This is a genomic window from Cytobacillus sp. Bac17 (assembly GCF_024519925.1).
GTDB lineage: Bacteria > Bacillota > Bacilli > Bacillales > Cytobacillaceae > Cytobacillus > Cytobacillus pseudoceanisediminis.
On the sequence record NZ_JALJRC010000036.1, the window covers coordinates 1 to 41,956 of the forward strand.

The window sequence follows — 41,956 nt, forward strand, 5'->3', positions numbered from 1 at the left end:
TGTCGATGCAGGCGATGCTTACTTTCGCTGCCATGAATTTGAAGAAAATGGCCAACTGGACTTGGCAAGGTCCAGAAATGGCCTAAATGATAACCTCGGAGAGGTCTGCAATTCTCTGTAATTACTTGAAGTCCTACAAAAAATCAAAAAAAGAGTTCGGAATGAGACTATTCCGAACTCTATTTGTCTACAAACTGAAGGGAGCTGAACAGCTCCCTGATATTGAACTTATATATTTAGTGAAAGATTTAATTATAATTATTACTAATAATTCCTTAGCTGACCTTGATCTTCAATATAATCTAAATTTGTAATTGAAATAGAACCTTTTTTTGAATGAGCTTCTAAAGATAAAAGGGAATTTGAATATATTTTTAACATTCTTCTCAGTTCAGTTGGAATAGAGAACTTCCCGTTCCTATAAATTACTTTATTTAAATGAACATCTTCGTGATGTTTACTAATCAATAAGCGCCCTGCCTCCATATATATATATACATATTCTCCATCATTTACACACAATTTTTTCTTTAGTGCTAATGGAACTGAGATTTGGCCATTTTTTGATAACTTTTTAATATACAAGGAATCTTCATCCTTTCTATTCTATAAATTTCCGCTGGTATTCCATTTATATCCTGTCCCCCAAACTGTAACTAAATGATGATCAACGGGATAATCAGACTGCCTTAACTTCTCTCGGATATTTCTTATATGCGAGTCAATCGTCCTGTTATCTGTCTGGTCATTATTCTCCCAGATACTTTTTAGCAGTGCTTCACGGGAAAACACATAGTTGGGTTTTTTTAGCATTGTTCCTAAAAGGGCAAATTCCTTCGGGGTTAACGGGATTGAATTACCGTTATAAGTAAGATCAAATCCGCTTTCGTCGTACATTAACCCATGGGAGGAAAGGCCAGTCTTCTTGGGAGTTGTAGTTCTTCTTATTAAAGCCTCCACTCTTGCTAACAGTTCTTCCTCATTAAAAGGTTTGATAATATAATCATCCGCTCCTAGCTTAAATCCATTAAGTATATCTTGTTTTTCTTTGTTGGCTGTCAATATTATGATTGGAACATTAGAATTTTTTCGAATCTCTTTGCAGACTGTCCAACCATCTATATCAGATAATGAAATCTCTAAAATCACTAGCGATACATTTTCCAAAGTTAGGCATGTCAATACGTGCTTGATAGAGTGAGAATGCACACATTGATAGTATGGTGAGAGAAGATTTCCTAAATAGTTAACTACTCCTTGATCTTCATCAATAATCATGATCTTAGTCATTACAGTTGCTCCTCATTTGGTAATATCCTTAAAGTTACTTTACAAAAAAATATGAAGAAATTTTGCATTATTATTATCTTCCAAAAAAATTCTTAGGTATTTTCTATACTAGGAAATTGAAATCAGTATGCATTCAATCTATGTGGAAGTAATTGCTTAATTAAAGTCATAGATAACAAAGGAGCAAAACAAGATAAGGAGGAAACTTTTGAAGAGAACTAATGGGTATAAAATAAAACATGGCTTGACGGTATGTATATACTGAGAAAACAGTTAAAAATTATAGACTCAATCGATTGGTAAAGTCCCAGCTTTGTTCTTTTTCTAATAAATTCTTGTAACCTTATCATTAAATTAGACAGGTTAATCGATTATTTTGTATAATAAAGTTTTTTTCAATTTTAAATTTCATCTAGCAGGATTCTCACTTAAGCAATAATTAACTTACGGATTACCTTGTGTCTTTTCTGCACATTAAGTGCATATTTTTGTTGTAAACTTAATGTGATCGTTTGAAGAAGAGTATAGAAAATGAAAAACTTGAGAGGCACGTGGTTTCTATAGAATATTTAGGAGAAATGACTCTGATTGTCCTAGCCAAGTGTCATATTTAGTTTGTTCTCTTCCTGAAATGATCCTATAATTGGAAGCAGGAGTGAGATCTATGAAAAAGTCATTATTATTAGCAGTACTAGGATTAACCTTTAGCCTTGCCGCATGTGGCCAGGCTGAAGAAAAAAATAACAAGGATATCAAACAATCAGAAGCCCAAACTGATGAACAGGGAAGCGGGGAAGCGGCAATATCCAATAGTTTTTTTGAAGTCTTTGATGGGAAAATTGATCACATCCACGGGGTGGGCTATTCTGGAAATCAAGGCAAGCCCTTTTATGCAGCTCATGATGGATTAAAGGTTTACGATGGAGGGAAATGGTATAAAACTAAGGAAGAAAACAATGACTATATGGGCTTTAATGCAACAAAAGACGGCTTTTATACGAGTGGGCACCCTGGACAGGATTCAAACCTTCCAAATCCATTAGGAATACAAAAGAGTACGGATGATGGAAAAACACTTCAGGAGCTAGCTGTTGAAGGTGAAACAGACTTCCATCTAATGGGAGTAGGGTATGAAAATCAGGTGATTTTCCTAATGAACCCACAGAAAAATTCCATCATGGAAACAGGAAAGTTTTATCTCAGCGAAGATAACGCAAAGACATGGAAGGAAGTATCCGCAAATGGCCTTGATGATACATTGCTCAGTATCGCTGTACATCCCCAAAAAGCTGATTATTTGGCTGCATCCGGTCAGCAAGGTATATACCTGTCAAAGGATAAAGGTAAAACCTTTGAACGAATCTCGAAAAGCGGACAAGGCACATCTGTCTTTTTTACAAATGACAGCTTAATCTACGGGACTTACGATGGTACATCTAAGCTGACAAAGGTTTCTCTGTCTGATGAAACAGAAGAGGAAATAGCATTGCCTAAAATGAATGAAGATGCAGTTATGTATTTAGCTCAAAACCCGAATAATGATCAGGAAATGACGTTTGTTTCATTTAATGGAGACATATATTATACAACTGATGGCGCTAATAACTGGAATGCCATTGTAGAAGCAGGCAAAATTAAATAAATTAATTTTAAAGATCGAAGGGTGCTTCGATCTTTTTTGCTTTTTAAACAGCTATTATTCACCTCGAACTGTCCTTATATCACTGCTTCTTCATGCTCTTCAATTTGCTTTAGAACATAATGAAGTCTCTTAGCCCCATCAGCTATGAATCTCTATTAAGATCTTCTTAAACTCTTCCTCCCCGTTTCTATTTTTTCTTATGCATTTGTAATTTATCTGCATAGTTTTAGATGATGTTTTTTTGTGTAGCCTAAATTATTTTAATGCTATCCAAAAATTTTATTGCTAAATATGCATTTTTTGTGGAGTTTATTAAAAAAATGTAGTGGTAAAACTGTATTGAAGATTAGATAATATAACTATTTTGAGGTGAAATGATGAATCAGGAAACGAATCATGGTACACATGGACATGAATCTCATATCCATGGGGTACCATCTAATATCGTAGAAGAAATACAAACTGAATGGAATGTCAGTCCTGCTACTATTAAACCTAAACAAGAATCCGAAATTTTTTTATCAGTCAAAAAGAACGGAAAGAATATTATTTCCTTCTCAGCTGTACATGAAAAACAGATGCACATACTTATAATAAGTCACGATCTAAGTATTTTTCAGCATCTACATCCCAATTATGATGGGGAAGGTAAGTTTAATGTGAAGACCACCTTTCCAAAAGCAGGGAAATATAAAATATTTGCTGATTTTCTTCCAGAAGGTTCTGCTCAGCAACTTGCCAAGTATGATCTAATAGTAGAAGGCGAGGAGCAGGATGATGCAGTTAATTTTGATAAAGAGTTAAAAAAGCAAGTAGATGATTTAATGTTTGAGTTGAAATTTGATAATTTGGCCGTAAAACAGCATGTACTGATGACATTTACTGTTACGGACAGCAAAGGCAACAAAATTACGGATTTGGAACCTTATCTTGGATCAGCAGGACATGTAGTTATTGTAAGTGAAAAAATGGACGAGTTTCTCCACGTCCACCCAAAAGATGAGGCAGCTAAAGGGCCGGATGTTGAATATATGACTACATTCCCTATTTCAGGCAAATATAAAATTTGGGGACAGTTTAAATATATTGGCAAGCTTTATACGGTTCCATTTGTAATAAATGTTCCGGGTAAGTAAATAATATAAATAGCCTAAGTTATAAATAGGGCACACTTATTGAGTGTGCCCTATTTATTTAAAGGTAACTCTATATTATTTACGGCCTTCTCAGAATAGGAGGGAAGATTATTGAAAGAACAAATTGTAGATGCAAAACTGAAAAATATTCAGTCAAATAAAGATAGATTAAAAATTATTACTACCCTGGCCATTCCCGCTGTAATCGAAAATTTCTTTCAAACCATCCTTGGGTTTGTTGACACCTACTTTGTCTCAAAATTAGGCTTGGTGGAAGTGTCCGCTGTAGGAGTTACCAATGCAGTGCTCGCTATTTATTTTGCTCTTTTCATGGCAATTGGGGTGGCAGCGAACGTTAGGATTGCCAATTTTCTTGGAGCAAACTTGCCGGAAAAGGCAAGGCATATTTCCCAGCAATCTCTAGTTCTAGCCATCCTGTTTGGCTTGTTAACGGGAGTTATTACCCTTTTTTTTGCTGAGCCATTGCTGAAGCTTATGGGAATAGAGTCTAATGTATTAGATGCTGGTTCACTTTATTTTCGAATAGTAGGCATTCCATCTATATTCATGTCCTTAATGTTTGTATTGAGTGCCATACTTAGAGGGGCAGGAGATACAAAAACGCCAATGAAAATCAGCATCATAGTTAATATTGTGAATGCGGTATTAGATTACGTCTTGATATTCGGCATTTTATTTATTCCAGAAATGGGAATTGTGGGAGCTGCCCTTTCTACTGTATTTGCCCGTGTTATTGGAAGCATAGCGCTAATTTATTACTTAAACCGGTCCAAGGTTCTCGCTTTTCGCATGGACTATTGGAAACTAGATAAAGTGCATTTAATGGAGTTGACGACACTTGGGGCTCCAGCAGCGGGTGAACGGTTAGTTATGCGTGCTGGCCAGATCGTCTATTTCGGCTTTGTTGTTGCACTCGGAACAAATGCCTTTGCAGCCCACCAAATTGCAGGAAATATTGAAGTCTTTTCTTATATGATTGGTTATGGGTTCGCAACGGCAGCTACGATACTGGTTGGACAGCAAGTCGGGGCAGGTAACCTTGATGAAGCGAGGAGATATGCCAAACTTACAACCATCTTAACTTTAGCATCAATGTCTGTTCTGGGGGCTATGCTATTCTTCCTTGGTGAATGGGCGGGAAGGTTCTTTACAGAAGATCAGGAGGTAGTCAGAAACATAGGAACAGCTTTAAAGATATCGGGCGTTTTTCAACCCTTTTTAGCTGTGCTTATGGTATTAACAGGGGCATTCCAAGGTGCAAATAATACAAAATTCCCAATGTCCCTCACCGCCATTGGAATGTGGGCGGTGCGTACACTCCTTGTCTTTTTATTAGGCATAAAGCTAGGCTGGGGTTTAGCAGGTGTCTGGATTGCCATCGGAATTGATATTGCGTTTAGGGCAGTTGTACTCGTTATTCAGTTCCAAAGAGGAAAGTGGATGGCTCTCGAAAAAGCACCGGAGGCAGAATCTGAATGCCATCCGCAGACAACAAAGGAAACGATGTCGTCTTGTGTAAACAACTATTAAATTATTGCTGTGTACCAAAGTTAAGAATCAGTTTGCTTTTTTACTGAAAAAGGACCAAAAAAGGTCCTTTTTCATTTCTATAATAATTAGGGGGGATCTTTATTATATATTAAAGGTTTGCATGAATTATGGATTAAACATAAAAATTAATAAAAAGCAGCAATTCTTTTTCAACAAACGAGTAAAATGATTATTGCCTCAATTCTCCTGCATTTACATAGCAGGATATCCGGAATTTATAAAAGTCATTACAGCAAACCAGCCAAAAACAAGGAAGCTGCCTAATCCAAATAGCACACCTAGGAAATTTTTGTTTTTCAATGCACTAATTGTCCCAAAACCAGCAAGCAAAGCGACTAGTCCAAATATTATTACAATGCCCATCGAAAACACTCCTTTCTTATGATTTATTAACCTCTCAAAAAAAAGCGACCTTTATTAAGGCCGCTTCTCTATGTCTAGCGGTAGTATTATTACTACTCTGGTTTATTGTTAGCATTTGGATCAGGGGTAAAACTTGGCTTAAATCCGTCGTACTTAACCATATTTACCATTCCAGCTGTGGCATGGTGAAGATCATGACAGTGAAACAGCCAATTTCCGGGGTTATCAGCTTTAAACGCAACAACATATACATCACCCGGTTTTAAGTTAATGGTATCCTTTATTATCGGAGAGCCTTCTACAGGTTTTCCATTCTTGCTAAGGACCTGGAAGAAGTGACCATGGAGGTGCATAGGGTGATCATCCATCATAGAATTATTAGTCAATGTCACCTTAACGAGATCACCTTCCTTAACATTTATATTATCTGTTTCAGGAAATGTTTCGCCGTTAATCGTATAGGCCATATCACTGCCATTCATGGCAGTATTCAGATCCATTTTATATTCAACATCAAATTTCTGATCCAGTGAAAATTCCCCTTGTTTAGAAGGGCCATAATTAACAAACGTGAACTCTGGAAGTTCTTCGGACTGATTAGATTTATCTGTTGAATTAGAAGAGTTTTCATATTGAATTTTTGTCTTCATTCCACTTGTGCCTTCCATGTCACCATGGCACTCTATGAACCATTCGCCAGGGTTGTCCGCAGTAAACTCAATGTCATATCGCTCCCCTGGTGCTATTGAGATAACTTGATCTTTGATTTCTTTTGGTTGCTTTAGTTCTTGCCCGTCGATGGCTGCCACTTTAAAATCATGGCCATGCAGATGGATCTTATGAGACATATACCCTACATTGACAAGGCGAATTCTGACTTTTTCTCCTTCTTTTACTTTTAAAGGCTCAATGCTGTCGCCGCTTTTTCCATTTATTGAAAAGATATCGTAGGCGCTCATGTCATGGCCCATTTCGCCCATTCCATTCATGCTGTCATTGCTATCTGACTCCATACTGCCGTGATCCATGCCGCTCATACTTGAATCCTCTGAATCAGCCTCTTTATCGCTGTCTTCTTCTGAACCCATGTTACTGTGATCCATACCTTCCATGCTTGATTCACCCTCTTCAGGCTTGCTCATCCACTCATCAAGCATTAGGGTATAGTCGCGATCATATGTCTTCTCTTTTGGTTCTACAATAAAAGAACCGTAAAGACCTTTATCCATTTGCTCAACAGCATTCTGGTGGGTATGGTACATATATGTTCCAGGATCCTCCGGGGTGAATTCATATGTGAAGGATTTACCTGGCTGTACCGCATTTTGTGTTACACCTGGTATACCGTCCATTTCATTTGGAACCCTAATTCCATGCCAGTGTATGGACACAGGTTCATCAAGTTCATTTTTAAGCTTTATTTTTACTTTTTCTCCTTGTTTTACTCGAATTTGGGAACCGGGAACAGACCCATTGAATGTCAGTGCATCCACACTTACACTCTCATTCAGTTGATGTTTGCCTTTTTTTGCAACAATGTTTATTTCATTTCCTGTCAGTGTTTCTGTGGCATTTGTAGTTTGTAACCCCTCGATCTTTTCTTTTTCATCTGTATTATTTTCTTCTTCCATGTCCATGTTCCCATGGTCCATTCCACTCATGCCGCTATTAGAACAGGCAGCAAGAAATAAGATAGAAAAAAGTAATATAGCAAGCAGTTTAAGTTTCATGACTGAATACCTCCTGTTATTATTTAAACAAATCATAATATAAATAAGTGCAGAAACTATGGATAAAAAATTCTTTATATGAAATTTTTATTTAATGCAATCGACAGTTGGCATTTAGTTAACAAATAATTCATATTTCTTTGCAGGCTCTTTCTGAGGATCATAGAAATTTCTGCAAAAAATAGTGTTAACTTAAATCCTAAATAGGGGAGGGTGCGAGAATGATTAAATGGATCAGACGAACATTTATTTCAAAAAAGTTAAAAAGAACAGCTGGTGTATGTGCCATTTCAGTTCTTCCTCTTAGGTTGACAGTGTATCGACAGGGAAAGGGTGGATATGAATACGATGGCCAGCTTAGGGCCAATCAGTGAACTGGAAATGAATGTATTGCAGGAAATGCAGAAGAATCCATTATGAAAGAAGGAATTACACTTTACTGCCCCTGTCACGGAGGAAAGTATGATGAATTTGGTATTAATGTCAGGACCACTGGATGTTTTCAAAACGTAGATCCAAGACAGTAATGTGTATATAGCCATTCCTAGCCCAATAAAAGGGAAAAATCAAAAGGATGAACGGAGTGATGTCATATGTCGTGCTGTTCAAATAAGAAGTGGAAAATTAGAAAAAATAGAATACCAACCGGTATATTTTTAATAATTTGGTCTTTGATTGTGGGATTGATAGGATTAATTCGTTTATTTTTCAGATAAAAAAACTAATATTGCCTAATGAACAGACAACAATTTAGTCTGTTCATTTTTTTGCGTTGAAAATTCTTATCGTACATTTCAAATATGAATATTTTATGGAGTTCAAGAGATTGTTAGACTTTTTGAAAATAAACTTGCCATAGTGAAAAAAATCACTTTTGTATTCTTTTTTAGTTATTATGCTTTCCTTAAATTCGATAAGGAGGAACAAATCATGAGTAATGTAAAAAAGAGTGTATTTATTTTTCTTTTGCTTTTAGGAGTGATACTGGCAGGATGCAGTTCAGCAAGTAATGCTGGGGAAGATAAAAAGAGTGAAAAAGAACCTGTATCTCAAGTAGAAACCAAGGAACGGGAAGATGATGAGAATAAAGAAGAGGCCGATGAGAAGACAGCTGTCCAATATTATTTCACCGCAAACGAGGGAGGAAGTATCTCTAAAATTGAAGCAGTTAATAATTCAATTATATCGACAATAGAAGTAGATGGTTCGGTTCATAATGTGCAGGTTTCACCAGATGGAAAAATGATTGGGGCAACGGTGGTTCCTAGTATGGAAGGGCACGGTGGAGAAGATGATGGTCACGGAGAAGAAATGGAAATGGGTGCAAAAGCAGTTTTTTACAGCATAGAAAACGATGAACTAATGCAGGTAGTCGAAGTTGGCAACCACCCTGCCCACATTGTTTTTTCAGAGGATGGGAAATATGCTGCAGTAACAAACAATGAAGACAATAATGTGACTGTCATTGAAATACCGAGTTTTACTGTAATTAATACAGTGGAGACAGGGAAAGGACCACATGGATTTAGAATTTCATCAGATAGCAAGAGAGCTTATATTGCCAATATGGGTGAAGACACAGTAAGTGTTGTTAACCTTGAAACCATGAAGGAAGAAAACCGAATCAAAGTGGGAACATCTCCTGTAACGACAGGTGTTACTTCTGATGGAAAAACGCTTGTCGTTACATTAAATGGAGAAAATGCTCTTGCTGTGGTTGATTTGGATACTGATAAGGTTGATAAAATTCCAGTGGGGTCTGGTCCGGCACAAGTATATATTGATGAGAAAGATCAATTTGCCTATGTTGCAAACCAGGGAACAGAAGAAGCTCCTTCCAGCAGTGTTACAGTTATAGATCTGGCTGCAAAGAAAATAATTACTGAAATCAAAACCGGAAAAGGTTCGCATGGAGTGGTAACAAGTCCGGACAACAAGAGGGTGTATGTGACGAATATGTTTGAAGATACGGTCAGCATCATCGATAAAGAACAGAATAAAGTCATTAAAACAATTGAAGTAGAAGGAGTACCGAATGGAATAAGCATTACAAATTAATTCATTTGTCATCACTATATAAATACAAAAAACCGAGACAATTGTCTATAAATTTTATTAGAATAGCTGAATTATGTGATAGACCCCAGATTCAAAAATAGAAACTGGGGTTTGTCTCATTCTAAAATTATTTATATTTTAGTAGATTGTAGTTTACGGTTGACAGCATAAATTACCTTTGCCCTTTTCAAGAGCAGATTTTAAACTATCAAGTACACCTGACCATGCCATTTGGTGCCAGTTAATAGCTTCAATCCAGTCCTCATTATCTTTAAATCCAGTATGCTTTATAATCACTTTTGTAGAACTTTCATTAATTGATTTGAAACTTACATTAACTGTTGTTAGGTCATTTTCATTGTTCATTAGTGTTTCGAATTGGTCTGGCGCTTTCCATGTGAAATGCAGTTCGCTTTCATTGTTAAGTTTAGTGATTTTGCAGCCCTTCGTATTCATACCCGTACTATTTCCAGGTATGAAATAAAGTTCGTAATTGCCACCTTCCTTAGCATCTACTACCGCTTCAGGTGCAAACCATTCAGAAACTCTTTCAGAGATTGTCCAAGCGTACCATACTAGATTTAATGGTGCATTAATTGTTACCTCCTTAATAATAGCGATATCATTTGTTTCAGTTTTCAAAAGAATCACCCTCCATTGTAAAAATATTACAATACAAATAGTAACATTATTAAGAAAATTTAAAAATGATTAATTGTTAGATCTCTTAAAACCTACCCTGTTTTCCAACACTTCTATCTTTCTTTAATTCACTACCCTAGTAATGCTTTTCAGAAATACTGAGAGGGTGAATACAAAATTCACAGGAATTAACGTCTCCACTTTATTTATAATTGGCCCCTTGAGAAATATTGCAGTTCTATTTAGATAAACTGGAAAGTTAATTGAAGAATTCAGGAAGTTGATCCGTATATAATTAAAAAATGAGACAGTGTGAAAAGTAGAGTAAAGTTTAGTGCTAGGCATTATTCAAGCTTTTTTCATTTTTATTTTGGTTTTTTACAAGGTTGGATGTTTTTGCTTTGCCTTCAGAAGAAATAGGATTAAGTTGCCTGAATGTACTAGATACTTTCAGGTTCTATTAATGGAGGTAAAGTCAGAGCAAATTTTGCTACTGAAATATGTTCTAAATGATCCCAGGGAATATTTATTTATGTGGTATATGGAGCACTAAATTTTTTTTTGCTATCTTAATTGATGCTATTTCTGGGATAGATAATAAAGATTTCATCCTTTTCAATAATTATTGTTATCACAAGAGTTGAAGACCCGTTGCTGGATTGGTAGTATTGGTTGATTATTGTTGGTTTTCATTCATCTCCATCTAAACAAAACTAAAAGGAGACCACCTCTAGCCTCACAAATATTTGCTTATTAAAAAACAATCAGGAGCTTTTTATCCCTTTGGATGACTCATCAATTTTCATGTATTTTAACCAGCTGCTGTTCTGATAGTTGATTCCTAGCCAAATCGCTCTATATACATTATCTAAGCCAATCGCAATCCAAACTCCTGCTATGCCTAAGCCAAAATGTACACCCAATATATAAACACCAGCTGTTCGGATAATCCAGATGCCAATTGCAGTCGAGTACATCGGAAACTTTGTATTTTCTGCTGCTTGATATACGCCAGTTAAAATTAATACCACTGCTAAAGCAGGTTGAATAAAAGCATCAATTTGAAGGGCTAGTTTTATTTGTTGAACAACTTTATAATCATCGGTAAAGAAGTATGCTGCCCATTCTCCTAATATAAACAAGTTGCCACCAAAGATTGTCATAAACACAGTGCCTGAAAGAATTGAGAGGTTTGCATATCTTTTCGCACCATGAATGTCATTTGCACCAAGCCTTTGACTAACCAAAGTGGTGGCTGCGGCGGCAAATCCATAGCCGATCATATACGAAAAAATTTCGATGTTTCCAGCAATTTGATGAGCTGCGAAAGTATTAGTGCCTAAGGCTACGATTATTCCAAAATATAGCACCTGCCCAATTCTCATGACTAATCTCTCTCCAGCTGCTGGCGAACCCAAGGTAATAAGGTTCCATAGTATCTGTTTATTTATTTTCCAGTTTAAAGGGTTGGCTGATATAGTATTGTATTTTAATAGATAAAAAGAGAGTCCGATGACACCTAATATCCTCGAAATAATGGTCGCATAAGCTGCACCTTCCAATCCAAGAGCTGGAATAATGAAAAAGCCAAATATAAGGATGTAGTCAAGAACGATATGAATGAGGTTCATATATATGCTAATTTTCATGGGTGTCTTTGTATCACCATTGCCCCGTAAAATGCTCCCCATTACAAACATTAATGAAATGAAAATGGAAGGTGTTGCTACAATTTGAAAGTAGATAGCAGCTGGCTTTAATACACTGTTCTCGACTTCCATTAAACGGAGTAGAGGTTCAGCCAGGAAAAAGGAAATCAATCCAAATATTACTCCTAAAATAATAGCAAGAATAATGGACTGATCACCGATTTCTTTCGCTTTTTCCTTATCTCCAGCACCTTGAAATTTGGCAATTAAAACATTTGCCGCAACACCAATTGACATAAAGACGGCAAAATATACAGCCAGGATTGCATTCGTAATACCGACAGCAGAAACTTCAATCAACCCTAGTTTAGAAACAAATAAAGTATCAACGAAGCCGAGAATGGTTTGAAAAAAATTCTCGATAACTGCTGGCATGGCTAAGAAGAGGATGGTTTTAAGAATTTGGCTATTCGATTCATCCGACCTTAGGGTTTGAACCATTCTAACCTCTCCTTACCGAATATATTTATCAATGGCTTCATTTAATTTTTCGATAACAGTATCATCTCCCTCTTTAACCGCCTCAACCACACAGCCTTCCAAATGATCTTTTAAAATTACTTTTCCGCAGCTGTTAAGGGCTGAACGGATAGCTGCAATTTGGATCATTAAGTCTCCACAGTCCCGCCCACTGGCAGCCATTTCCTTAACAGAACGTACGTGTCCCTCAATTTTCGCTAATCGATTCACAACATTCTTTCTCTGCTTGTGATGATCATATTTCATCTTATCACCTCAAAACAAGTATAACCCCCCAGGGGGGATAAATAAAGTATATAAATTCTAAATTTTCAATTATCTTAATGTTCTAAGGTGTTTTTCATCAGGATTACTATAAATCTGTACAGAAGATAATAAAGATCGATTTTTAATTAAACTAAGGGGACAGGACCTATATAGAATGGGATTATGTTTTTATGAGGTTTTAAAATTAAATAAATTTATTAAAATTTGAAGCTTTGTTTGTTACAGATTTTTATTAAATAATTTATCATTTGTGCATATTTTCTCGATATTTGCTAGTTAAACTGCTAATTACAATAAAAAGAAGAGGTGATAACCCAATGGAAAAAATTGAGGCAATTGATCGCATAGCCTTTGAACTTGGACCGATTACTGTCTATTGGTATGGACTAATAATTGGAACAGGCTTGTTTTTAGGATGGCTTCTTGCGACAAGAGAATCAAGAAAACTTGGACTTGATAAAGATATTTTTGCGGATTTATTACTTTGGGCGATTCCAATATCCATTCTGAGTGCGAGATTATATTATGTTGTATTCAAGTGGGAATATTATATTGATAATCCCAGCAAGACTTTTGCAATATGGGAAGGCGGCATTGCTATCCATGGAGCATTAATAGGTGCAGTAATAACAGCAATCGTTTTTGCCAAAAAAAGAGGTGTTTCGTTTTGGAAACTTGCTGATATTGCTGCACCGAGCCTAATTCTTGGCCAGGCAATTGGTAGATGGGGTAATTTTATGAACCAGGAAGCGCATGGAGGGGAGGTTACCCGTTCTTTCCTTGAAGGACTTTTCTTACCGGACTTTATTATCAATCAAATGTATATTGAAGGTACCTATTATCATCCTACATTTTTATATGAGTCTCTATGGAATATTGCAGGCTTTGTCATTTTGATTGTTATTAGGAAACTTCCTTTAAGACGTGGAGAAGTCTTTCTTTCATACATTATTTGGTATTCTATTGGCAGATTTTTTATAGAAGGGCTTAGAACGGATAGCCTCATGCTAACAGAATCTTTAAGAATAGCCCAAGTTATGTCCCTCAGCCTAATTATAGGTGCAGCAGTTATGATTGTTTTTAGACGAAAGTTTGGGAAAACAAATAATAGCTATGCGGGGGGTTAATTAATCAGCAAAGCACTAACAAGAAGCCATTGTTGGTGAAGATTTGATTCTGTTATTGCTTACAACACTACCAATTATGCAGTTTTTGTGGAGTTTATGTATAAGGTGTATGGGTAGAATTGAGGTATGTAAAAAAATTACCTTTTAGATTTAACAGTACTCCTTATTACTAGCCTTATCAGAGTTAAAATCCGAGGATACACATAATGGAACTCGAGGTTATAACACAAAAAATATAAAAAAGAAGAAAATTGATAAATGATATTGCTTAAGAGTTATCCTGTAAATATTTGCTGTCTGAAATCAGACAGCTTCTTTATTTTCGAATTAGCGGAGGCATCAAATGAAGCTAAAAAATCTTATTTCATCTATTGCTGGGACAAATGAAAATGTAGCTGATATTGAAGTAGTTCAAATTCAATTCAAATCAAGAAATGTAAAAAAAGGAGATATCTTTGTTGCGATCAAAGGATTAAGGCATGATGGTCACAATTTTATAAATGAAGCCATCTCCAAAGGAGCGGTCGCTGTTATAGGTGAAGAAAACAATTATTCTCTACCTGTTCCTTACATCAAAGTAGAAGATACAAGGAAAGCTCTTGGGAGACTTGCAAAAACACTATATAGAGATCCTTCATTGATTCATAACATGATTGGGATTACAGGAACAAATGGAAAAACCACAACAGCTTACATGGTAAAACACATTTTCGAAACTGCAAAGGAGTCCTGTTCACTCTTTAGCACTGTCTCAAATTTTGTAAACGGAATCGAGCTTATGTCTACTGCAACAACACCCGATATACTAGAATTAAATAATATGCTGAGGATGAGCTCGGATAAGATTGTAGTGATGGAAGTTTCATCACATGGTCTCCATCAGAAGAGGGTAGAGGGTTTGGAATTTAATTATGGGGTTTTCACCAACCTTACTCATGATCATTTAGACTATCATCAAGATATGGATGATTATTTTAATACAAAAGCAGAACTATTCAAGCTTCTGAAAAAAAATGGCGAAGCAATCATTAACTCATCCTGTCCCTGGGGAATGAAATTAATGAATCAACTTAAAAATAATAGACAAACTGTCTTTTCTTATGGAAATTCGGAAAACGACGACCTTCAGTTATTATGTACGGAAGCTGGAATTTCAAAGATAAAAGTAAAGGAATCAAATGAAATATTTGAGATCAAAATGCCTATGCCAGGTAAACATAACTTACAAAACGCACTTGGTGCGATACTATGTACATTGCGGGCAGGGGTAAAAATCCAGAATATCATATATGCCGTAGAAAATTTCCCTGGTGTTCCTGGACGTTTTGAAGAAATTCGACATCGAGGTGCTAATTTTATCTTAGATTACGCGCATACTCCTGATGGTCTAGACAACATTTTACAGACTGTTAAAAGTATGAAACAAAATAAGATTATTCACATTTTTGGGTTTAGAGGGAACAAAGATAAGACTAAGCGACTAGATATGCTCGACATTTCTGCTAAATATTGCGATGAGATTATTTTAACGTTTGATGATTTAAATGGAGTTTCGAAAGATTTAATGGTAACCGATTTGGAAAAATCAGTAAAATATCTTGAAAGTAGGAATGTCCACTTGATTATAGATAGGACAAGGGCTATTGAATATGCGTGGAAAAACTCAGAAAAAGGGGATCACATAGTGATAACCGGCAAAGGGCCTGAACCATATGAGCAAGAGTTTGAAATTCCCACCGATAACGATGCTGGAACAATTAAATATTTATTTTCAAAGTATTACAATAAATCTAAGGCTTAAATAAAGATTACCAAGATAAAATAGCAAGAACACCATTTGATTTCAGAGAAAAACAAATTTTACTGAATGTACGAAAGCCCATGTTTATACAATGGACTTTCGTACTTTTTTATTGTTAACTGCATATTTTCTTGATATTAATGTGTAATAATATTTTTTATCTTTTATCACAGCGACCTATTTCAATTAAAAGGAAATGACCTTGTTAGCAGTGTAAAGAAAAATGAAAAGAGGGATAGTTATCCATGGGGTTACTAATGAGGCATTTAATTATTGGATCGGTAACTATACTTTTAGTATATATTTTCTTAACAAGTAGATCGGAATGGAGTGATATGCACTCTTGGAACCGGGCATTTGCTGATGTATCGCTCATTTTTCTTTTCATAACCATTATGATTGGGCCTTTGAGCCGGCTAAGTAACCTCTTTGTACGCTTTTTATCTTGGAGAAGAGAGCTTGGGATTTGGTGCTCCATTTTGGCTCTACTGCATGTATATGTACTTTTCCAAGGGTGGTTTTACTGGGAACCAATTAGATTAATAATTGGCGTTAATCAAGAAACAGGCCAGCTTACATTTGATCCCGGCTTTACTCTTGCAAACCTGTTAGGTTCTATAGGTCTTTTATATTTGTTTTTACTAGCTTTGATCTCAAATAAAAAAGCAATAGAATTACTGGGCAAAAGGGGATGGGACTACCTGCAGCAAAAAAGCGGAACTCTATATATTTTAGTTGTATTACACACGGCATTCTTTCTCTTCTTTTTTAGATTAGGCAGTTACAATTGGGTGCAAAAGCCTTTTCTAGGACTGTTGACAGTTGCTTTCGTGATTCAGTGGATTGGATTTTTTAAAACGGTATTTAAAAGCAAAAAAAGAAGACAGTAGGGCTGTCGTTTTGAATGCGGAATTTTGAGAAAAATACAACTGAGGAAATAAAGATGAAATTATTTTTAATTTTAAACAGTTTGGCTGCAGCAACTCTTATGTTAATTCTCATATTAGGGAAAGAAGAGCTCACAAAACTATTGAATTTGCTAGTTTCAGAGGCTCCTAAAGAAGTTTACAGCGATCTTGGCGAGGTGCATGATTATACAAATAAAATTGTAAAGATAAAAGATCAAGTTCTTCTTGATGCGCCTGTAATTAAGCAGTTTCCCGAACTTCCAAGAGGATGCGAGGTGACAAGCCTTGCAATGCTGCTGCAATACAGTGGCATTGACACTGATAAAATGACTCTTGCAAAAGAAATTAAAAAGAATGCTGTTCCTCTAAAGAAAGAAGGAGGCCATATTTTTTGGGGACATCCAAATGATGGCTTTATTGGGGATATGTATTCATATGATAATCCCGGATTAGGAGTATACCATAAACCAATAAAGGAATTAGCTGAAAAGTATATGCCTGGACAAATTATTGATTTAACAGGAAGAGAGTTTTCCGAGCTTATGGTTTTTCTTTCATTGGACACTCCAGTCTGGATTATAACAAATACAACTTATAGGGAATTGCCCAAAACAGCATTTGAAAAATGGAAAACACCTGCTGGAGAAATAGATATTACCTATAAAGAACACTCGGTCCTGATAACTGGATATGATGAAAAAAATATATTTTTTAACGACCCTATAACGGGGATGAAAAATAAGTCTATGAACAAAGAAGACTTTCTTAAAGCCTGGAAGCAAATGGGGAGTCAGGCAGTGACCTTCATTCCTAAAAGAGTTTTAAAATGAATATATTAAACTACGAAAAAATTTTTTAATGTTAGGAGTGTTAATATGAATGGTGTTAATCTTGTAAAATCACTATTAAACAAGAGGCTAGGCCTATTTTATTTTGCAGTTTTACTCTTCTGGATAAAAACATATCTAATTTATAAAACCGAATTTAATCTTGGAGTAAATAATGGGATGCAACAGTTTCTACTAGTGCTCAACCCCGTTAGTTCAGCATTATTATTCCTGGGAATTGCTCTATTATTTAAAGGAAGAAAACAGCATTGGATGCTGCTGGCCATCAATTTTGTGCTAACTTTCTTCTTATATGCTAATGTTGCTTATTATCGATTCTTTAACGACTTTATTACAATTCCGGTTCTTTTTCAGACACAAAATTTTGGAAAAGTTGGAGGGAGTGCAGTTGCTCTTTTAGAGCCAACAGATATATTCTATTTCTCTGATACCATTTTGTTGTTTGCCCTTATTCTTTCAAAGAGACTGAAAATGCCTGACAGATTACCGAGAAGATCTTTAGGTAAGTTATATTTAGTGGGGCTATTGATACTTGGAATAAATGTTGGGCTTGCTGAAGCGGATAGGCCACAATTGCTGACTAGAAGTTTTGATAGGAATTACCTTGTAAAGTATCTTGGAGCATTTAACTTTGCCATATATGATATTGTCCAAAACGCTAGGTCTTCTGCCCAAAGAGTTATGGCTGACAGCAGTGATATTACAACAGTTGAAAATTACACATTATCAAAGAATACAGAGAAAAATCCGGATTATTTTGGTGCAGCCAAAGGGATGAATGTCATTTACATTTCGATGGAATCTTTTCAGAACTTTCTTATCGGATATAAGCTTCATGGAGAAGAGGTTACGCCATTCTTAAATTCATTGGCAAAAGATCCGAATACAATCTATTTTCCGAATTTCTTTCATCAAACAGCACAGGGCAAAACGTCTGACGCCGAGTTCCTAATGGAAAACTCTTTGTATCCCCTTCCTCAAGGTTCTGTATTTACGACTAAAGCACAAAATACGTTTCAGGGATTACCGGCTATCTTAAAAGACAAGGGCTACTATTCTGCTGTTTTCCATGGAAACTACAAGTCGTTTTGGAACCGGGAAGAAATGTACAAGTCTTTAGGATACGATATGTTTTATGATGCCACTTATTATAATATGCGAGAGGAAAATGTTATTAACTACGGTCTAGAAGATAAACCGTTTTTTAAAGAAACAATTCCTTATTTACAATCCATTCCTCAGCCGTTTTACACCAAATTAATTACGCTTTCTAATCATTTTCCATATTTGATTGACGAAGAAGATCAGTCGATAGCCCCTGCACAAACTGGTGATGAAACAGTTGATGGTTATTTCCAGACGGCCCGATATTTAGATGAAGCACTAAAGCAGTTTTTTGAAGATCTAAAGATTTCTGGTCTTGATAAAAACACAATGGTTGTAATGTACGGAGATCATTATGGAATTTCTGAAAACCGCAAAAAAGCAATGTCGAATGTTTTAAACAGGGACATAAATAACTTTGAACAAGCTCAACTTCAGAGAGTGCCTCTATTTATATACGCTCCAGGCCTGAAGGGTTTTGTTAATGAAACATATGGGGGAGAAGTTGATGTGCGGCCAACAGTATTAAATTTACTCGGTGTTGACACAACACATCAGGTTGCCTTTGGAACAGACTTATTATCTAAAAATAGAGATGAAATAGTCGCATTTAGAAATGGCGATTACATTACGGATAAAGTGACATCCGTTAAAGGTAAAATTTATGAGAACGATACAGGGCAAATTGTAGAGGATGCGACACCATATCAAAAATACTCAGAGATTGTTAAAAACGAATTAGAGTTATCTGATAAGGTGGTATATGGAGATTTGCTTCGTTTCCACAAACTTAGCGGTATTAAAACTCCAGCTAAAACAAAATTGGATTATACAAAAGCCGAGCATTACAATGAAGATTGGACTCAGGAGCAGAAATAGAATTCAGGGGGGGATACCCCCCTTTTTTATTCATATTTTCTGCATATTTTAGAAGGTATATTGTCTTTTTAGTTACTTTTTTATAGAATACAAATCGTAACGGTTACTATTTAACATCATAGGAGGAAGCACTTTGTATAAATCAATTTGGCTAATACTGTTTGCCATCGGCATTTTAGTCCTTGGGGGATGCAGTAAAGCAACTCAAGAGGACAAAAACATTCAAACAGATGATGAGAAGATAAAAATTTACACAACAATTTTTCCGCTCAAGGATTTTGTTGAAAAAATTGGAGGGGAGTTAGTACAAGTGGAAAATATTGTTCCTGCAGGATCGGATGCTCATTCCTTTGAACCTACAACTAAAACCATGGTCAAAATAGCAGAGGGGGATGCATTTATCTATTTAGGAACCGGAATAGAAGGGTTTGCCGATGCGGTCATTAATGCCGTGAAAAATGAAGATACAGCCATTGTAAAAGCATCAGAAGGAATTCCTTTAATTGGTGCTTCAGAATCCTCTGAAGATGCACAACATGAAGAGGAAAATAATGAGGAGCATGCTGGTGAAGAAGGAGATGATGTTGATCCTCATGTTTGGCTTGACCCAGGCAGGTCCGTGCAGCTTGCGGGAAATATAAAGAATGCATTAATCAAAATTGATCCTAGCCAGCAAGATTACTTTGAAAAGAACTTCCAGGCTCTCAAAAATAACTTAGAAACAGTAGATTCTAACTTTGAAAGCATGGTCAACGAATCACAAAATAAAACCTTCATCGTCGCCCATTCTGCATACGGTTATTGGGAAGATGCATATGGCTTAAAGCAAATAGGAATTAGCGGCCTTTCTCCTAGTGCTGAACCTTCTCAAAAACAGCTCGAAGAAATCATTAAGACCGCTGAAAATGCTGAATTAAATTATATCCTATTCGAGCAAAATGTCGAGAATCGGGTTGCTGAGGTGATAAAAAGAGAACTCGGTGCAGAAACTCTGACTCTTCATAATTTAGAATCATTAACAGAAGAAGATATTCAAAATAATGAAGACTATATAAGCTTAATGAATAAAAATATTGAAACCTTAAAACAAGCATTAAATAATAAGTAAAGGATATCAAACCAGCTTTGAATAAAGCCCTTTCTAATTAGTTCCATTTTTGTAATGGATAAAAACATGTATTAATTTGCAGCGGCTGCTTTCTCTTTGTTAAGTCAATAATTGTGGAGTCTTAGTAACCAAATAGTAAATAATAATGTAACATTGTAGCTTCTCTTAATTTGGTTTGGGAAACATCAAATGTTTTAATAACCCTTTAGGAGGTATATACCCATGTCAAATAATTTAAAGGAGGAAGACAATGACCAACAAAATTTTAAAAATATCAGGATTAGGTTTGGCATCGCTCGGAATCGTTTTTTCAGCTGGGGGAGTTTCTGCAGATGCCCACAATATGGGAGTCAAAATGCAAAACAGTGCACAAGTTAAAGCTGAATCGAACTTTGAGAAAAATCTAGCTAAAATAGACAAAAAAGTGAATGCTATTATCGTTAAGATAAAGGGAATTAGAGCATCCCTTGAAGAACCCCCTTTATCTGCTGAAGAGGTAGAGAGATACAAGGAATATAAAGAAGAAATTGATGATCTACTTAATCGTTTAAACGCTACGGAAAAGCATTTAGAGGCCATAACTAAAAATACAGACAAACCAAATGTTTCCTCGGAAGAGATCGAAGGACTGCTTAATGAAGTGCGCCTTAATGCTTTAGAAATCAAAGAAACAATTGAAGTTCATTTTGCTGAGACAATGTCAAGTTCAGGTGACGTTCCTGATAAACTTGAAGAAGCTGAGAATCCAGCTTTTGAAATCGGCAGTCAGGCCATAATTGAAGCAGATCATATGCCAGGCATGAAAGGTGCGCTAGCAACCATTGCAGGAGCATATGAGACTACTGCTTACTCTGTTACGTATTTTCCTACGACTGGAGAAGAGCCGGTAAAAGATCATAAATGGGTCATCCATGAGGAAATTGAAAACGCTGGGGAAGAGTCTCTTAAACCTGGTACAGAAGTTACCCTTATTGCAGATCATATGGAAGGTATGGACGGAGCAAAAGCGGTCATTGAATCAGCGGCCGAAACTAATGTCTATATGCTTGACTTTACGACCACAACCAGCGAAAAAGTAGATAATCACAAATGGATCATTGAAAGTGAACTAGCACCAATTGAGTAGAAGTTATTAGATATTTAAAGCATATTAGCAAAGCCAATGTATACAAGCCTTTTCTCTTGTATATATTCGGCTTTTTTAATAGAGATAATAGTGAATTCTTTAAAAAGGATATCTATCGGTTTACAAATAATTCTTTGAGGATCACAAAGTACAGGCAGACTCCTAATCTTTGTAAGGAGATCAACCGTTTTTATAACCCGAAAACCCCCTAATCATTTCCTGCTACAATGGAGACTTCAAATCCATTAAAAATCCATACTTTTTTGAGAAACTAATCTCAAAAAGATAGGTGTGAAGAAATGGATATTTCAAGAAATGAAGTGATCATACAAAGATATGACAGAATCTCTCTTCTCTATGACTGGATGGATAAGATGATTAAGGATGAATGGAGAAATAGTCTATTGGCCAATGTCAGAGGAGACATTCTGGAGGTAGGGATCGGAACAGGAATAAACCTTACATATTATCCAAAAGATATTAATTCCTTAACTGGCGTAGATTTTAGTGAAGGAATGCTCAACTTAGCAAGGAAGAAGAAAAAAAAATTACAAGTAGATTTTAAAGTGAATTTGATGAATGCTGATATCCAGGTCCTTCCATTCCCTGACAATACTTTCGACTCTATCGTTTCAACCTGTGTGTTTTGCTCTGTTCCTGATCCGGTAAAAGGGTTAAAGGAACTTAAAAGAGTATGTAAGCCTGAAGGAGAGATTTTTATGATTGAGCATATGAGAAGCAGCAGCCCTCTTGCAGGAGTGTTAATGGACGCGCTTAATCCATTAACAGTTAGGCTTTGGGGAGCCAATATTAACCGGGATACACTACATAATATAGATCTATCAGGACTAGTTATAGTAGATAATATTCCATTAATGGGTACGGTTGTCCGAAAACTTACTTTAGGGCCAAATAATTAAATACAAGTACTTTGTTGAATGAGGCTATGCAAAATTATGCATTTTTTATGCAGTTTATTTTCTTAAAGTAGGGGGAATCTATTTAATGAATTAGAATATTGGAAAGGATGATCCTATGTATAGCCAAACCTATGAACAATGCATTCAGGCATGTCTTGAATGTATAGAGGCCTGCAATATTTGTTATGATGCATGCCTTCGCGAGGATGATTTGAAAATGATGGTAGACTGTATCCGGATGGATCGTGATTGTGCTGATATTTGTGCTTTTGCTACAAAATCGATGCAATCCAATAGCCCCTTTATAAAACAGATATGTCAATTATGTGCCGAAATTTGTGAAGCATGTGGAAACGAATGCAAGAAACATCAACATGAACATTGTCAAAAATGTGCAGATGCTTGCTTTAAATGCGCAGATGCTTGCCGTCAAATGGTACAATAAGCAATAAACAGGCACCTGAGGTGCCTGTTTTTGTTTGTATGAATTGAAATCAAAATGAAAAGCCCGCTCATCACAGTGAAAAAATACAAACTCTATTAGATCTAAAAGTTCTTCCTAGATTCTATTCTATTATCCTTCTTCTGTTCATATATTCTGAGTAGAAAACAGAATAAATAGAACTGAGGGGTACAAATGAAAGAAAAGAAGAATACATCTATTTTGTTTATACGAGTTCACTGGATTTATTTATCCCTATTTTTCTTGATTTTTAGTATTTCATTTTTTATAAACTTTCTTGATTTAAAAGAAAGATTAAATTCTTCCATAATAACAGCTACTAGTGAAAAAGTGCATACTAATTTCTTTCTAAGGCTAATGTCTACTGAAATAGGTCCGCTAAAATCAAGTATTAAGGAAGAAGAAGAGCCCTCCATTTCCCAAGTTGTATTTCACACCTTTACAAATATTTGGCCAGAAGACATTCGGACTTTTCTGGGCAGAGAAATACCTGGATTCTCTACTTTTAACACCGAAATTGCCATTGCAGGTCTCGGAACAGACCTTACCACGTTGCCTATTGAATCAGCTCCACCGTTGGAGATGCTGTTGAAAGAGAAAGAGCAGGCAGAAAAAGACCAAGATCAACCAAAAGGTACAGAAGAAAAGGGAGCTTCACCAATCCCTAAAACCGGAAAAGATGTTGCGTATATTTATCATTCACACAGCTGGGAGGCCTTTTTGCCTTTACTTCCCGGAAAAAAAACGGCTAATGAAGCTGTAAGTTTAAATGAAAGTAAAAATATTATAGCCGTGGGTAAAAAGCTGAAAGAAGAATTAATGAAACGAGGGATAGGAGCAAATCATAGTACATCTAATGTTACAGAAGAATTGAAAAAGAAAAATTGGAATTATAATTATTCTTATGCTCTATCAAGAGAAACAGTAAAAGAGGTAATGGCCCAAAACTCTTCCATTAATTATCTTATTGATATTCACAGAGACTCCCAGCCAAAGAAACTAACAACTACTATGATAAACGGTAAGCCATTTGCAAGATTATTTTTTATAGTCGGGAAGGAAAATATAAACTACGAAAGGAACCTTGCATTAGCTAAAGAATTAAACAAAAAACTAGAAGAAAAGTATCCAGGGATTAGCAGAGGTGTATTTATTAAAACAAAAGACGATGGGAACGGAGTTTATAACCAAGACCTTTCCAGCCAGTCCATGCTGCTTGAGTTTGGGGGAGTAGAAAATAACAACACTGAACTTGATCATTCTATTGAAGCGTTTGCGGAGATTTTCAGTGAATATTATTGGGACGCTGAGGAAGTAAGCGGAAATGAAGGATGATTTATATCCTTAACTGCTGATAGGCTGCATTTTTTCATCTACACATTTCTTTTAGAAAGATTGAAGCTGATTTTTGAACATTCAAAGATCGGCTTTTTTAATTATATTACGATATTTTTTTCAACACATAACCCCCCACTCTATTAGTAAAAATAAAATTCGTTTAAAGACACAGGAGGTTACTTTTCCTTTTTCTATAAATACCTTAAATATTGTGTTTCTTCATAAAATCTTCATAATTAAATGTTATGAATAATGAGTGAACAAAATAGGATTTTCATTTTTTTCAGCAAATGGATTTGGCATTGTCATACAAGAATAGGGGTATTAAAAATGTATGAATTTTTCAGCATAATAAGCAACTTTTTTAGCCAGCCTTTAATTAATATTGGTTTGAGCACTAAAGACATTCCCATAATATCAGCTTTTATATTGGGACTTGTAGGGGCATTGGCACCCTGTCAATTCACCGGGAATTTGGGGGCCATTACATTATATGGAAGCAGGTCTATACAAAAAAATATCGCTTGGAAAGAAGTTTTGTATTTTACGTTGGGTAAAATAGCTGTATTTTCTGGTTTTGGTTTATTAGTTTGGATATTCGGCAGTGAAATTAAGACTTCTTTGACCGTTTATTTTCCTTGGATAAGGAGAATTATTGGACCAATGTTTATTTTGATCGGTTTATTCTTACTGGGGTTCATTAAATTCAGGAAATCAATATCACTAGGGGATTTTTTTAAGAGCTTTCAAAAGGAAGGGAGAATTGGAGCCTTCTTTATGGGAGTTAGTTTTAGCCTTGGTTTTTGTCCTACAATGTTTGTGTTATTCTTTGTCACTCTGATGCCAATGGCACTCTCAGTAAATTATGGGATGATATTGCCTCCAATCTTTGCAATAGGGACTTCTCTTCCTCTAATTATTTCTGTATTTCTGATTTGGTATCTAGAGCTAGGAGGGAAGTTTTTGAAAAAGGGGAGAAGAATAGGGGCTATTGTTCAAAAAATTACAGGTATCATAATGCTTATAATTGGGGTACTTGATACCATTACGTACTGGAGTCTTTAATAGAATTGTCGAGGAAATTTAATGCTTTAATAGTAAATTTTTGTGCATTTTGAGAATGTTGCAGATGAATATACATGTGTGGTTTTATTGGTTGTGTACATAAAAAAGCACAAAAATTATCGAGATGCAGATAAAGAGCAATTCCAAAATATGAATGATATCATAATGTAAAAGTAAATTGAACATTCTAATTTGAAAATGGTAAAAGAAAAGCCATCCCTCTTGCAATACAGAAGGGATGGCCTTTCTCAATTTACTGTAATTGTACCTATCATACCATTTTCTTTATGACCAGGAATAGAACAATAGAATTCAAATACCCCAGACTTAAGAGGTGTAAATGTCAGAGTGGCTTCACTTTTTCCAGATGCATGGAGATGAAAATCAGCCTGCGCAGTGCCATGGTTACCATGTTGATTGTTTTCAGTCTTAATAGCTATTTCCTTTATTTCAATGTCATGATCCGTATTATCAAGATTTTTTAATATAAGAGAAGCTTCCTTATCTTTTTTAAGCGTTATTTCTGAAGGGTCATAGGAAAACTTTGAAGGATGAACAGTTAAAACGATTTCATTAGCATTCAAGTTTTTAGTATTTCCATGCTCACTATGATCCTGCCCAGCCTGTGAAGAGCTAAAGTTGGAGAAGGCTTTGCTTTTATCTAGCTGATTTCCAAAGTAAAGAAAGGAAAAAAGAAGGACAAAAGTTAAAACAGGCTTTAAAAACCATCTTTTTTCATCAATAGAGCTCTTTGCTGATAGGATATTATATAGTAATAGTGAACTTGTTGTCAGAGTGAGTAAAATATTTAACATGGTGAAAGCTTGATTCTGGGAAACCATTTCACCAAGCATGGCTCCCATCATTCCCCCCATTAAACCTGACATAAACCCTTCTAATGAAGGAAGGATACCAAATGCTATTCCGCTAGCTAATCCTGCAATAACCCCAATTCCAGCAGAAACCAATGTAGAAGTATACAAATCTCCTTGATAATATGTTCCAAACAAGACTCCGGCTGTTAAACCTATATTCATTCCCATTGCCATTGTGATAACCATTGCTTGCATTTTTGATAATTTGTGTCTGAATTTTATGGATAGAATAATGGCTGCGATAGCCGAAGAAGCTATTGTTGTTAGAACAAATAACTGGTATATTCCCAAAATTATCAACTCCTCTTTATTTGCTACATGATATGTAAACAGTAAACAAGCCATGCCAAAAAATATCCGAATACTAAAAATAAATAATTTTCTAAAAATTCTCTATTTACAAAATGATAATTCAGTATTATTATAGTTTTTAATACCCAATATACGATAGCGGGGTACTGTACTGAACATTAAAAGGAGGTAGGGTAATGTCAAAAGGTAAAAAAATTTTATTTCTTGGTGTTTATGGTATGGAAGTAGTTGAATGCGGTGGAGCATTAGCTAAAAATGTTTTAAATGGGGGAGAGTCATATGCTAGCATTATGCTTTGCAGGGAAACAAGCCAGCCCCAAGTTAGAAATGCTGCAGAGATATTGGGGGTCAAGATTTCTTTCTTGAATTTTGAATATGGGACTGTGGATTTAAGTAAGGAGTCCAAAATTAAGTTGATTAAGTTGATACGTGAAGTTAAGCCAGATATTATTATCACCCAAGATCCAGAGCATTCCTTCCATGATTTAGATCCTGACCGTAGACCAGCTATGACCCTTTTGCTTGAATCTATTGCACTTGCAAGCAGAGATTTCGCATTAGAAGAAACTCCCGGTTTATCCCCACACCCCATTCCGACCATCTACTACATGACACCTCATCACCCAAATACTGTCGTTGATATTTCTCAAGTTTGGGAGAAAAAAGAAAAGGCAATGGACATGCTTGAAAGTCAAATGGAATTTAGCGGTATGCATTTTGATGAAATTCTTGATTCCAAAACAGTAGAAATTTTATCACCTGGTTATTCCCAATTAAAAAACCATCAAGAAAAAGGAAGAGCAATGCATAGAGTGTTAGACAAAGCTGTTCATGTTTATCATGGTCTGGCAACTCATGGGCATTTTGCCCTTGCTGAAGCATACAGAAGAGAAGGAAACTTCCACTTACAAGAACTAATCAAATAGATAATCTAGATCAGTACTAAATAGGGGGAGTGAAAATGAAAAGATCATTTTTTAGTGTTGGAATAATAATATTGTTACTTCTATCAAGTTTCAACCTTGTTCTAGCCGAAGAGAAAGTGCAATCGTTAAAAGTCGGCATTTCAAAAGATGAGAATGGATTAAACCCTTATACGTATGTTACAGGGTATCCAGGGTTAGATTTGGTCAATTTATTGTACGATACACTGTTTAATTTAGATGAAAATAATAAGCCGGAACCTTGGTTGGTAAAGGATTTTAAAGTTAGCAAAGATGGTCTAACCTATGAGCTGACTCTGCATGATAACGTAAAGTGGCACGATGGTAAACCTCTTACTGCAGATGATGTTAAATTCACAATGGAATATTTCATCAAATATCCGAAATCCAGATTTACGAATCCATTAAAAACAATAAAGTCCATAGAGGTAAGCGGTGAAACTGGTATAACATTAAATTTATCGCAGGCTGACCCCAACTTCATGATTCAGCCTCTTGCAGATTTGCCAATTCTACCACAACATATCTGGTCTGAAGTAAGTACTCCTGATGATGAAACTAATGCACTTGGAAGTGGGCCTTATATACTGGAAGAACACAAATCTGGCCAGTACTACAAAATGAAATCAAACGAAGATTATTTCAAAGGTGCTCCGCCAATAAATGAATTAATATTCCCGATCATTGAAGATACAACTGCAATGTATAATGCCCTTCAGGCAGGCGAGCTGGATGTAATTTCGTCAAGTATATCTCCTGAACTTGTAGAACAATTTAGTTCCAACCCTGCTTTGAAAGTTGTAAGGGGGCCAGGATACAGTACAAGCCTGTTTCAAATTAATGCAGAGAAATACCCTATGACGGAAACCGCATTTCGTCAAGCTATTGATTTTGCCATTGATAAAGAAAATTTGGTAAAAACAGTGCTACTTGGCTACGCAGAAGTAGGGAGCCCTGGATTTATTCATCCGTCCTCTTCCTATTTTAATTCTGACTTAAAGCCAGTTTTTGATAAGGAAAAAGCCAAACAAATTCTAGAGGAAGCTGGATTTATTGATAAAGACGGTGATGGATTTAGAGAAGACCAAGAAGGGAAAAAAATTGACTTAACGACTTTGGTTTATTCAGGCAACCCAATTAGAATCAGAACTGCTGAATTAATATCTGAAGCATTAAATGAAGTAGGAATCAAAAATGCTGTAAAAGCAATGGATTCAACTACAGTAGACTCATTAATGTGGCCTGATTTTGATGTCAGCAAAGGCAGAGATTACGACCTCGGTGTCTGGAGCTGGTCCAACACCATGCAGCTATTTCCAGATCGAATGAATGATCTATTTCATTCCGATCCAGCTATTGGGTCTGTCAATATTGGGGGGTACAAGAACCCTGAGTTTGACCAATTGGGGGAAAAACTTAAACAGACATACGATGAAAATGAACGTCTAAGTTTAATTAAGGAAATACAAGCTTTTGTAGCGGAGGATGCTCCTATTATACCTCTTTATTACCAAGAGATTGTTGGAGCGTTTAATCCTGAAAAATATGATCAGTATGTCTTCCAGGTGGGCAAGGGCATTATCAACAAACTATCCTTTGTTTCGACTGAAAAATCAGATTTGCCTGATAATGAGAAAGCTAGTAGCGACACACCTGTTTCAACAGATAGCAAAACAGCAAATATGAGTACAGATAATGATGGGAATAACACTTCATTAATCGTATTTGGATTAATACTTCTTGTGGCTGTCATTGGATTTATTCTATTAAGAAGAAAGAAAAAAAATAAAGGCAATGATGATTTTGATTTTTAATTGAAATAACTTCCCGTAAAAGCAATTTCTTTTACGGGAACTCTTTTTAAAAATATTATTTACATATTTGGAGGTGAAAGTGTTGGGTAAATTTATTACAGGAAAACTTTTACAATATTTCATTGTCATTTTCCTAATGTTGACGCTAAATTTTCTATTACCCCGTCTTATGCCTGGAAATCCATTGGTTTTTTTAGCAGGCGAAGATGTAGGCTTTATGTCCAGTGCTGAAAAAGACGCTATTTTAGACAAGTATGGCCTTAATGATTCAATCCTCGAACAATATGGAACTTATATAAAGAATATTTTCACTGGTGACTTTGGATATTCCTATCAGCAAAAACGGCCTATCTCAGAACTTTTGATGGAGAGGCTCCCATGGACAATGCTACTTACAGGTCTAGGATTGGTACTCTCAACCGTTATCGGAGTCATGTTTGGAGCAATTTCCGCATGGCGCAGGGGCACCAACACAGATGCTAACCTTCTAACAGTCTTTATGTTTTTAAGTGCCATGCCATCTTTTTGGGTTGGCATGATACTTGTATCTATTTTTTCCGCTCAATTAGGATGGTTGCCCGTTTTTGGAGCAGAAAGCGCTTGGTCAAATTATACGGGAATGGACCGGTTTATTGATATCGGTAAGCATCTGATTCTCCCATTAGCCACCCTTATCCTAATTTCTGTTACAAGCACTTTTATGATCATGCGGTATTCAATGCTGAACGTCCTCGGAGAAGACTATATTATGATGGCCAAAGCAAAAGGAGTAAAAGAAAATGTAATCAAGTATAAACATGCCATGAGAAATGCATTACTTCCTGTTGCTACTGTATTTATGCTTAGCTTAGGCTTTACCCTGGGCGGTGCGACTGTTATCGAAACCGTCTTTGCATATCCGGGTGTAGGCCGTCTTATGTTTGAATCGGTATTAAGCAGAGATTACCCGCTTATCCAAGCTACATTCCTGATTATTACTTTCAGTGTAGTCATTGCTAACTTTCTAGCAGATTTAATTTATCCTTTACTTGATCCAAAGGTGGGAAGCCGCAATGGTTAATTCAAGATGGAAGAAATATTGGCAAGTGCTCACATCTAATAATATTGGCTTGTTTGGCTTAATCCTTTTAGTGATTTTTTTGCTAATTGCGATTTTAGCGCCAATCCTTGCTCCATTTGACCCAACAGATCGAGTTGGAGCTCCATTTACGAAGCCTAATAGCCAATTTTTGCTGGGAACGAATGATGTCGGACAAGATATCTTAAGCGAACTTTTATATGGCACGAGGATTTCATTATTAATTGGTGTCATTGCAGCTTTTATTTCCATTCTTCTTGGCTGCCTTGTAGGAATCGTTTCAGGTTACTACGGCGGCAAAGTAGATGCATTTTTAATGAGATTGGTAGACTTAGTACTTGTTATTCCTTTTCTTCCTTTAATGATATTACTGGCCGCTTTTATTGGCCCTAGTTTTTGGAACATTGTACTGGTTATTAGCCTAATTTCATGGGCGAGTCCAGCAAGGGTAATAAGATCTCAGGTTCTAACTTTAAAAACTAAAGGGTATGTAGAGGCTGCAAAGTCAATCGGCACAAATATTAAAGTCATCTTAGCCCGTCATATTCTGCCAGGGGTTATTCCAATAGCACTCTCCCAATTTGTTTTAGCCGCAAGCCATTCAATATTAATCGAAGCATCCTTAAGCTTCTTAGGGCTAGGAGATCCATTTACAAAGAGTTGGGGGACCATTTTATATTATGCTCAGGCCAGAGGAGCTTTTTTAACTGATGCTTGGATTTGGTGGGTTCTGCCTCCAGGATTATTAATCACAACACTGGTTATTGGGTTCGCCTTTACAGGCTACTCACTTGAAGAGATCCTGAATCCCCGATTAAGAAAGGAGCGTTAGTTTATGAACACCGTGTTATCAGTTGAAAACCTTTCTACCTACTTTAAAACGGATAAAGGGATAGCAAAAGCAGTAGAGAATGTTTCTTTTTCACTCAATAAAGGAGAAATGCTCGGTTTAATAGGTGAGTCCGGATGTGGAAAAACAACTGTTGCTCAGTCCATTTTAAGGTTAATAGAATATCCAGGAAAAGTGGTTTCGGGTCGTGTCCTATTAAATGGAAGAGATCTCATAAAGGCTTCTGAAAAAGAACTTTCATCCTTGAGATGGAAAGAGATTTCTGTTATTCCCCAAAGTGCAATGAACGCGTTGAACCCTATATTTACTATAGGAGATCAAATAATGGAATCCATTTTATTGCACGAGAATGTAAGCAAACGGGAAGCACTTCAACGCACTAAGACCCTTCTCGAGTTGGTAGGTATTGATGGGGAGAGGTGGAGGAGCTATCCGCATGAATTCAGCGGAGGAATGAAACAGAGAGTCGCCATTGCTATGGCACTGGCCTGTAATCCAAAATTGGTTATATCTGATGAATCCACAACAGGATTGGATGTTTTAACTCAAGCGCAGGTAATTGCCTTAATCAAAAGCCTTCAAAAGAAAATGGACTTATCTGTCATCCTGATCTCTCATGATTTGCCGATGGTTACTGCTATATGCGATAAAATAGCCATTATGTATGCAGGTAACATCGTAGAATGGGCATCCACGGGAGATCTATTGAAAAACGCCAGACATCCATACTCGCAAGCACTTTTAAACGCTTCGCCTGATTTAGGCAATCCGGAAAAGGAAGTGGTATCTATACCAGGGAGTGTACCAAATTTGGTGAATTTCCCTAATTCCTGCCGTTTTCATACCAGGTGCCCTTATGCCTTTGACAAATGCCGCCAGGAAATTCCAGAATTTAAAGAAATCAAGAACGGACATTACACAGCCTGCTTTTTAGAGGAGGAAGGAAACCATGGATAAAAGCACCCTTTTAAAAGTGAGCAATTTGAAAAAAACCTTCATAAAAAAGTCGGGCACTTTTTTAAAAAGAAGAAAAACCGAGGTATATGCAGTTAACAATATCAATTTTGAAGTAAACAAAGGTGAGATCTTGGGAATCATTGGTGAAAGCGGCTGCGGCAAAACGTCAACTGCCAGAATGGTTATGCGCCTTATGAAAGAAACCAAAGGAGAAATTACTTTTGAAGGAGTTAATCTTTGTAATCTAAAAGAATCAGAGACAAATAAAATCAGAAAAAAAATGCAGATGATTTTTCAAGACCCCTACGATACGTTAAATCCCGGTATGAAAATTCTTGACATATTAATGGAACCGATTAATGCTCATGAAAAGGGTTTGACTTACGAAGAAAAGTATCAAAAGGTGATTGAGGCCATAGAAGCTATTGAGCTACGACCAGCCCAAGACTTTATCCATCGATTCCCACATCAATTAAGCGGCGGGCAAAGACAGAGAATTGCCATTGCCAGAGCAATTATTTTAAATCCATCTTTTATTGCTGCAGATGAACCTACATCCATGCTTGATGTATCTGTTAGAGCCGGAATACTGAACTTGCTGCTGGATTTAAGAAAGAAAATGGGTCTTACGATGATGTTTATTACCCATGATTTATCTACTGCGAGTTATATGTGTGACCGAATTGCTGTCATGTACCAAGGAAAAATCGTAGAAATAGGACCTACGAAAAAAATTATTCAGCATCCTTCCCATCCGTACACAAAAGCACTTGTGGCTGTAGTAAAAGATTTAAACCATTTTATTAAAAATAGAGAAAAACTGATTCTGGATGGGGAAGTGGATGCAACAAAAGAAGAAAAAGGCTGCCCTTTTGTTGCAAGATGTCCTCATAAAGAAGCAGTTTGTCATACGCAAGTGCCAGAGTTAGAGGATGTAGACAGAGGACATTCAGTTTCTTGCCATTGTCATATTGAATTATTAGAAAAGACTTCATAAAAAAGGGGAAGCATATGGATACGCAAAGAAAGAAAATAAAGATAGCTGTAAACGGAGGTATACATTTTGGGGCAAAACTAACTGCCAAGCAACTACTTGTAATTGCAAAATATATGGATGATCAGGATGAGCTTGAACTGACTACATTTCAGCAGCTCTACATCGATATATTTGATGACAAGAAAGATGAAATTATATCAGAGTTTGAACAGGTAGGGCTTCGATGTTATCCAGTGGGGAAATTTGTTAAAAGCTTACGGACATGCAATTTTTGTAAAGGGGAAGAAGAAGAAGGAATGCCTGTAGCAAAAGAATTGAATGAGCGTATAGCAGGAATTCCTGTCCCTTTCACATTAAAGCCAGCTTATACTGGCTGTCCTGTCGGCTGCGGTGAACCACTAATCAATGACATAGGTATAATGAAGGTGAAAAATCATTATGATTTATATATTGGAGGAAAATCGAAAGGGAAAGATGCAGAAACCGGGTCCCTATTAATGACTAATCTTGAACCTGAAGATTTATATTCAGCTGTAGAAAAGATCATTGAATTTTACCAGCAACAGGCCAAGAAAAGAGAGACGTTCCATAAATTTGTAAACAGGCTCGGGCATGAGGCAATATTAGAGGAAATGAATAAATGAAAAAATAATCTACCCTTTAAATTTTTCTTTATAAAAAAATTACCAATTATAACAAAATATTTCATACCTTTCTCTTTACATAGGGTACGGGGGTATGATATATTAAATTTGCAAGGGGGGAAGCTAAGTGATTTCCAAATTAGAAAAAAATGAATTGCCAACCGAAGAAGTAAGTTGTTGCGCAAGCGAGAGTACGAGAAAAAGTCACCATTCTGATAAAGTTAAGAATAATCTTGTCGTTCGATTAAACCGAATTGAAGGTCAAATCCGCGGTATAAAAGGTTTAATTGAAAGGGACACTTATTGTGACGATGTCATTACACAAATTTCAGCTACACAATCTGCGTTAAACAGCGTTGCAAAGATTCTTTTGGAAGGGCATTTAAAAGGATGCGTAGTGGACCGCCTTCAAGAAGGAGATTTAGAAGTTTTAGATGAAGTACTCATTACTGTTCAGAAATTAATGAAAAAATAAAGGAGAGAATGAATGATGGAAAAAGTTACATTGAATGTAGAAGGTATGTCCTGTGGTCATTGTATTAAAGCGATCGAAGGTAGCGTCGGCGAGTTGGCGGGCGTTTCCAATGTTAAAGTTCACCTAGAAAGTGGAAAAGTTGATGTCGAATATAATTCCACGCAAGTTTCTTTAGACAAAATCAAGGAAACTATTGATGATCAAGGATATGATGTAGTTTAAATAAAATGATGGGGTGTGCTAAACGCAGCACCCTCTCTTTTTAAGTTTAATATACCCATGACAGGTATATTAAGCACTGACCTTCAATAATGAATTATTTATCCTCAAACAATTTTAAAAGGAGGAACATAAATATGGCTGAGCAATCAATTGCCAAAACACAAAATGATGCTGCCGGGGAAAATGTTACATTGAGCATAACCGGCATGACATGTGCAGCATGTGCTACCCGTATTGAAAAAAACATTGCTAAGGTTCCAGGTGTGCAAAAAGCTAGTGTTAACCTCGCTACAGAAAAAGCTTCTGTTACGTATGATTCAAAAACAGCTAATGTTAACGATGTCATTGAAAAAATAAAAAAGACTGGTTACGGTGTTCAAGAGGAGAAAGTCCAGCTTGACATCATAGGAATGACATGCGCAGCATGTGCAACCCGTGTAGAAAAAGGATTAAAAAAAGTAGAAGGAATAACAAGTGCTACTGTCAACTTAGCTACTGAAAAAGCAATTATCGAGTTCATTCCTGGAAACACGAATATTGAGCAAATCATCGCCGCTGTAAAAAAGGTCGGCTATGATGCAAAGGTAGTTGGCGAGAGAGATGAAGATTATGAGCGCAATGCCAGGGAAAAAGAATATAAAAAGCAAATAAGGAAGTTTACTGTAGGGGCAATTTTATCCGTATTCTTTTTAGTTCAAATGATATCGGATTTTGCTATGGAGTATGGCAATGGAATGTTCTTTCATATGAGTCCTTGGGTACAATTCCTACTTGCTACACCAGTGCAATTCTATGTAGGCGGCCATTATTACCGTGATGCATACAATGCAGTTCGAGGCGGAAGTGCCAACATGGCTGTTTTGGTTGTACTGGGAACTTCAGCAGCCTACTTTTACAGTCTGATTGTTACAATTTTGGGAACTGGTCAATTTTTATATTACGAAGCTGCTGCTATCGTCATGACTTTGATTGTTTTAGGGAAATTGCTTGAAACAAGAGCTAAAGGACAAACATCGGAAGCTATTAAAACGCTGATGGGACTTCAAGCGAAAACCGCAAGAGTCATTAGGGATGGAGAAGAACTTGATATACCCCTGGAAGAGGTTCAAACAGGTGACCTGATTTTTGTTCGTGCTGGAGAAAAGGTTCCTGTTGATGGGGAAATAATTGAAGGAAACACTACCGTTGATGAATCCATGCTGACTGGGGAAAGCATGCCTGTTACAAAAGGGATTAGTGACACAGTCATTGGAGCAACGGTAAACAAACATGGTTCATTTACATTTAAAGCTACCAAAGTTGGCAAGGACACGGCACTGGCACAAATTATTAAACTTGTCGAAGAAGCTCAGGGCTCAAAAGCCCCTATTCAAAAACTCGCAGATAAAATTTCTGGAATTTTTGTACCAATTGTAATCTTAATTGCTTTAGCAACCTTTGCCATCACTTATTTCATCGCAGGATTTACACCTGCACTTGTTAGTACGATCGCTGTCCTGGTTATTGCATGCCCTTGTGCGTTAGGATTGGCAACTCCGACAGCTGTAATGGTTGGGACAGGAAAAGGCGCTGAAAATGGACTTCTTATTAAAGGTGCCGAACACCTCCAAACATCTCAGAGTGTAACTACGGTTGTTTTGGATAAAACAGGCACGATTACAAAAGGTGAACCAGATGTCACCGATATTATAGCTTTTGGAAAATATAAAGAAGATGAATTACTGCAGATAGCTGCATCAGCTGAAAAAGGATCGGAGCATCCTCTTGGGGAAGCAATTGTAAATGGTGCTAAAGAAAGTGGCATTCAGCTTCAGGAAACACAAAACTTTACTGCCATCCCTGGTCACGGAATTCAAGTAAGCTTCAAAGATCAGAAGGTGCTGATTGGAAATAAGAAGTTAATGATCAAAAATAATATAGAGATAGGCACTGCTTTAAGCCGCATGGAACAGCTTGAAGGGGAAGGAAAAACCGCTATGCTAATAGCAGTTGATGACAGCCTAGCAGGCATAATCGCTGTCGCGGATACAGTTAAAGAAACATCTGCCAAAGCGATTAAACATCTTAAAAATATGGGAATTGAAGTCATTATGATCACTGGTGATAATAAATTAACGGCCGAAGCCATTGCCAAGCAGGTTGGTGTCGATAGGGTCCTCGCTGAGGTACTTCCTGAAGACAAATCTGCAGAAGTTGAAAAATTGAAGCAGGAAGGAAAAATAGTTGCAATGGTTGGGGATGGGATTAATGATGCCCCAGCACTAGCTGCTGCCCATGTTGGAATTGCCATTGGAACAGGTACAGACGTTGCAATGGAGGCAGCGGATATAACATTAATGCGCGGTGACCTGATGGGAATTGTTGATACAATCAGTCTTTCCAAAACAACAATGAGAAAAATCAAACAAAATCTTTTCTGGGCATTTGCATACAACGTTGTATTGATTCCAGTTGCAGCAATCGGCCTTTTAAATCCGATTCTTGCTGGTGGAGCAATGGCTTTCAGCTCTGTCTCAGTAGTTGGTAACACATTATTTTTACGAAAATGGAAACCTGTACGTTGATATTGTCTGCACTAACACCTAACAAAATAAAATTGGAATTAAAGAATAGGATGACTCACATTAGAGTCATCCTATTCTTTTTTATATTGAGGGCACTGTAATTCATTTAAATAAAAAACCGAAGAAATGACCAACTCAATAAAAATAATGTGCCACCAGAGGCTATTAATATAGTAGTTAACTGTATTTTTTCTTTAGCTTGAAGACGTTTATATTCTTTATATGTAACTTCACCTTTAGCAAATTGAAGCCCTGCTTCATCTGGTGAAACCGAATAAACTCTTCCATAAGCATCTTGTAGCATGACATTTGTGATCAAAGGTAAAGCTTCACCAGGTAGTAATTTAAAGTTACTTTCAATGGATGTATTTTCTTGAATCTTCACTTGATCACCAGTGGTAGCAACACCCACAAGGCTGTAAATGGAATACATCTTCATCTCTTCACATATTTTAAGGGCTTGTCGTTCAATGACATCATGAGTAAAGCACAATTTCTTTCACCTCATTTTATTAAAGACTGTGAGAGGAGAGTTTTTCTTAATTTTTCGGTTTGTGTTGTATATCAGTATTGACCTCCACATTTTTCTTTTTTTTAACATTTATATGCATGGTCAATTTCTACTGTGTATGCATAAATTATGCATACTTATATGGTAAAAGTGAGATGTATCTAAAACACTTTTTATAATTTTAAACTCTTTTATTATAAATGGTCAACAATCCAAGAAAATGAAATCAACTCTTGCTTCAGAGTTAGATATCCTGAAAACCCTCGTGCCATTATCTTTAATAAACCTTCATAACTCATAAGATTGGAGATAACTAAATGGTTTTTTTATCTTGGATTTTTCAAATTTTGATCATTTTCGTCATAATTATTATAGAACATATTGAAAAAGTACAGCTAAAGAAAGTTTTACCTTTAATTGCGATAGTGTTTGCTGCAGTGATTTTGTTGGTCATGATAAAGTAAGGATAAGTTTCAAAGAAACCAAGTTAAAACACATTATATCCCATAAGTGATCTATATTTCATGGGAAGTTATTAATGTCTCAATTCTTAATCTGGGAATTAGTCATAGTGAAATCTCAATAATCAAGTTAGTATTTTATATATATGTATTTTAGAACAAATCTTACACAAATCATACTTAGTGATTATTAGATAAACAGAAGAAGTTAATTGAAAAATATCCGTTTATATAAAGAAAGGAAAGATGCCAAAGTGGTTATTCAATCAAATATGTCACCAGCAGCAATAGTTGAAGTTTGGTCCAATACAGCAGAAATTTTTAAAAGGCATAAAATTCCGTTTACAAAGCAGGTCTTAGCAACATTGATTGATGAAGAACAACTAATTCCGCTTCTCCACGAACTAAATGCAGCTGTAGGAAGCTCTGTTTCTACTTGCATAGATGGCGGCTGACAAATGCCATCTACAAAGGAGTAGGTGACTCCTTGGCTTAATGAAATAGTCTTACACTTGTGTCTTTTAACTTCTATGTTATTCTCTTATAACGAAGTAACATTTTTAACAAATATTAATTTGAGTTTATTCTAAAAAGACATCCTTTTGGTGCAAAGATTTCTTAGTAAAAGAAAAAGGCGGTATTTTACTAGTTGAATTGGAGCCATTTCGAAATACCTTTCAAAAGTTAAAAGGAAGAAAATTTGAAAATGAAACCAAGATTACCAACAGCTTTTTTCAAAAAAGGGAGCAAATCAAAAACGCTTGGGATTATTATTTCCAAGCGTTTTTATGTGCTAATAATGTTGTTAAATTAGCTGTTGTTTATCCATGTTTAATGATTGACTTTTGATTTTTTTATTGCCATTTTCACAGTGAAAAATACTACGATAGCAATCATGGTAAGATTAAGCAGCCAACCTATAATATCATAAGCCATCATGCCAATTCCATATCCGCCCATCATTCGGGATCAACTCCCTTAAAAGTTATTCATCATACTTTCAGCACCACTTTGCTGCATCATACCATCCTTACCATGGCATGATTCAAACATATCTTTTTGCTCCTTTGTTGAGAGGTCGGGATGCATTTCTTCAATCATGGGCTTCATTTGCCCGAAGTTTAAACCTCCGTTTCCATTCTCCTCTGCAAATGCATATGTTCCTGCTCCTAAAATAAACCCTGCACCTAAGATACCAATCACAAATTTTCTCATGTATATTCATCTCCTTTCTTGTTTTTAGAATACCTTATGGAAATGTAAATCTTATGGAGAACTTATGTGGAACATATGAAGATTGCAATTCTAATAATCGAGGATGATAAAATGTATACAAGGAGTGGTTACGGGTGACTAAAATTCTTCTTGTAGATGATGAAGATATGATTCTTGAGGTATTAAAAGCCTATTTTGAAAAAGAGGGCTGGGATATTCTGTTTGCTTCTAATGGGATAGATGCCTTAAAAAAGGCAAAAGCCGACGACATTGATATTATTATTCTAGACCTAATGCTTCCTGATATTTCTGGAGAAGAAATATGTCGTTTAATAAGGAAAGAAAGTGATGTACCAATAATCATGCTGACTGCAAAATCAGACGAAGAGGATTTGTTAAATGGAATTAATCTTGGAGCGGATGATTATGTAAAAAAACCCTTTAGTCCAAGAGAAGTAGTAGTGAGAGCTCAAGCAATTTTAAGGAGAGTGAATAAAAGGATATCAGCTCACAAGCTTATATTTAATGAAAAAGAAATGATTATTGACTCAATAAAAAATAGAAGTAAAATTGAAAGGCAAGATTATTACCCTCACACCAATTGAATATAGACTCCTATTTACACTGGCCAGTTACCCAGGCAGGGTTTATAGTCGGATGGAGTTACTTGAAAAGTGTCAGGAGGACGGAACTTATTATGAAGGATATGAACGGAGCATAGACACTCATATTAAAAACCTTCGAAAAAAGATTGAAAGAGATTCACGGCAGCCTGATTATATACTGACCGTCTTTGGAATGGGTTATAAGTTTGGAGGAAGGCCCCATGCGGAAAACCATGCGCACTAGAATATTTTTTTATTTCTTAATAGTATCCTTATCAGGCATTTTATTAACTAGCCTTTCGATATTATGGGGTTTTGAAGGTCGCTTTAATGATTATTTATTAGAAGGAAGAGAGAAAAATATAAATCTGATTAAAGAAGAAATACTCAATGAGTATAAACAGACTGGCTCACTACAGAGTGACCAAGTTGTAAGTATTCTGCATGATCAAGCTATGACGGAAAATCTATATTATGAAATATATAATTCAAATGGAAAAATCCTCATTGAGACTAGCTCAATGAGAAAGATGATGGAGAATATGGGTCACAGACAAGATTCAGAGGCGAACTATAATTCAGATACTTATAATCTTTCTGTAGATAATAGTATTATTGGCAGCCTACAAGTGTATTATCAAGAGGAACTAGTCGCTGAGGATTTTTCATTTTTTCAAGCTATTAAAAGATATGTTTATGCTGCAGCTTTTTTTACAGTTATACTATCAGTTTTCTTTAGTATTTTATTTTCAAAATGGCTTTCTGCTGGATTCAATAAACTTTCGGTTGCTGTACAGGAGCTCCAAAAACATAAATGGAATACCCGCTTGAACGTTGAGGAATTGACTGAGGAAATGAAAGCTCTTGGATGGTCTTTTAATAATTTAGCAAGTTCACTTTCTAATGAAGAAAATCTTAGAAAGCAGTTTACCGCAGACCTCGCACATGAACTTCGCACACCTCTTGCATCATTGAGAAGTCAAATAGAGGCTTTTCAAGATGGAATTTGGGATCCTACTCCGGAAAGGCTGCAACAAAGCCATAATGAGTTAATGCGCTTAGTACGTCTTGTAAATGAACTAGAAAAACTTCTTGCTGCTGAGAATCCACAGATTAAGTTAAATGTGAGTAATATAGAAGCAAATAAGATGGCATGTTTCTTAAAAAATCAATTTGATTCAATATTTAATGAGAAAGGAGTAAAACTCCAAATCCTTAATTCTGGAAAAGAATTATGGTTTCGTGCTGATCAAGACCGAGTTATTCAAATATTAACTAACATTCTTAATAATGCTCTTCAATATACTTCACCAAATAAAAGGGTGGTTATCTCAGTTCTTGAAAAGAATGACAATATAGGTTTCGTTGTAGCCGATGAAGGAGTTGGGATAGACGAAAAGGATCTTCCCCATCTTTTTGAACGATTTTACAGAGGAGATAAATCTAGAACCCGAAAAACCGGAGGGATTGGTATTGGCCTCTCCATAGTAAAAGCATTAGTAAATGCACATGGTGGAGACATACAGGTTACAAGTGAATTAAATAATGGCACTATCATAACGATTTTGTTCCCCAGAAATTAATAGGCACCAAAACCTTTTCAATTTTGAATTCACAACTTTTGGTCGGGGATTTCGCTAGCTGCTATTTACTTTTGTAAGTCCTCAATCGGATCAAAAAAACTCAAGAGGAATAAATATTTATCGAATGGGGAAAAGATTAAAAGCCAATGTTTTTATCTTACATAAGCTTACACCATATTTTCTGCACATTTTACAGTTATAATATCGGAAATTGCTAAAGGAGCATTCCTGTTAGAAGGATTTTCGGGACTTGAACAAAAAAGAGCCCTCTTG

General features: G+C 36.1%; 40 protein-coding genes and 1 pseudogene. 30 read left to right on the top strand and 11 right to left on the bottom strand.

What is annotated here, in order from left to right; genetic code table 11:
• Positions 1-264 precede the first annotated feature (264 nt).
• Both NR125_RS25220 and NR125_RS25225 read right to left on the bottom strand, forming a co-directional pair.
• Positions 265-585, bottom strand: coding sequence for an AbrB/MazE/SpoVT family DNA-binding domain-containing protein (locus NR125_RS25220; RefSeq protein WP_035333201.1), 321 nt, complete (start codon positions 583-585; stop codon positions 265-267).
• A 21-nt stretch (positions 586-606) separates the two neighbouring features.
• Positions 607-1,290 carry a response regulator transcription factor gene (locus tag NR125_RS25225; RefSeq protein ID WP_083390536.1) on the bottom strand — a complete coding sequence of 228 codons (684 nt, stop codon included), beginning with the start codon at positions 1,288-1,290 and terminating at the stop codon, positions 607-609.
• 664 nt (positions 1,291-1,954) lie between these two features.
• Here NR125_RS25225 and NR125_RS25230 point away from each other — a divergent pair.
• From NR125_RS25230 to NR125_RS25240, 3 genes are all read left to right on the top strand, one after another.
• Positions 1,955-2,932 (top strand): F510_1955 family glycosylhydrolase, encoded by a 978-nt coding sequence (locus tag NR125_RS25230; RefSeq protein ID WP_071158581.1) that lies wholly within the window; start codon positions 1,955-1,957, stop codon positions 2,930-2,932.
• A 374-nt stretch (positions 2,933-3,306) separates the two neighbouring features.
• Entirely contained in the window at positions 3,307-4,068 is a 762-nt protein-coding gene (locus NR125_RS25235) for a hypothetical protein (RefSeq protein WP_244671328.1), read from the top strand.
• A gap of 111 nt (positions 4,069-4,179) precedes the next feature.
• Entirely contained in the window at positions 4,180-5,619 is a 1,440-nt protein-coding gene (locus NR125_RS25240; protein ID WP_256816357.1) for an MATE family efflux transporter, read from the top strand.
• 213 nt (positions 5,620-5,832) lie between these two features.
• Here NR125_RS25240 and NR125_RS25245 read toward each other — a convergent pair whose 3' ends face one another.
• Together NR125_RS25245 and NR125_RS25250 are read right to left on the bottom strand one after the other, a co-directional pair.
• Complete coding sequence (locus NR125_RS25245; protein ID WP_035333196.1) at positions 5,833-6,003, bottom strand: DUF2759 domain-containing protein; 171 nt, start codon at positions 6,001-6,003, stop codon at positions 5,833-5,835.
• 92 nt (positions 6,004-6,095) lie between these two features.
• Positions 6,096-7,733: a multicopper oxidase family protein gene (locus tag NR125_RS25250; protein ID WP_071158587.1), complete on the bottom strand. Its 1,638-nt coding sequence runs from the start codon at positions 7,731-7,733 to the stop codon at positions 6,096-6,098.
• 221 nt (positions 7,734-7,954) lie between these two features.
• Here NR125_RS25250 and NR125_RS25255 point away from each other — a divergent pair, with 221 nt between their 5' ends.
• Together NR125_RS25255 and NR125_RS25260 are read left to right on the top strand one after the other, a co-directional pair.
• Entirely contained in the window at positions 7,955-8,107 is a 153-nt protein-coding gene (locus NR125_RS25255; protein ID WP_175502209.1) for a hypothetical protein, read from the top strand.
• A 556-nt stretch (positions 8,108-8,663) separates the two neighbouring features.
• Complete coding sequence (locus tag NR125_RS25260) at positions 8,664-9,791, top strand: YncE family protein (protein ID WP_071158589.1); 1,128 nt, start codon at positions 8,664-8,666, stop codon at positions 9,789-9,791.
• A gap of 153 nt (positions 9,792-9,944) precedes the next feature.
• Here the strand turns inward: NR125_RS25260 and NR125_RS25265 are convergent, their stop codons facing one another.
• The 3 genes from NR125_RS25265 to NR125_RS25275 all read right to left on the bottom strand — a co-directional run bounded on the left by NR125_RS25265 (position 9,945) and on the right by NR125_RS25275 (position 12,868).
• Positions 9,945-10,433 carry an SRPBCC family protein gene (locus NR125_RS25265; RefSeq protein ID WP_256816361.1) on the bottom strand — a complete coding sequence of 163 codons (489 nt, stop codon included), beginning with the start codon at positions 10,431-10,433 and terminating at the stop codon, positions 9,945-9,947.
• Positions 10,434-11,197: 764 nt separating this feature from the next.
• Positions 11,198-12,583 (bottom strand): MATE family efflux transporter, encoded by a 1,386-nt coding sequence (locus tag NR125_RS25270; RefSeq protein ID WP_071158599.1) that lies wholly within the window; start codon positions 12,581-12,583, stop codon positions 11,198-11,200.
• A 12-nt stretch (positions 12,584-12,595) separates the two neighbouring features.
• A complete protein-coding gene (locus NR125_RS25275) occupies positions 12,596-12,868 on the bottom strand; it encodes a metal-sensing transcriptional repressor (RefSeq protein ID WP_035332159.1) in 273 nt (90 codons plus the stop codon).
• A gap of 338 nt (positions 12,869-13,206) precedes the next feature.
• Between NR125_RS25275 and lgt the strand changes: the two genes are divergently transcribed.
• The 11 genes from lgt to NR125_RS25330 all read left to right on the top strand — a co-directional run bounded on the left by lgt (position 13,207) and on the right by NR125_RS25330 (position 25,576).
• Positions 13,207-14,016, top strand: a complete 810-nt coding sequence (gene lgt / locus NR125_RS25280; RefSeq protein ID WP_071158601.1) for a prolipoprotein diacylglyceryl transferase — start codon at positions 13,207-13,209, stop codon at positions 14,014-14,016.
• A gap of 343 nt (positions 14,017-14,359) precedes the next feature.
• Positions 14,360-15,817 (top strand): UDP-N-acetylmuramoyl-L-alanyl-D-glutamate--2,6-diaminopimelate ligase, encoded by a 1,458-nt coding sequence (locus tag NR125_RS25285; protein ID WP_256816370.1) that lies wholly within the window; start codon positions 14,360-14,362, stop codon positions 15,815-15,817.
• A 257-nt stretch (positions 15,818-16,074) separates the two neighbouring features.
• Positions 16,075-16,707, top strand: a complete 633-nt coding sequence (locus tag NR125_RS25290) for a ferric reductase-like transmembrane domain-containing protein (RefSeq protein WP_254786602.1) — start codon at positions 16,075-16,077, stop codon at positions 16,705-16,707.
• A 53-nt stretch (positions 16,708-16,760) separates the two neighbouring features.
• The gene (locus NR125_RS25295) at positions 16,761-17,555 is read left to right on the top strand and encodes a C39 family peptidase (RefSeq protein WP_254786603.1); all 795 of its coding nucleotides are present in this window, start codon (positions 16,761-16,763) and stop codon (positions 17,553-17,555) included.
• A 45-nt stretch (positions 17,556-17,600) separates the two neighbouring features.
• Entirely contained in the window at positions 17,601-19,556 is a 1,956-nt protein-coding gene (gene ltaS, locus NR125_RS25300; protein WP_071158609.1) for a lipoteichoic acid synthase, read from the top strand.
• A gap of 133 nt (positions 19,557-19,689) precedes the next feature.
• Positions 19,690-20,664 (top strand): metal ABC transporter substrate-binding protein, encoded by a 975-nt coding sequence (locus NR125_RS25305; protein WP_071158611.1) that lies wholly within the window; start codon positions 19,690-19,692, stop codon positions 20,662-20,664.
• Between the two features lie 640 nt (positions 20,665-21,304).
• On the top strand, positions 21,305-21,790 hold the full coding sequence (locus NR125_RS30240) for a YdhK family protein (protein WP_071158827.1): 486 nt from the start codon (positions 21,305-21,307) through the stop codon (positions 21,788-21,790).
• 299 nt (positions 21,791-22,089) lie between these two features.
• The gene (locus tag NR125_RS25315) at positions 22,090-22,710 is read left to right on the top strand and encodes a class I SAM-dependent methyltransferase (protein WP_071158613.1); all 621 of its coding nucleotides are present in this window, start codon (positions 22,090-22,092) and stop codon (positions 22,708-22,710) included.
• A 115-nt stretch (positions 22,711-22,825) separates the two neighbouring features.
• Positions 22,826-23,155 (top strand): four-helix bundle copper-binding protein, encoded by a 330-nt coding sequence (locus NR125_RS25320; RefSeq protein ID WP_019380870.1) that lies wholly within the window; start codon positions 22,826-22,828, stop codon positions 23,153-23,155.
• A 192-nt stretch (positions 23,156-23,347) separates the two neighbouring features.
• Positions 23,348-24,508 (top strand): stage II sporulation protein P, encoded by a 1,161-nt coding sequence (gene spoIIP, locus NR125_RS25325; RefSeq protein WP_256816376.1) that lies wholly within the window; start codon positions 23,348-23,350, stop codon positions 24,506-24,508.
• 333 nt (positions 24,509-24,841) lie between these two features.
• Entirely contained in the window at positions 24,842-25,576 is a 735-nt protein-coding gene (locus tag NR125_RS25330) for an urease accessory protein UreH domain-containing protein (protein WP_071158617.1), read from the top strand.
• A gap of 248 nt (positions 25,577-25,824) precedes the next feature.
• Here the strand turns inward: NR125_RS25330 and NR125_RS25335 are convergent, their stop codons facing one another.
• Positions 25,825-26,742, bottom strand: coding sequence for a plastocyanin/azurin family copper-binding protein (locus NR125_RS25335; RefSeq protein ID WP_071158619.1), 918 nt, complete (start codon positions 26,740-26,742; stop codon positions 25,825-25,827).
• A 197-nt stretch (positions 26,743-26,939) separates the two neighbouring features.
• Between NR125_RS25335 and NR125_RS25340 the strand changes: the two genes are divergently transcribed.
• The 10 genes from NR125_RS25340 (at position 26,940) to NR125_RS25385 (ending at position 37,308) form a co-directional block, all read left to right on the top strand.
• Positions 26,940-27,689 (top strand): PIG-L deacetylase family protein, encoded by a 750-nt coding sequence (locus tag NR125_RS25340; RefSeq protein WP_035332169.1) that lies wholly within the window; start codon positions 26,940-26,942, stop codon positions 27,687-27,689.
• A 35-nt stretch (positions 27,690-27,724) separates the two neighbouring features.
• Positions 27,725-29,521, top strand: a complete 1,797-nt coding sequence (locus NR125_RS25345) for an ABC transporter substrate-binding protein (RefSeq protein WP_071158621.1) — start codon at positions 27,725-27,727, stop codon at positions 29,519-29,521.
• 79 nt (positions 29,522-29,600) lie between these two features.
• Entirely contained in the window at positions 29,601-30,581 is a 981-nt protein-coding gene (locus NR125_RS25350; RefSeq protein ID WP_254786604.1) for an ABC transporter permease, read from the top strand.
• A complete protein-coding gene (locus NR125_RS25355) occupies positions 30,574-31,431 on the top strand; it encodes an ABC transporter permease (protein ID WP_071158626.1) in 858 nt (285 codons plus the stop codon). The genes NR125_RS25350 and NR125_RS25355 overlap by 8 nt, the downstream gene beginning before the upstream one ends.
• A 3-nt stretch (positions 31,432-31,434) precedes the next feature.
• Positions 31,435-32,406 carry an ABC transporter ATP-binding protein gene (locus NR125_RS25360; RefSeq protein WP_071158629.1) on the top strand — a complete coding sequence of 324 codons (972 nt, stop codon included), beginning with the start codon at positions 31,435-31,437 and terminating at the stop codon, positions 32,404-32,406.
• Positions 32,399-33,403: an ABC transporter ATP-binding protein gene (locus tag NR125_RS25365; RefSeq protein WP_256816380.1), complete on the top strand. Its 1,005-nt coding sequence runs from the start codon at positions 32,399-32,401 to the stop codon at positions 33,401-33,403. Before NR125_RS25360 ends, NR125_RS25365 begins: the two co-directional genes overlap by 8 nt.
• A 14-nt stretch (positions 33,404-33,417) precedes the next feature.
• Positions 33,418-34,047, top strand: a complete 630-nt coding sequence (locus NR125_RS25370) for an NAD(P)/FAD-dependent oxidoreductase (RefSeq protein ID WP_256816381.1) — start codon at positions 33,418-33,420, stop codon at positions 34,045-34,047.
• 130 nt (positions 34,048-34,177) lie between these two features.
• Positions 34,178-34,522: a metal-sensitive transcriptional regulator gene (locus NR125_RS25375; protein WP_372675482.1), complete on the top strand. Its 345-nt coding sequence runs from the start codon at positions 34,178-34,180 to the stop codon at positions 34,520-34,522.
• 15 nt (positions 34,523-34,537) lie between these two features.
• Entirely contained in the window at positions 34,538-34,744 is a 207-nt protein-coding gene (gene copZ, locus NR125_RS25380) for a copper chaperone CopZ (RefSeq protein WP_026041633.1), read from the top strand.
• Positions 34,745-34,878: 134 nt separating this feature from the next.
• Positions 34,879-37,308, top strand: a complete 2,430-nt coding sequence (locus tag NR125_RS25385) for a heavy metal translocating P-type ATPase (RefSeq protein ID WP_256816382.1) — start codon at positions 34,879-34,881, stop codon at positions 37,306-37,308.
• A 106-nt stretch (positions 37,309-37,414) separates the two neighbouring features.
• On the opposite strand, the gene NR125_RS25390 is transcribed toward NR125_RS25385, so the two are convergent.
• The gene (locus tag NR125_RS25390) at positions 37,415-37,801 is read right to left on the bottom strand and encodes a hypothetical protein (protein WP_071158637.1); all 387 of its coding nucleotides are present in this window, start codon (positions 37,799-37,801) and stop codon (positions 37,415-37,417) included.
• Between the two features lie 691 nt (positions 37,802-38,492).
• Here NR125_RS25390 and NR125_RS25395 point away from each other — a divergent pair.
• Positions 38,493-38,735: a hypothetical protein gene (locus NR125_RS25395; protein ID WP_019380886.1), complete on the top strand. Its 243-nt coding sequence runs from the start codon at positions 38,493-38,495 to the stop codon at positions 38,733-38,735.
• Positions 38,736-38,934: 199 nt separating this feature from the next.
• Positions 38,935-39,129 (top strand): hypothetical protein, encoded by a 195-nt coding sequence (locus NR125_RS25400; RefSeq protein ID WP_071158638.1) that lies wholly within the window; start codon positions 38,935-38,937, stop codon positions 39,127-39,129.
• Here the strand turns inward: NR125_RS25400 and NR125_RS25405 are convergent.
• Both NR125_RS25405 and NR125_RS25410 read right to left on the bottom strand, forming a co-directional pair.
• The gene (locus NR125_RS25405; RefSeq protein WP_256816384.1) at positions 39,112-39,243 is read right to left on the bottom strand and encodes a hypothetical protein; all 132 of its coding nucleotides are present in this window, start codon (positions 39,241-39,243) and stop codon (positions 39,112-39,114) included. The genes NR125_RS25400 and NR125_RS25405 overlap by 18 nt on opposite strands.
• A gap of 15 nt (positions 39,244-39,258) precedes the next feature.
• Entirely contained in the window at positions 39,259-39,495 is a 237-nt protein-coding gene (locus NR125_RS25410; protein WP_019380889.1) for a hypothetical protein, read from the bottom strand.
• Between the two features lie 134 nt (positions 39,496-39,629).
• On the opposite strand from NR125_RS25410, the pseudogene NR125_RS25415 reads away from it, so the two are divergent.
• A pseudogene (locus tag NR125_RS25415) lies at positions 39,630-40,344 on the top strand (response regulator).
• On the top strand, positions 40,322-41,683 hold the full coding sequence (locus tag NR125_RS25420) for a sensor histidine kinase (RefSeq protein ID WP_071158642.1): 1,362 nt from the start codon (positions 40,322-40,324) through the stop codon (positions 41,681-41,683). The pseudogene NR125_RS25415 and the gene NR125_RS25420 overlap by 23 nt, the downstream one beginning before the upstream one ends.
• Positions 41,684-41,956: the final 273 nt, after the last annotated feature.

Bases quoted from the DNA above. Each gene is read 5' to 3' on its own strand.
- copZ (WP_026041633.1), top strand. From the start codon at position 34,538: ATGGAAAAAGTTACATTGAATGTAGAAGGTATGTCCTGTGGTCATTGT.
- NR125_RS25230 (WP_071158581.1), top strand. From the start codon at position 1,955: ATGAAAAAGTCATTATTATTAGCAGTACTAGGATTAACCTTTAGCCTT.
- NR125_RS25360 (WP_071158629.1), top strand. From the start codon at position 31,435: ATGAACACCGTGTTATCAGTTGAAAACCTTTCTACCTACTTTAAAACG.
- NR125_RS25420 (WP_071158642.1), top strand. From the start codon at position 40,322: ATGCGGAAAACCATGCGCACTAGAATATTTTTTTATTTCTTAATAGTA.
- lgt (WP_071158601.1), top strand. From the start codon at position 13,207: ATGGAAAAAATTGAGGCAATTGATCGCATAGCCTTTGAACTTGGACCG.
- NR125_RS25260 (WP_071158589.1), top strand. From the start codon at position 8,664: ATGAGTAATGTAAAAAAGAGTGTATTTATTTTTCTTTTGCTTTTAGGA.
- NR125_RS25315 (WP_071158613.1), top strand. From the start codon at position 22,090: ATGGATATTTCAAGAAATGAAGTGATCATACAAAGATATGACAGAATC.
- NR125_RS25270 (WP_071158599.1), bottom strand. From the start codon at position 12,583: ATGGTTCAAACCCTAAGGTCGGATGAATCGAATAGCCAAATTCTTAAA.
- NR125_RS25250 (WP_071158587.1), bottom strand. From the start codon at position 7,733: ATGAAACTTAAACTGCTTGCTATATTACTTTTTTCTATCTTATTTCTT.
- NR125_RS25365 (WP_256816380.1), top strand. From the start codon at position 32,399: ATGGATAAAAGCACCCTTTTAAAAGTGAGCAATTTGAAAAAAACCTTC.
- NR125_RS25290 (WP_254786602.1), top strand. From the start codon at position 16,075: ATGAGGCATTTAATTATTGGATCGGTAACTATACTTTTAGTATATATT.
- NR125_RS25295 (WP_254786603.1), top strand. From the start codon at position 16,761: ATGAAATTATTTTTAATTTTAAACAGTTTGGCTGCAGCAACTCTTATG.
- NR125_RS25245 (WP_035333196.1), bottom strand. From the start codon at position 6,003: ATGGGCATTGTAATAATATTTGGACTAGTCGCTTTGCTTGCTGGTTTT.
- NR125_RS25235 (WP_244671328.1), top strand. From the start codon at position 3,307: ATGATGAATCAGGAAACGAATCATGGTACACATGGACATGAATCTCAT.
- NR125_RS25285 (WP_256816370.1), top strand. From the start codon at position 14,360: ATGAAGCTAAAAAATCTTATTTCATCTATTGCTGGGACAAATGAAAAT.
- ltaS (WP_071158609.1), top strand. From the start codon at position 17,601: ATGAATGGTGTTAATCTTGTAAAATCACTATTAAACAAGAGGCTAGGC.
- NR125_RS25255 (WP_175502209.1), top strand. From the start codon at position 7,955: ATGATTAAATGGATCAGACGAACATTTATTTCAAAAAAGTTAAAAAGA.
- NR125_RS25320 (WP_019380870.1), top strand. From the start codon at position 22,826: ATGTATAGCCAAACCTATGAACAATGCATTCAGGCATGTCTTGAATGT.
- NR125_RS25355 (WP_071158626.1), top strand. From the start codon at position 30,574: ATGGTTAATTCAAGATGGAAGAAATATTGGCAAGTGCTCACATCTAAT.
- NR125_RS25410 (WP_019380889.1), bottom strand. From the start codon at position 39,495: ATGAGAAAATTTGTGATTGGTATCTTAGGTGCAGGGTTTATTTTAGGA.
- NR125_RS25340 (WP_035332169.1), top strand. From the start codon at position 26,940: ATGTCAAAAGGTAAAAAAATTTTATTTCTTGGTGTTTATGGTATGGAA.
- NR125_RS25345 (WP_071158621.1), top strand. From the start codon at position 27,725: ATGAAAAGATCATTTTTTAGTGTTGGAATAATAATATTGTTACTTCTA.
- NR125_RS25370 (WP_256816381.1), top strand. From the start codon at position 33,418: ATGGATACGCAAAGAAAGAAAATAAAGATAGCTGTAAACGGAGGTATA.
- spoIIP (WP_256816376.1), top strand. From the start codon at position 23,348: ATGAAAGAAAAGAAGAATACATCTATTTTGTTTATACGAGTTCACTGG.
- NR125_RS25330 (WP_071158617.1), top strand. From the start codon at position 24,842: ATGTATGAATTTTTCAGCATAATAAGCAACTTTTTTAGCCAGCCTTTA.
- NR125_RS25275 (WP_035332159.1), bottom strand. From the start codon at position 12,868: ATGAAATATGATCATCACAAGCAGAGAAAGAATGTTGTGAATCGATTA.
- NR125_RS25405 (WP_256816384.1), bottom strand. From the start codon at position 39,243: ATGATGGGCGGATATGGAATTGGCATGATGGCTTATGATATTATAGGT.
- NR125_RS25385 (WP_256816382.1), top strand. From the start codon at position 34,879: ATGGCTGAGCAATCAATTGCCAAAACACAAAATGATGCTGCCGGGGAA.
- NR125_RS25225 (WP_083390536.1), bottom strand. From the start codon at position 1,290: ATGACTAAGATCATGATTATTGATGAAGATCAAGGAGTAGTTAACTAT.